General features: G+C 68.6%; 59 protein-coding genes, 1 tRNA gene and 1 other RNA gene (2 of these 61 only partly in view). 31 read left to right on the top strand and 30 right to left on the bottom strand.

Features of this window, described 5'->3' with window-relative positions:
- From D571_RS0103690 to D571_RS0103665, 6 genes are all read right to left on the bottom strand, one after another.
- Positions 1-196: the 5' portion of a sulfotransferase gene (locus tag D571_RS0103690; RefSeq protein WP_018935325.1), read on the bottom strand. The gene continues 710 nt to the left of window position 1, outside the view; only the first 196 of its 906 coding nucleotides appear in the window; its start codon is at positions 194-196; the stop codon falls past the left edge of the window.
- Positions 193-1,032, bottom strand: a complete 840-nt coding sequence (locus tag D571_RS0103685) for a sulfotransferase domain-containing protein (protein ID WP_018935324.1) — start codon at positions 1,030-1,032, stop codon at positions 193-195. Before D571_RS0103685 ends, D571_RS0103690 begins: the two co-directional genes overlap by 4 nt.
- A gap of 2 nt (positions 1,033-1,034) precedes the next feature.
- Positions 1,035-1,769: a sulfotransferase family 2 domain-containing protein gene (locus D571_RS0103680; protein ID WP_018935323.1), complete on the bottom strand. Its 735-nt coding sequence runs from the start codon at positions 1,767-1,769 to the stop codon at positions 1,035-1,037.
- Between the two features lie 64 nt (positions 1,770-1,833).
- On the bottom strand, positions 1,834-2,979 hold the full coding sequence (locus tag D571_RS0103675; protein ID WP_018935322.1) for a glycosyltransferase: 1,146 nt from the start codon (positions 2,977-2,979) through the stop codon (positions 1,834-1,836).
- A complete protein-coding gene (locus tag D571_RS0103670; RefSeq protein ID WP_018935321.1) occupies positions 2,972-4,066 on the bottom strand; it encodes a glycosyltransferase family 9 protein in 1,095 nt (364 codons plus the stop codon). Before D571_RS0103670 ends, D571_RS0103675 begins: the two co-directional genes overlap by 8 nt.
- On the bottom strand, positions 4,056-5,087 hold the full coding sequence (locus D571_RS0103665; protein WP_018935320.1) for a lysophospholipid acyltransferase family protein: 1,032 nt from the start codon (positions 5,085-5,087) through the stop codon (positions 4,056-4,058). The genes D571_RS0103670 and D571_RS0103665 overlap by 11 nt, the downstream gene beginning before the upstream one ends.
- Before the next feature lie 140 nt (positions 5,088-5,227).
- Between D571_RS0103665 and D571_RS0103660 the strand changes: the two genes are divergently transcribed.
- From D571_RS0103660 to D571_RS0103650, 3 genes are read left to right on the top strand one after another with little or no spacing between them, the layout of a single operon-like run.
- Complete coding sequence (locus D571_RS0103660; protein ID WP_018935319.1) at positions 5,228-5,803, top strand: SIS domain-containing protein; 576 nt, start codon at positions 5,228-5,230, stop codon at positions 5,801-5,803.
- Positions 5,800-6,372 carry a D-glycero-beta-D-manno-heptose 1,7-bisphosphate 7-phosphatase gene (gene gmhB / locus D571_RS0103655; RefSeq protein WP_018935318.1) on the top strand — a complete coding sequence of 191 codons (573 nt, stop codon included), beginning with the start codon at positions 5,800-5,802 and terminating at the stop codon, positions 6,370-6,372. The genes D571_RS0103660 and gmhB overlap by 4 nt, the downstream gene beginning before the upstream one ends.
- Positions 6,372-7,652 carry a 3-deoxy-D-manno-octulosonic acid transferase gene (locus D571_RS0103650; RefSeq protein WP_018935317.1) on the top strand — a complete coding sequence of 427 codons (1,281 nt, stop codon included), beginning with the start codon at positions 6,372-6,374 and terminating at the stop codon, positions 7,650-7,652. Before gmhB ends, D571_RS0103650 begins: the two co-directional genes overlap by 1 nt.
- Positions 7,653-7,812: 160 nt before the next feature.
- Here D571_RS0103650 and msbA read toward each other — a convergent pair whose 3' ends face one another.
- Both msbA and D571_RS14020 read right to left on the bottom strand, forming a co-directional pair.
- The gene (gene msbA, locus D571_RS0103645) at positions 7,813-9,606 is read right to left on the bottom strand and encodes a lipid A export permease/ATP-binding protein MsbA (protein ID WP_018935316.1); all 1,794 of its coding nucleotides are present in this window, start codon (positions 9,604-9,606) and stop codon (positions 7,813-7,815) included.
- A 105-nt stretch (positions 9,607-9,711) separates the two neighbouring features.
- Complete coding sequence (locus D571_RS14020; RefSeq protein ID WP_083916864.1) at positions 9,712-10,209, bottom strand: SprT-like domain-containing protein; 498 nt, start codon at positions 10,207-10,209, stop codon at positions 9,712-9,714.
- A gap of 141 nt (positions 10,210-10,350) precedes the next feature.
- Here D571_RS14020 and D571_RS0103640 point away from each other — a divergent pair, with 141 nt between their 5' ends.
- Positions 10,351-10,797, top strand: coding sequence for a hypothetical protein (locus D571_RS0103640; RefSeq protein ID WP_018935315.1), 447 nt, complete (start codon positions 10,351-10,353; stop codon positions 10,795-10,797).
- A 47-nt stretch (positions 10,798-10,844) separates the two neighbouring features.
- On the opposite strand, the gene rnd is transcribed toward D571_RS0103640, so the two are convergent.
- From rnd to D571_RS0103615, 5 genes are all read right to left on the bottom strand, one after another.
- Positions 10,845-12,005, bottom strand: coding sequence for a ribonuclease D (rnd, locus tag D571_RS0103635; RefSeq protein WP_018935314.1), 1,161 nt, complete (start codon positions 12,003-12,005; stop codon positions 10,845-10,847).
- Positions 11,998-12,300 (bottom strand): DUF1244 domain-containing protein, encoded by a 303-nt coding sequence (locus D571_RS0103630; RefSeq protein WP_018935313.1) that lies wholly within the window; start codon positions 12,298-12,300, stop codon positions 11,998-12,000. The genes rnd and D571_RS0103630 overlap by 8 nt, the downstream gene beginning before the upstream one ends.
- Positions 12,301-12,381: 81 nt before the next feature.
- Positions 12,382-12,873, bottom strand: coding sequence for a rod shape-determining protein MreD (gene mreD, locus D571_RS0103625; RefSeq protein ID WP_018935312.1), 492 nt, complete (start codon positions 12,871-12,873; stop codon positions 12,382-12,384).
- Positions 12,870-13,733, bottom strand: coding sequence for a rod shape-determining protein MreC (gene mreC / locus D571_RS0103620; protein WP_255349490.1), 864 nt, complete (start codon positions 13,731-13,733; stop codon positions 12,870-12,872). The genes mreD and mreC overlap by 4 nt, the downstream gene beginning before the upstream one ends.
- An 81-nt stretch (positions 13,734-13,814) precedes the next feature.
- Complete coding sequence (locus D571_RS0103615) at positions 13,815-14,861, bottom strand: rod shape-determining protein (RefSeq protein WP_018869798.1); 1,047 nt, start codon at positions 14,859-14,861, stop codon at positions 13,815-13,817.
- Between the two features lie 160 nt (positions 14,862-15,021).
- Between D571_RS0103615 and gatC the strand changes: the two genes are divergently transcribed.
- From gatC to hslO, 4 genes are all read left to right on the top strand, one after another.
- On the top strand, positions 15,022-15,309 hold the full coding sequence (gatC, locus tag D571_RS0103610) for an Asp-tRNA(Asn)/Glu-tRNA(Gln) amidotransferase subunit GatC (RefSeq protein ID WP_018935310.1): 288 nt from the start codon (positions 15,022-15,024) through the stop codon (positions 15,307-15,309).
- A gap of 78 nt (positions 15,310-15,387) precedes the next feature.
- Entirely contained in the window at positions 15,388-16,842 is a 1,455-nt protein-coding gene (gene gatA / locus D571_RS0103605) for an Asp-tRNA(Asn)/Glu-tRNA(Gln) amidotransferase subunit GatA (protein ID WP_018935309.1), read from the top strand.
- Between the two features lie 11 nt (positions 16,843-16,853).
- On the top strand, positions 16,854-18,290 hold the full coding sequence (gene gatB / locus D571_RS0103600) for an Asp-tRNA(Asn)/Glu-tRNA(Gln) amidotransferase subunit GatB (RefSeq protein ID WP_018935308.1): 1,437 nt from the start codon (positions 16,854-16,856) through the stop codon (positions 18,288-18,290).
- The gene (hslO, locus tag D571_RS0103595; RefSeq protein WP_018935307.1) at positions 18,287-19,213 is read left to right on the top strand and encodes an Hsp33 family molecular chaperone HslO; all 927 of its coding nucleotides are present in this window, start codon (positions 18,287-18,289) and stop codon (positions 19,211-19,213) included. Before gatB ends, hslO begins: the two co-directional genes overlap by 4 nt.
- A gap of 26 nt (positions 19,214-19,239) precedes the next feature.
- Here hslO and D571_RS0103590 read toward each other — a convergent pair whose 3' ends face one another.
- Positions 19,240-19,992, bottom strand: coding sequence for a molybdopterin-synthase adenylyltransferase MoeB (locus tag D571_RS0103590; RefSeq protein WP_018935306.1), 753 nt, complete (start codon positions 19,990-19,992; stop codon positions 19,240-19,242).
- Between the two features lie 209 nt (positions 19,993-20,201).
- Here D571_RS0103590 and D571_RS0103585 point away from each other — a divergent pair, with 209 nt between their 5' ends.
- Positions 20,202-20,636, top strand: coding sequence for a hypothetical protein (locus tag D571_RS0103585; RefSeq protein ID WP_018935305.1), 435 nt, complete (start codon positions 20,202-20,204; stop codon positions 20,634-20,636).
- A gap of 84 nt (positions 20,637-20,720) precedes the next feature.
- Here the strand turns inward: D571_RS0103585 and prmC are convergent, their stop codons facing one another.
- From prmC to hemA, 3 genes are read right to left on the bottom strand one after another with little or no spacing between them, the layout of a single operon-like run.
- Complete coding sequence (gene prmC / locus D571_RS0103580) at positions 20,721-21,587, bottom strand: peptide chain release factor N(5)-glutamine methyltransferase (RefSeq protein WP_018935304.1); 867 nt, start codon at positions 21,585-21,587, stop codon at positions 20,721-20,723.
- A complete protein-coding gene (prfA, locus tag D571_RS0103575; RefSeq protein WP_018935303.1) occupies positions 21,587-22,672 on the bottom strand; it encodes a peptide chain release factor 1 in 1,086 nt (361 codons plus the stop codon). The genes prmC and prfA overlap by 1 nt, the downstream gene beginning before the upstream one ends.
- On the bottom strand, positions 22,669-24,006 hold the full coding sequence (hemA, locus tag D571_RS0103570) for a glutamyl-tRNA reductase (RefSeq protein ID WP_018935302.1): 1,338 nt from the start codon (positions 24,004-24,006) through the stop codon (positions 22,669-22,671). Before hemA ends, prfA begins: the two co-directional genes overlap by 4 nt.
- A 167-nt stretch (positions 24,007-24,173) precedes the next feature.
- Here hemA and D571_RS0103565 point away from each other — a divergent pair, with 167 nt between their 5' ends.
- The 10 genes from D571_RS0103565 (at position 24,174) to grxD (ending at position 31,716) form a co-directional block, all read left to right on the top strand.
- Positions 24,174-25,895: a tetratricopeptide repeat protein gene (locus D571_RS0103565; protein ID WP_018935301.1), complete on the top strand. Its 1,722-nt coding sequence runs from the start codon at positions 24,174-24,176 to the stop codon at positions 25,893-25,895.
- Complete coding sequence (gene lolB / locus D571_RS0103560) at positions 25,892-26,515, top strand: lipoprotein insertase outer membrane protein LolB (RefSeq protein WP_018935300.1); 624 nt, start codon at positions 25,892-25,894, stop codon at positions 26,513-26,515. The genes D571_RS0103565 and lolB overlap by 4 nt, the downstream gene beginning before the upstream one ends.
- A complete protein-coding gene (gene ispE / locus D571_RS14015; RefSeq protein WP_026287548.1) occupies positions 26,515-27,399 on the top strand; it encodes a 4-(cytidine 5'-diphospho)-2-C-methyl-D-erythritol kinase in 885 nt (294 codons plus the stop codon). Before lolB ends, ispE begins: the two co-directional genes overlap by 1 nt.
- Positions 27,390-27,464 (top strand) — tRNA-Gln (locus D571_RS0103550). Before ispE ends, D571_RS0103550 begins: the two co-directional genes overlap by 10 nt.
- A gap of 30 nt (positions 27,465-27,494) precedes the next feature.
- Positions 27,495-27,624: non-coding RNA, RtT sRNA (locus D571_RS14010), on the top strand.
- A gap of 120 nt (positions 27,625-27,744) precedes the next feature.
- Positions 27,745-28,701 (top strand): ribose-phosphate diphosphokinase, encoded by a 957-nt coding sequence (locus D571_RS0103545; RefSeq protein WP_018935299.1) that lies wholly within the window; start codon positions 27,745-27,747, stop codon positions 28,699-28,701.
- A gap of 127 nt (positions 28,702-28,828) precedes the next feature.
- On the top strand, positions 28,829-29,524 hold the full coding sequence (locus tag D571_RS0103540; RefSeq protein ID WP_018935298.1) for a 50S ribosomal protein L25/general stress protein Ctc: 696 nt from the start codon (positions 28,829-28,831) through the stop codon (positions 29,522-29,524).
- Between the two features lie 23 nt (positions 29,525-29,547).
- The gene (pth, locus tag D571_RS0103535) at positions 29,548-30,144 is read left to right on the top strand and encodes an aminoacyl-tRNA hydrolase (RefSeq protein WP_018935297.1); all 597 of its coding nucleotides are present in this window, start codon (positions 29,548-29,550) and stop codon (positions 30,142-30,144) included.
- A gap of 42 nt (positions 30,145-30,186) precedes the next feature.
- Positions 30,187-31,281 (top strand): redox-regulated ATPase YchF, encoded by a 1,095-nt coding sequence (gene ychF, locus D571_RS0103530; RefSeq protein WP_018935296.1) that lies wholly within the window; start codon positions 30,187-30,189, stop codon positions 31,279-31,281.
- A 96-nt stretch (positions 31,282-31,377) separates the two neighbouring features.
- Entirely contained in the window at positions 31,378-31,716 is a 339-nt protein-coding gene (grxD, locus tag D571_RS0103525; protein WP_018935295.1) for a Grx4 family monothiol glutaredoxin, read from the top strand.
- A gap of 63 nt (positions 31,717-31,779) precedes the next feature.
- Here the strand turns inward: grxD and rnt are convergent, their stop codons facing one another.
- The gene (rnt, locus tag D571_RS0103520) at positions 31,780-32,466 is read right to left on the bottom strand and encodes a ribonuclease T (protein WP_018935294.1); all 687 of its coding nucleotides are present in this window, start codon (positions 32,464-32,466) and stop codon (positions 31,780-31,782) included.
- 229 nt (positions 32,467-32,695) lie between these two features.
- On the opposite strand from rnt, the gene aceE reads away from it, so the two are divergent.
- The 12 genes from aceE (at position 32,696) to D571_RS0103460 (ending at position 46,153) form a co-directional block, all read left to right on the top strand.
- Positions 32,696-35,359, top strand: a complete 2,664-nt coding sequence (gene aceE / locus D571_RS0103515; protein ID WP_018935293.1) for a pyruvate dehydrogenase (acetyl-transferring), homodimeric type — start codon at positions 32,696-32,698, stop codon at positions 35,357-35,359.
- 27 nt (positions 35,360-35,386) lie between these two features.
- Positions 35,387-36,751 (top strand): dihydrolipoyllysine-residue acetyltransferase, encoded by a 1,365-nt coding sequence (gene aceF, locus D571_RS0103510; RefSeq protein ID WP_018935292.1) that lies wholly within the window; start codon positions 35,387-35,389, stop codon positions 36,749-36,751.
- Between the two features lie 16 nt (positions 36,752-36,767).
- On the top strand, positions 36,768-38,543 hold the full coding sequence (gene lpdA, locus D571_RS0103505; protein WP_018935291.1) for a dihydrolipoyl dehydrogenase: 1,776 nt from the start codon (positions 36,768-36,770) through the stop codon (positions 38,541-38,543).
- A 34-nt stretch (positions 38,544-38,577) separates the two neighbouring features.
- On the top strand, positions 38,578-39,486 hold the full coding sequence (locus tag D571_RS13530; RefSeq protein WP_018935290.1) for an OmpA family protein: 909 nt from the start codon (positions 38,578-38,580) through the stop codon (positions 39,484-39,486).
- 79 nt (positions 39,487-39,565) lie between these two features.
- The gene (locus D571_RS0103495) at positions 39,566-40,789 is read left to right on the top strand and encodes an argininosuccinate synthase (RefSeq protein ID WP_018935289.1); all 1,224 of its coding nucleotides are present in this window, start codon (positions 39,566-39,568) and stop codon (positions 40,787-40,789) included.
- 4 nt (positions 40,790-40,793) lie between these two features.
- Positions 40,794-41,576 (top strand): VacJ family lipoprotein, encoded by a 783-nt coding sequence (locus D571_RS0103490; RefSeq protein ID WP_018935288.1) that lies wholly within the window; start codon positions 40,794-40,796, stop codon positions 41,574-41,576.
- A complete protein-coding gene (locus D571_RS0103485) occupies positions 41,573-42,091 on the top strand; it encodes a hypothetical protein (RefSeq protein ID WP_018935287.1) in 519 nt (172 codons plus the stop codon). Before D571_RS0103490 ends, D571_RS0103485 begins: the two co-directional genes overlap by 4 nt.
- Positions 42,088-43,482, top strand: coding sequence for a UDP-N-acetylmuramate:L-alanyl-gamma-D-glutamyl-meso-diaminopimelate ligase (mpl, locus tag D571_RS0103480; protein WP_018935286.1), 1,395 nt, complete (start codon positions 42,088-42,090; stop codon positions 43,480-43,482). Before D571_RS0103485 ends, mpl begins: the two co-directional genes overlap by 4 nt.
- Positions 43,479-44,117, top strand: a complete 639-nt coding sequence (locus D571_RS0103475; protein ID WP_018935285.1) for a flavin prenyltransferase UbiX — start codon at positions 43,479-43,481, stop codon at positions 44,115-44,117. Before mpl ends, D571_RS0103475 begins: the two co-directional genes overlap by 4 nt.
- Positions 44,114-44,716 carry an LON peptidase substrate-binding domain-containing protein gene (locus D571_RS0103470; protein WP_018935284.1) on the top strand — a complete coding sequence of 201 codons (603 nt, stop codon included), beginning with the start codon at positions 44,114-44,116 and terminating at the stop codon, positions 44,714-44,716. The genes D571_RS0103475 and D571_RS0103470 overlap by 4 nt, the downstream gene beginning before the upstream one ends.
- A 55-nt stretch (positions 44,717-44,771) precedes the next feature.
- Entirely contained in the window at positions 44,772-45,158 is a 387-nt protein-coding gene (trxA, locus tag D571_RS0103465; protein WP_018935283.1) for a thioredoxin, read from the top strand.
- Between the two features lie 62 nt (positions 45,159-45,220).
- Entirely contained in the window at positions 45,221-46,153 is a 933-nt protein-coding gene (locus tag D571_RS0103460) for an AEC family transporter (RefSeq protein WP_018935282.1), read from the top strand.
- Positions 46,154-46,156: 3 nt separating this feature from the next.
- Here the strand turns inward: D571_RS0103460 and D571_RS0103455 are convergent, their stop codons facing one another.
- From D571_RS0103455 to D571_RS0103400, 12 genes are all read right to left on the bottom strand, one after another.
- Positions 46,157-46,429, bottom strand: coding sequence for an HPr family phosphocarrier protein (locus tag D571_RS0103455; protein ID WP_018935281.1), 273 nt, complete (start codon positions 46,427-46,429; stop codon positions 46,157-46,159).
- Positions 46,401-46,826, bottom strand: coding sequence for a PTS sugar transporter subunit IIA (locus D571_RS0103450; RefSeq protein ID WP_018935280.1), 426 nt, complete (start codon positions 46,824-46,826; stop codon positions 46,401-46,403). The genes D571_RS0103455 and D571_RS0103450 overlap by 29 nt, the downstream gene beginning before the upstream one ends.
- A 4-nt stretch (positions 46,827-46,830) precedes the next feature.
- Positions 46,831-47,718, bottom strand: a complete 888-nt coding sequence (gene rapZ / locus D571_RS0103445; protein WP_018935279.1) for an RNase adapter RapZ — start codon at positions 47,716-47,718, stop codon at positions 46,831-46,833.
- 4 nt (positions 47,719-47,722) lie between these two features.
- Positions 47,723-48,772, bottom strand: coding sequence for an HPr(Ser) kinase/phosphatase (hprK, locus tag D571_RS0103440; RefSeq protein ID WP_018935278.1), 1,050 nt, complete (start codon positions 48,770-48,772; stop codon positions 47,723-47,725).
- 2 nt (positions 48,773-48,774) lie between these two features.
- Positions 48,775-49,239, bottom strand: coding sequence for a PTS sugar transporter subunit IIA (locus D571_RS0103435; protein ID WP_018935277.1), 465 nt, complete (start codon positions 49,237-49,239; stop codon positions 48,775-48,777).
- Between the two features lie 4 nt (positions 49,240-49,243).
- Positions 49,244-49,582: a ribosome hibernation-promoting factor, HPF/YfiA family gene (gene hpf / locus D571_RS0103430; RefSeq protein ID WP_018935276.1), complete on the bottom strand. Its 339-nt coding sequence runs from the start codon at positions 49,580-49,582 to the stop codon at positions 49,244-49,246.
- A gap of 3 nt (positions 49,583-49,585) precedes the next feature.
- Positions 49,586-51,064, bottom strand: coding sequence for an RNA polymerase factor sigma-54 (locus tag D571_RS0103425; RefSeq protein ID WP_369773852.1), 1,479 nt, complete (start codon positions 51,062-51,064; stop codon positions 49,586-49,588).
- Positions 51,065-51,203: 139 nt separating this feature from the next.
- Positions 51,204-51,944, bottom strand: a complete 741-nt coding sequence (gene lptB / locus D571_RS0103420) for an LPS export ABC transporter ATP-binding protein (protein ID WP_018935274.1) — start codon at positions 51,942-51,944, stop codon at positions 51,204-51,206.
- Positions 51,941-52,492, bottom strand: a complete 552-nt coding sequence (lptA, locus tag D571_RS0103415) for a lipopolysaccharide transport periplasmic protein LptA (protein ID WP_018935273.1) — start codon at positions 52,490-52,492, stop codon at positions 51,941-51,943. Before lptA ends, lptB begins: the two co-directional genes overlap by 4 nt.
- Positions 52,489-53,076 carry an LPS export ABC transporter periplasmic protein LptC gene (gene lptC / locus D571_RS0103410; protein WP_018935272.1) on the bottom strand — a complete coding sequence of 196 codons (588 nt, stop codon included), beginning with the start codon at positions 53,074-53,076 and terminating at the stop codon, positions 52,489-52,491. Before lptC ends, lptA begins: the two co-directional genes overlap by 4 nt.
- The gene (locus D571_RS0103405) at positions 53,073-53,609 is read right to left on the bottom strand and encodes an HAD family hydrolase (protein ID WP_018935271.1); all 537 of its coding nucleotides are present in this window, start codon (positions 53,607-53,609) and stop codon (positions 53,073-53,075) included. The genes lptC and D571_RS0103405 overlap by 4 nt, the downstream gene beginning before the upstream one ends.
- On the bottom strand, positions 53,609-54,034 hold the 3' end of the coding sequence (locus D571_RS0103400; RefSeq protein WP_018935270.1) for a KpsF/GutQ family sugar-phosphate isomerase. 552 nt of this gene lie beyond the right edge of the window; the window shows 426 of its 978 coding nt (coding positions 553-978); its start codon lies off the right edge, out of view — the gene reads right to left on this strand; the stop codon is at positions 53,609-53,611. Before D571_RS0103400 ends, D571_RS0103405 begins: the two co-directional genes overlap by 1 nt.

The following is a 54,034-nucleotide window of genomic DNA, read 5'->3' as shown; positions in this document are numbered from 1 at the left end:
ACTCCGGGCGGTCCCAGGTCGCGGAGGCCTCGCGGAAGAGCCAGGCGTTGATCGCGTTGGTGAAGGCCGCCTCTTCGTTGCGGCTGGCGCCGACGCCCATGAAGAATCCGGCCTGCTGCAGCACCCGGGTCAGCAGGCTGGTGCCCGAGCGGTGCATGCCGATGATGATGACCGGGGGCGTCGCGTGAGTGGTCATGATGCCGTGCTGAAATAGCGGTAGCCCGCGTACCAGGGGTCCAGACGTTCGTTGATGATGGCCTCGACGTATTCGAGGCTTTCGCCGTCGAGGTATTCGCGGTAGCCGCCGACCTCGCCCTTGCGGGTCTTGTAGCTTTCGGTGTCGTCGGCGTCGCGAGCGGCCAGCGAACTGCTCCCCATCGCGTTGCGGGATTCCAGCTGGCGCATGTTGTCGAAGCGGCCGAAATCCACCGCGGCCCGGAGGGTTTCCTTGGATACGTCCTGCATGCCGATGAATTCGAGCACTCGCCGGAGCTGGCCGGTGGTGTCGGCGTGCAGGTCTTCATAGCGCAGCAACAGAAAATCGCCCGGCACGTCACGGTTGCGCGCCCAGATATTGTAGAAATCGACCAATGTCTCGATCCCGCCGCGCCGTTCCCTGACATAGTCTTCCATGCGGCCCTGGTAGTTCGCGTTGCGGCGGGTCTTCTGGAAATAGGACGAAACGAGGACATCCCGGGGGTCGCGGACCATGAAGACGACCTTGCGCCCCGCATAGTCGCTCTTGTCCTGTTCCAGCTCCTCCGGGAGCAGGAATTCCGGACCGCCGTCGTGGTGCTGCAGGATGTAGGGGATGTCGCGCCAGGGGCGGGCATAGCCCCGCAGGCGCAGCGGCTTGCGCAGACGGATTCCGTAATGCAGTTCGAGGGACTTGCTGAGGAGCACGACCAGCCAGGTCCTCCCGCATTTGGGGTAGGAGATCAGGTGGACGTCCGCACGCCGGCGCCGCCAGCGGCGCCGGATGCGCTGGACACCGCGGCGCAGCGGGCCGCGATTGCGGGAAATGGCAGCCATGTTCAGCCGTCCTCGAAGCGGTAGCCGAAGGCGTCGATCTCGCGCCGGCAGACGCGGTCGATGATCGCCCGGTCGGTATCGGTCAGGATCTCGCGGTAGTCCTGTCGCCCCTGGCGAAAGCCGCCCTTGGCCCGCTGCTCGGGCAGCCGAATGTCGGCATCCAGGCCCAGTTCCTGCTGCAGTTCCGACAATTCGGCATTCAGGTTTTCGTAGCGCAGGACCCGGTCCACGGCGATCTCGTCATCGATGGTGTAATGATCCCAGTTGCTGAGCCAGTGCGGCTTGTTTTCCTCCAGCCAGGCGAGGTATTCGCTAACGCTCGGGAAGTCAGCTCGCCCCTTCTCTTCCCAGCGATGTTTCTGCCACCAGTAGCGCGACAGGGCCCGGTCCCAGGGGTTGCGCTCGATGGTGAAGCGGAAACAGGTCCGCCAGGTCTCGGGCCCGACGAGTGCACGGATCTCCCGGGCGGTTGAGTGCTCGCCGTATTCGGCACGCTGCCCGCGCAGCAGCAACCGGCGCCATTCCTTCCAGCCACGGTGTTCCAGCAGCCGTTTGTGGTGGTTGGAGGGCCCTTGGCCACCTTCGGCCCGGCGCAGCTCTTCCTCTCCGCGATTGGCACTCAGGGGCGTGATGATGTCCTCGGGCCCGCAGGCGCGCGAAAGCCCGACTTCCAGGCTGGAGCCGGCGGTCTTGCGCGTCTTGATGAAGATGAAGCGATTGCGGTGCGAGATGATCACGATGACGGGCCTTGTCGGGCGACTGGCTGGGTGGATTAGATCACAGGCGCGGGAACGCGACCAATCAGTGGTCGGAGGATGCCGGCGGGTGAGCGAGGTCGAGTGCGGCCAGATACGCGCGGGCGGAGCGGGTGGCATCGAACGGGGCGGTGGCCTGTCGCAGGGTGTCCGCCGAGGGGGGGCTGTCCAGCAGCTGCTGCAGTGCATCGGCGAGGGCCGCGTCGTCGCCCACGGGCACGACCGGGCCGTGTTGGCCATGGCCGAGGATGTCGGCCGGGCCGGTGGGGCAATCCGTGGTAACGGCCGGGGTGCCGCAGGCGAGGGCCTCCACCAGCACGGCTCCGGAGCCTTCGCGTCGCGAGGTCAGGGCGAAGGCATCGGCGCGGGCCATCCAGGCGTAGGGGTTGCCCTGAAAGCCGGGCAGGCACAGGTCGTCCATGATGTCGAGTTCGCGTGCCAGCCCTTCCAGGGTCGGACGTTCGCGGCCTTCACCGAGGATGACCAGACGGGCCGGGCGTTGTGTCCGAAGGCGCGCGAAGGCGCGCAGCAGGGTGGCGAAATCCTTTCGCGGTTCCAGAGAGCCGGTGCCCAGGATCACGGGGACCGCCGGGTCGCGGTGTTCCGCCAGCCACGGGTGATCGGGATCCTCGCTGGCCTGTTGCAGCAGGGCCGGGGTCACGATCGGGTTGGGGATGACGTGCAGACGCGATTGAGCCACGCCGGCGAGTCGCTGGAGGTCCTCACCGACACCGGCCGACGGAGCGATCACGGCATCCGCGCGGGGATACCAGCGTTGCATGGAGCGCTGCAGGCGCCGGGCTCTGCGCCCGGGCAGGGCCTCCAGCGTGGCGGCGACTGACATGCCCATGCGGATCGCGACCGGCATGCGCGGTCGGGCCAGTGCGCGCGCGAGCAGCGCCGCGCGATTGAGCCGGTGGCTGGCGGTGTACAGGGCGCGGGGGCGGTGGCGCAGGAGATAAGCGATCAGCGCGGGCAGGACCGTGTTGCGGTGGGCAGCCCGCAGCGGGACATGGCGGACGTTGTCCGGAAGCTCGTCGATATACGGTCCGTGCCCGCCGATCGCTACCAGGTCGAATGGCCGGTCCACGTTTGCGAATTCCCGGACCAGGTTGGCCACCACGCGATCGACCCCGCTGTGTCCGGAGGTCGCGAAGAACAGGGCAATGGGGCCGCTGCCGGGTTCACGCATCGGACGGGGCTGCCTGCTGCAGCGCATCCAGCCGCTCGGTCACCTGAGCGACGGTGATGCGCTCCATCACGTCGGGTTCGCGCACGCGCCGGCCCCAGCGCAGGTTCTCGGGCGGCTTGCCGAATGCCGCCCGGCAGGCCTCGGGGTACTGGTTGACCACCCATTGCCGGCTGCAATAGGGGCCGGTGCGGTCGGGGTTCGAGCCGGCGTACAGGCCGATCACCGGGGTGCCGGTTGCGTTGGCCATGTGGGCGGGGCCGGAGTCGGGCGAGACCAGCACCTGCGCGCGTTCGAGCACCGCCAGCAACTGCTTGAGGTCGGTCCGGCCGACCAGGTTGGTGACGGGGTGGCGGCATTGCGCGGCGATGGCCTCGCCGTATTCGCGCTCGAGCTGCGTGGGGCCGCCGGTCAGCACGATGCCCATGCCGTGGCGTTCGGCGGCGTGGTCGGCCACCGCCGCGTAGCGTTCGGGCGCCCAGTTGCGGAAGTTGCGAAAGCGCGCGCTGGAACACGGGTTGATGGCGAGCCAGGGTCGGTCGGCGGGCAGGTGCTGTTCGGCCCAGGCCCGGGCCTCCCGCGGCACCGGGATGTCCCAGCGCAGGATGCGTTCGCTCACGCCCAGCGCCTCGGCGAAGCCGAAGAAGCCGTCGAGCACGTGTTCGCGCGGGCGGTGGGCGATGCGGTGGCGGGTGAACAGCCACTGGAAGTCGCGTGCGCGCTGGCGGTCGAAGCCCAGGCGCAGACGCGCGGGGACCTGCAGGCCCAGCAGGCTGGCGCGCAGCGAGACCTGCATCTGCAGCAGGACGTCAAAGCGGCGGCCGCGCAGGGCGCGGCGCAGGTCGCCGTAGGCGCGGCGGCCGCGATTCTTGTCCACGACCACGAATTCGACCCCGGGCAGTCCTTCCAGCAGCCGGTGTTCCAGCCGCCCGATGATCCAGGTGATGCGGGTCTGCGGCCAGGCGGCCTGCAGGCTGCGCACCACCGGGACGACGTGGGTGCAGTCACCCAGGGCCGACAGCCGCAGCAGGCACAGCTCATCCGGCGGGGTCTGAATCAGCGGGCGGTCGGCCGAGTACTCAGGGGCCATCGTCCGGGCCCTGTTCGCGGGCGGCCTTCTTGCGCTTTTTCTTCAGGGCCTTCTTTTTCTTGTTCTTCTGCCAGGGCATGCGCCCGATATGCTTGGTCCGTAGGCCCGGGTACGGGTCGGGTACATCCTCGGGCTGGGTCTTGAACCGCCGATGGGCCCAGAAGTACTGCTGCGGCGCGTGCCGGACCGCGTCTTCCAGCACCGCGTTCATGCGGGCGGCGTCGCGGGCGCGATCCTCGCTCGGGTAGTCTTCCAGCGGCGGCCCTACCACGAACTCGTAACCGTCGCCGGCGTCGTTCACGTAATAGAACATCGGCAGTACGCGCGCCCGACCCATGCGCGCCAGCCGCGACAGGCCGGTGGTGGTGGAGGCCTGCATGCCAAAGAACGGCGCGAACACCTGCTCGGTGCGCCGCATGTTCTGGTCGCCGGCGTACCAGATGGTCCCGCCCTTTTTCAGCTTGCGCAGGATCCCGCGGATGTCGTCCTTGGAGATCACGCGTTCCAGCTTGCGCTCGCGGCCGTGCCGCAGGGCGCGTTCCAGTACCGGCTTCTTGTCCATGGGCTTGTAGATCGCGGCCATGGGCACCTGCGCGCCGAACAGCCGACCGGCCATCTCGATGCAGGAGAAATGCCCGGACAGCAGGATCACCGGGTCACCGGCCTCGTGCGCCGCCTCCAGGTGCTCCATCCCGTGGAAGCGGCACGGCACGCGATCCACCGCCGGTCCGCCGAACCAGCCCAGTGCCACCTCGGCCACCCCCCGACCGGTGTAGCCGAAGTTCGCGCGCACCCAGCGTTCGCGTTCTTCCGGGTCGAGGTCCGGGAAACACAGCTCGAGGTTGCGGCGCACCACGTAGCGCCGGTCCCGCGCCAGGTAGTAGAGCAGGTGGCCCAGCCCGGTGCCCAGGCGGATCGCCAGGCGCCAGGGCAGGCGGGCGAGCAACCACAGCAGGGCGATGGCCAGGGCCTGTCCCCAGTTGGCCGGATGCCAGGCTCGTTCGCGGCGTTGCGATGTCATCGTTGGTCGAAGTCGGGTGTCGGGTAGATAATGACGCGCATTGTACATTCGGGACCGCCGGGACGGGGCGTCGCCGGTGGCCGTCTCCGGGGTCGCCCCCCGAAAGTGAGGAATGCGTGCAGGAAGGGATCGCAGCAGAGTTGCAGGCCGCCAGCCGGCTGTTCGGACAACTGGCCGAGGATGCGGAATTCCTCGGGGAGGTGGAGGCCGTCGCGCGGCGCTGGCTGGCCAGCCTGGATGCCGGCGGCCAGATCCTGCTTGCAGGCAACGGCGGCAGTGCCGCGGATGCCCAGCACATCGCGGCCGAGATCGTGTGCCGTTACCGCGTGGTGCGGCCGGGTGCGGCAGCGGTTGCGCTGACGACCGACACCTCGGTGCTGACGGCCATCGCCAACGACTTCGGTTACGAGCATGTATTCGCGCGGCAGGTCGAGGCGCTGGGGCGCCCCGGCGACGTGCTGGTCGGCTTCACCACCTCGGGCGAGTCGCCCAATGTGCTGCGCGCGCTGGAAACAGCCGGGCGCCAGGGCCTGACCACGGTCGCGCTGACCGGCGCGCGGGGGCTGCCCGCCGGCCCCACGGTGGACCACCTGCTGGCGGTGCCGGACGCCGCGACCGCGCGGGTGCAGGAGGTGCACGGGATCATCGGGCATCTATTGTGCGCCGTGGTGGAAGACGCCCTGGTCGCCCGCGCGCAGGGTGGCGCGGCCCCGTGAGCCGGCCGGCGCTGTTCCTCGACCGTGACGGCGTGATCAACGTGGATCACGCCTATGTGTACCGACCCGAAGACTTCGATTTCATGCCCGGGATCTTCGAGCTGGTGGCCCGGGCCGGTGCCGCCGGCTACCCCGTGGTGGTGGTCACCAACCAGTCCGGGATCGGCCGCGGGTACTACGGCGAGGACGACTTCGAGCGGCTGACGCAGTGGATGCGGGCACGGTTTGCCGAACACGGCGGGCGTCTGGATGCGGTCTATCACTGTCCGCACCATCCGCGCGATGCGCTGGAGCCCTGGCGGTGCGACTGTCCGGACCGCAAACCCGCCCCGGGCATGCTGCTGCGGGCGCGCGACGCGCTGAACGTGGATCTGGCGCATTCGGTACTGGTGGGGGATCGCCCCTCCGACCTGGAGGCCGCGCGCCGTGCGGGGGTGGGCACGCGGCTGCTGTTCGCCCCGGAGATCCCGGATGCGGAACAGGCGGCTGCGCTGCAGGCGGATCCGCAGACACGCCGGATCCGTTCCCTGCTGGAGGCGGCGGCGCTGCTGGAGACGGAACGCTCCTGATGCGGCGCGCCGGTTACGCGGTCCTGTCACGCCTGCTGGCGCCGGTCATGGGGGCGGTCCTGTGGCGGCGTGCCGTGCGCAACCACGTCCCGGCGGCGCGGCGTCTGGAATGGTTCGGCCGGGGTGCCGCGCCGCCGACGGGGGCGTGGTGGGTGCATGCTGCCTCGGTGGGCGAGGTGGAGGCCGCCCTGCCGCTGGTGCGGGGGCTGCGCGAGCGCTTTCCCGAAGTGCCCGTGCTGGTGACCACTACCACGCCCGAGGGCGCGGCGCGGATCACGGCGGCGGGCATCGACGACGTCCACCACCGTTTTCTGCCGCTGGATCTCCCCGGGGCCGTGCGGCGCTTCGTGGCGGCGGCCCGACCGCGTGGCGGGGTGATCGTGGAGACCGAACTGTGGCCGCATCTGTTCGCGGCCTGCGAGCGCGCCGGGGTGCCCCTGGTGCTGGCCAGCGGCCGGCTCTCGGATCGTGCGTTCCGGCGTTATCAGGGCCGGCAGCCGCTGATCCGCGAGGTGCTGGGCGTGCCGCGGCGGATCCTCGCGCAGGATGCCGCTGCGGCGGAGCGCTTTCGCATCCTCGGCGCGCCGCCGTCGCGGGTCGAGGTGGGCGGCAACCTGAAATTCGATCGCGACCCGCCTGCGGGGGCCGAGGGGGGCGCGGCACTGCGCGCCGCCCTGTGGTCCGCGGAGGTGCCGGTGTGGGCGGCGGTCAGTACCCGCGAGGGCGAGGACGAGGCCGTGCTGGCGGCCCATGCCGCCTTGCGCCGGCGCCATCCGGACGCGCGGCTGATCTGGGTGCCGCGTCACCCGCAGCGTTTCGATACCGTGGCGCGGGCGGCCGCGGACGCGGGCCTGTCGGTGGCGCGACGCTCGCTGCAGGCGGACGCGCCCGGCCGAGCGGACCGCGAGGCCGACGTGCTGCTGGGGGATACCCTCGGCGAGATGGGGCTCTATCTCGCGGCGGCCGACTTGGCCTTCGTCGGTGGCAGTCTGGTGCCACTGGGCGGACAGAACCTGCTGGAGCCGGCGGCCCTGGGACGACCGGTGCTCACCGGCCCGGACGTGTCGAATTTTGCCGCCGTCGCCCGCGCCCTGGATGCCGTGGAGGCCCGCATCGAGGTTCCCGATGGCGACGCGCTGGGCGCAGCGCTGGCTGGACTGTTCGAGGATCCGGAACGAGGGCGGCGCATGGCCGCAGCCGGCCAGGACGTGGTGGCCTCCGGGCGCGGTGCCGTGGCGCGGGTCCTGGATGTGCTGGAGGAGACGGTGGCGGCAGGCTGATTCCGCGTCGGCGCCGCGCGGCTCCCTGGCACAGAACCGGCCGATCGGTTATGGCCGGATCGAGAGCGTCCACCGGCCAGGTTCGCGTGCTCGCACGCGAACCGGCAGGGTCCGGGGGTGACTTTCCGGAATCGCCGCCAGCCGGGGCAGCGCCGGAAGATCATTCTTCGGGGCCGGCCTGTTCTTCCTCGCCGAACTGGCCCTTCTGCAGCGCGGCGTAATGCCCGCCGGCCTCCATCAGCTCGTTGTGCGTGCCGGATTCCACCACCCGGCCGTCGTCCAGCACCAGGATGCGGTCGGCGTCTTCCACCGTGGACAGGCGGTGCGCGATCACCAGGGTCGTGCGCCCGCGCATCAGCTGTTCCAGAGCGTCCTGGATCTTCTGCTCGGACTCCGAGTCCAGCGCCGAGGTGGCCTCGTCGAGGATCAGGATGGGTGCGTCCTTGAGCAGGGCGCGGGCGATTGCCAGCCGTTGCCGCTGCCCGCCGGAGAGCATCACGCCGTTCTCGCCCACCACGGTGTCGAAGCCGTCGGGCAGGTCGTCGATGAACTCCAGGGCGTTGGCCGCGCGTGCAGCCTCGTGCAACTCTTCGGCGGAGGGTTCGCGTGCCAGGCCGTAGCCGATGTTGTTGGCCACGGTATCGTTGAACAGCACCACCTGCTGGCTGACCAGCGCCATCTGCCCGCGCAGGTCGCGCAGACGGTATTCGCGCACCGGGTGTCCGTCCAGCCGTACCTCTCCGTGCTCGGGTTCGTAGAAGCGCGGGACCAGGCTTGCCAGGGTGCTCTTGCCGCTGCCGGAACGTCCGACCAGGGCCACGGTCTGCCCGGGCTGGATCTCCAGCGAGATGTCGCGCAGCACCCACTCCTCGGTCTCGGGATAGCGGAACCAGACATGGTCAACCTCGATATGTCCCTCGGCCCGTTCCAGGCGGCGTTCGCCGTGATCCGGCTCCGGGGCGGTATCCAGTACCTCGAACACGCTCTCGCCCGCGGCCAGCGCCTTCTGGATCTCCGAGTTGACCTTGACCACCCGCTTGAGCGGCGGGAGCAGCAGGAGCATGGCCGCGATGAACGAAATCATGCCCCCGGGGGTGATGGTTTCCATCACCATGTCCATGGTGGCGAGATAAACGATGATCGCGAGCGCGATGACCGCACCGAACTGTGACAGGGGCTGGCTGGCGGCCTCCACCGTCTTGTAACGCATGAACTGGCGGTGGTGGCGGTCATTGATCTTGCGAAAGCGGTCGGATTCATAGTCCTCGGCGCCAAAGATCTTGACCTCCGAATGCCCGCGGATGCTGTCCTCCGCAACCTGGGCATAATCCCCTACCGAACGCTGCATGCGCCGGCTGAACTTGCGAAAACGCTTGTTGGCCCCGCTGATGACCAGGGCCACCGCTGGCGCCAGCCCGAACACGATCAGCATCAGCCAGCCACTGAGCCAGGTCATGTACATCAACAGGAACAGAATGGTGAAACTGTCCTTCACCAGGATCAGGATGGCCTTGGAGGCCGCGGCACTGATCTGATTGACGTTATAGGTCAGCTTGGCCAGCAGGGTACCGGAGGAATGGCGGTCAAAGAAGCCCGCCGGCAGGCGCAGATACTGATCGAATACCGCCTGCCGGATGTCCTTGACCACTTTGCGTCCGACCCAGGCCACCGTGTACTGCGCGGCAAAGGTGGTGAATGCGTAGAAGAAAAAGATCCCGACCAGACCCAGCGGGACCCAGATGCGGGCATCGGGGTCCTGTTCGATGAACGTGCCATCCACCAGCGGCTGAATGATCCAGGCGAAGGCGGCCTGGCCGGCGGCGGCCAGGATCATCGAGATGATCGCCACGATCCCCATGCGCCAGTAGGGTTTGATGAACTCGAAGATGCGGCGGAACAGGCGCCAGGATTCGCCGGCGCTGGGGTGGGTGGCGTCGAGGGCTTTTCTCTTCATGCGATTGCGGGATCCTGGTCGGAACACCGGCCGCGGGGTGGACTGCGAAACCGGAGCAGCATGATAACAGACCGCCGCCGCATGGCTGGGGCGTCCGTGGGCTCGTCATTCGGCCGGGCGCAGCCATCCCCGGCATTGGCGGCACTGGTAGCGATACCCCTTGTTCCGAATCAGGGCATGGCGTTGCGGACTGAGTGCGTGCTGCGTGCAGTCGCAGATATAAGCATAGGTTCGTTGCCGGCGTGCGGGTGTGAGCGGAGTAGCATGCCGCACGCGCGGCGCGACGCCCAGGTGACCCATGATGGCTTGCCATTCCGCACCATGCGGTCGTACTCGGCGTCCCGGATAAAGGGCATGCACTGCGGCGTGGGCCACTTCGTGTGCGATGGTATCCGGGAAATGCGTGTCCCAGTCGCACACAAAGGCCTCGGGGTTGAAACGAATGGCCATATGTCCGCGGTGAACCCGGAACTGACCGGCGGCTCGACCGCGCAGATCAAAAAGAACCTGTGGGGTACAGGATGCGGGTCGGCCGGTAGCTTCGATATAAAACGAGCGTGTGCGCCGGCAAATTCGGTCGCGCGATTCAGGGTCAAGATTCATGTGATGTTTTGGTTTCGGGCCGGATTTCGTGGCATATTTGTCAAAAGAAGCATCGATCGCAACATCTTATGCCCTGTGGTCTTTTTCGGGGTTTAAATCGCTCGGAACGGGAAGATAACGAAACGAACAATGGAGACAAGCATGACCGTGGATGACAAGAAGGCCTCCGAGCTTTCGGCCGAAGAACTTTATGCCCTGGCGCGTGAACGCGAGCGCGAGGAAGAAGAACGCAAGGAAGCCGAGCGTCGTGAAAAGCGCGAGGCGCTGAGGGAAAAGCGCCGTGAAATGGTGGCCCGGCACAAGGCCGAGCTGCGCGAGATCGACCGCCAGATTGAGGAACTGGGCGGACGCGCCGGCGGGCGCCGCAAGGCCGGTTCCGGGCGTGGGGGGCGCCGCGGCGGCAGCGGTTCCATTAGCCAGAAGCTGTGCGACATCGTCGCCTCGCAGCCAGAAATGAGCGTCAAGGACATCAAGTCCGAGGCCGAAAAGGCGGGTCTGGACACCCGCAACATCAGTCAGACCCTGGCCTATCTCAAACGGCAGGGGCGCCTGACCTCGCCACGCCGGGGCGTTTACAAGGCCGCCTGATCTGCGGGGGTGTGTTCCCGGGCCGGGGTCGGGCGGCCCGCTGCAGCTCACCCCGCGGCCGGGTGAATGCCGACGCCGCTCTGCGCATCGCGCGTCAGGGCGGTCTTGCCCTCCAGCCAGCGCTGGATCTCGGCGCCGGCCACGTGGTGGCGCCAGCCGCTGCCCAGACGACTGTCTTCCGGTCGTCCCCTTATCAGTTCGACCACGTCCTTGCGCTGCGCAATGGCTGCGGGTGTGATCGCCTGCCTGCGGGCGAGTTCTCGCAGCAGGGCCATGGCCATGTCGGCGAGCACCTCTTCGGCTTCCGCCAGAGGCCTCGGTTTCGGCAGTGCCGGCCATTCCGCTTGTGGCCGTTCACGGCCGGTCCGAATCGCCTCCAGCAGGCCCTGCACCCGGTCTTCGTTCATACCCGACGGGAAACCGCGCAGCCCGCGCAGTTGTGCGCTGCCTGACGGCGCGCGGCGCGCGATTTCGAGCAGGAGGTCATCGGAGAGCACCCATTTGCGCGGCCGGTCGCTGCTCTGCGCCGTGCGTTCGCGCCATGCGGCCACGGCCTGGAGTACGGAGAGTTCGCGCGGTTTCAGGCGTTTGTGTCCGGAGACCCGGCGCCAGGCCGCCTCGGGATCCGCGCGGTAGGCCTCTGGGTCGGCGAGGGCGTCCATCTCCGGTTGCAGCCATTCCAGGCGTCCACTGCTCTCCAGTTCCGCGTGCATCTGCTGGTACAGGGCCGCGAGATAGCGCACATCGTCGGCGGCATACGCCAGCTGTTCCGGATCCAGCGGACGGCGCGACCAGTCGGTGCGGGTCTGGCTCTTGTCCAGCTCGTGATCCAGTACCGCGCGGACCAGGTTGGCGTAGCCGACCTGGTCGCCATGTCCCAGCATTGCGGCGGCGATCTGCGTGTCGAACGCCGGAGCGGGCACGTCGCCGGTTTCGCGCAGCAGGATCTCCATGTCCTGCCAGGCGGAGTGAAAGACCTTGGTGACCGAGCGGTCGTGCAGCAGCGGGGCCAGCCGCTTCACGTCCAGGGCCAGCGGGTCGATGCTGGCGATGTGCTCCGGGGTCGCCGCCTGGATCAGGCAGAGCTTCGGGTAGTAGGTCTTCTCCCGCAGGAATTCGGTATCCAGAGCGATCCACGGCGCGCCGTGGATCGCCTGCAGGAATGTCTCGAGCGCCTCCGGTGTCTCGATCAGGCCGTGATCATGCATGGTCGTCGGGGCGGTTCTGCTCGAAGGCCTCCAGCTGCTCGCTGCTGGCCGGCTTCTGATAGCGCTCCTTCCATTCGGAGTAGGGCATGCCGTAGACGATCTCGCGCGCCGCCTCGTAATCGATCGTCTCGCCGCGTTCCTCGGCGGCCGCCACGTACCATTTCGAAAGGCAGTTGCGGCAGAAGCCCGCGAGGTTCATCAGGTCGATGTTCTGCACGTCCTTGCGCTCGTCCAGGTGCTGCAGCAGCCGCCGGAAAACCGCGGCCTCGATCTCGGTCTGCTTGTTCGGGTCCATGGGGTTCTCCGCCAGGGCGATGAATGGAAAGAGTGAGTATGCCGCAGCCCGACGGGGGCGCGCGATGGCTGGCGTACGCTCTCAGGTCAGGTGCAGGAGCCAGCGCTTGCGCGCTCCGCGCAGCAGCACGAAGACCAGGGGCCAGACCAGGGCGCTGGTCAGCACCGGCGCCCAGTACCACACGCTGCCCGGCGGCAGCCCGGTCAGTCCCTGCGGCCAAAGCGCCACCAGCTTGTACAGCGCGATCAGCACGAGGACCACGATCATCTGTTGCCAGACGGGATAGACCCGCAGGCGCGAATGCAGCTGGATGCTCAGGTAGGCGACCAGGGCCATCGCGACCGCGTTCTGGCCCAGCAGCTGGCCGAGCAGGACGTCCAGCAGCAACCCGGTGACGAACGCGGTGAGCACGCCCACCCGCTGCGGAAAGGCCATGGCCCAGTAGATCAGCACCAGCGCGGGCCATTCCGGGCGCACGGGGGGCAGCCCGCCGGGCAGTGGCACGATGGCCAGGGCCAGGGCCGCCAGCAGGCTCAGCGGAATCGGCCAGGGGATGCCCGTGCCGCCGCTCATGGTTGGTCGTCGGCCGCCGGGTCGCGTTCCGCGGGCAGCGGCGTCGGGATGGCGTCGCGGTCCGTGTCACGGGTCCACAGCAGCAGGACCTCGCGCGAGCGGTCCAGCGCCGCCAGCGGCGCCGCTTCGATGGACAGGAAGGCCTCGCCCGGCGGGCGTTCCACCGAGGTGACGCGGGCGACCGGGTAATCCGCCGGGAAGCGCCCGCCCAGCCCGGAGGTCAGCAGCAGATCGCCTTCCCTGATGTCTTCCTGCGGCGGGACATGACGCATTCGCAGGCGCTGGGGGTTGCCGGTGCCGACCACGATGCCGCGCAGGCCGGTGCGCTCACTGAGCACCGGCAGTGCATGCCCGGGGTCGGAGATCAGCAGGGCCGTGGCGCTGGCATGTTCGGCGGACAGGATCTGCCCGACCACGCCGTCGGCGTCGATCACCGGCTGCCCGGAATACACCGCATCCCGCTGCCCCTTGTCGAGTACGATCTGCTGGCGGAAGGGATCGAGGTCCACCGACAGGATCTGGGCGACCTGGACCTCTTCGTCGGCCTGGCGGGCGGTGTTGAGCAGGGCCCGCAGGCGGTCGTTTTCCGCCTGCAGGGCCTCGAAACGCAGCTGGCGGGCGCGCAGCTCGCTGTTCTCGCGGCGCAGGATCCGGTTCTCCACGACCAGATCCTCGCGGCTGGAGAACGATTCCATGACCCGCGAGCCGGCGCGGATGGGCGCATCCACCGCCACCTGGATCGGATGGGCGATGGTCGCCAGTACGCTGCGCACGGTCTGCAGTTCGTTCAGGCGGTGGTCGAGCACCATCAGTGCGATCCCCAGCAGGACCACGAACAGCAGGCGCAGCGTGGGCGAGATGCCCAGTCTGAACAGTGGCTTGCTGATAACCGAACCTCCGGAACGCGGGGCGACTCCCGGGAACGTGCCCGGGACCGGAGTTTACTCCATGGAGAGGAAGTCGACCCGCTTCTCGTCGAGCATTTCCAGGACCCGGCCGCCGCCGCGGGCGACGCAGGTGAGGGGGTCGTCGGCCACGACCACCGGGATGCCGGTCTCCTCCATCAGGAGACGGTCGATCTGCTGCAGCATGGCCCCGCCGCCGGTCAGCACGATGCCGCGTTCGGCGACATCGGACCCCAGCTCCGGCGGGGTCTGTTCCAGCGCCGTGCGTACCGCGGACACGATCCCGTACAGCGGATCCTGCAGGGCCTCGAGGATCTCGTTGGAATTCAGGGTGAACGAGCGCGGCACGCCCTCGGACAGGTTGCGGCCCTTGACCTCGATCTCCAGCAGCTCCTTGCCCGGATAGGCGGAGCCCACCGCGTGCTTGATGCGTTCGGCGGTGGCCTCGCCGATCAGCACGCCGTAGTTCCGGCGCACATAGGCCATGATGGCCTCGTCGAAGGTGTCGCCGCCGATGCGTACGGACTCGGAATAGACGATGCCGTTCATCGACAGCACGGCCACCTCGGAGGTGCCGCCGCCGATGTCCAGCACCATGGAGCCGACCGCCTCGTCCAGCGGGATGCCGGCGCCGATCGCCGCGGCTACCGGTTCCTGCAGCAGGTAGACCTTGCGCGCCCCGGCGCCGAAGGCGGATTCGCGGATCGCGCGGCGTTCCACCTGGGTGGCGCCGCAGGGCACGCAGACCAGCACGCGCGGGCTGGGCCGGAAGATCCGCCGTTCGTGCACCTTCTTGATGAAGTACTGCAGCATCTTCTCGGTGGTGGTGAAGTCGGCGATCACGCCGTCCTTCATCGGCCGGATGGTCACCACGTGCTCCGGGGTGCGCCCGAGCATCTTCTTGGCCTCGATCCCGACCGCTTCGATGGAGCGCGGACCGCCGGGGCCGCGGTCCTGACGGATCGCGACCACCGAGGGCTCGTTCAGGACGATGCCCTGCCCGCGCATGTAGATCAGCGTGTTGGCCGTGCCGAGGTCGATGGAGATGTCGTTGGAGAACAGCCCCAGAAGGCGTTTGAGCATGGGGAACGAACCTGCTTGGGTGAACGGCGGGAAAGTGCGTGACTCTAGCAATCGCCCCGGGTTTGGGCAAGGTCGGGGTTGTGGTAAGTTTGCGCTCCGTCTCAGCATTTCAGCGACTTTGCGTCGAGTATCCTTCTGCCTGCAGCGAGGGCCGCAAGCCATGTCCGTAGATACCGAACACGTCCAGCGCATCGCCGAACTGTCGCGCCTGGCGATGGATGCCGATCAGGCCCGCGAATTTGCCACCGGTCTGAGTGACATCTTCGATTTCGTCGAGCAGCTCGACGGCGCCGACATCGAGGGGGTGGAACCGATGGCCCATCCGATGGACGCGGCCCAGCGCATGCGCCCGGACGCGGTGACCGAACCCGATCGTCGCGAGGACTACCAGGCCATCGCCCCGGCGGTCGAGGCCGGTCTGTATCTGGTGCCGCGCGTCATCGAATGACGCCTGACCCGCCGAATCGCCTGCGGCGCGCCTTGTGCGCCGCTTTCAGCCACGCTTGAAGGAAAGAGTCCCGAGTCCATGACCCAGGAAACCCTGTCCGACTGGGTACGCAAGCTGCGCGCCCGTGAGATCAGTTCGCGCGAGCTGACCCGCCTGTACCTGGACCGCATCGAGCGTCTGGATGCGGATCTCAACAGCTTCGTCACCGTGACCGCCGAGTCCGCGCTGGAGCAGGCGGACGCCGCCGATGCGCGTCTGGCGCAGGGCGAGGAGGCCCCGCTGCTGGGCGTGCCGGTGGCGCAGAAGGACATCTTCTGCACGCGCGGCGTGCGCACCGCCTGTGGCTCGCGCATGCTCGACCCGTTCGTCTCGCCCTACGACGCCACGGTGGTCGAGCGCATGCACGCCGCCGGCGCGGTGATGCTGGGCAAGACCAACATGGACGAGTTCGCCATGGGTTCGTCCAACGAAACCAGCTTCTATGGCCCTGTGCGCAACCCTTGGGACACCACGCGGGTCCCGGGCGGCTCCTCGGGCGGTTCCGCGGCCGCGGTGGGCGCACGCCTGGTGCCCGGTGCGACCGGTACCGACACCGGTGGCTCCATCCGTCAGCCGGCCGCGTTCTGTGGCATCACCGGCCTCAAGCCGACCTACGGCCGGGTGTCGCGCTACGGCATGATCGCCTTCGCCTCCAGCCTGGATCAGGGCGGGCCGATGGCGGCCTCGGCCGAGGACTGCGGACACATGCTCAATGCCATGGCCGGGTTCGACGAGCGCGACTCGACCAGTCTCGAGCGCCCCGCCGAGGATTTCACTGCGGGGCTGGACGCCGACCTCTCCGGGTTGCGTATCGGCCTGCCGCAGGAGTTCTTCGGCGAAGGCCTGGATGACGGCATCCGCGCCGTGCTGGACGAGGCGATCCGGGTGCTGCGCGAACGTGGCGCCGAGATCCGCGAGGTCAGCCTGCCCAACAGCCACCTGTCGGTGCCGGCCTACTACGTAGTGGCCCCGGCCGAGGCCTCGTCCAACCTGTCGCGCTTCGACGGCGTGCGCTACGGCTATCGCTGCGAGGACCCGCAGGACCTGCTGGACCTGTACACGCGTTCGCGCGGCGAGGGCTTCGGCGCCGAGGTGAAGCGGCGCATCATGGTGGGCACCCATGTGCTGTCCGCCGGTTACTACGACGCCTACTATCTCAAGGCGCAGAAGGTCCGCCGGGTGATCGCCGACGATTTCCGCCGGGTGTTCGCCGACGTCGACCTGCTGCTAGGCCCGACAACGCCGGAACTGCCGTTCGAGCTGGGGGCCAAGAGCGCCGACCCGGTCAAGATGTACCTCTCGGATATCTACACCATCGCCGCCAATCTGGCGGGGCTGCCGGCGATGTCGCTGCCGGCGGGCGAGGTGCAGGGGCTGCCGGTCGGGCTGCAGCTGATCGGAAACTACTTCGACGAGGCGCGCATGATCGGCGTCGCACACCAGTTTCAGCAGGAGACCGACTGGCACGCCCGCGTGCCGTCGGCCTTTGCCTGAGGGGTCGCAGCATGGAATGGGAAACCGTCATCGGGCTGGAGATCCACGCCCAGCTCAATACCGTCTCCAAGATCTTTTCCGGGGCGCCCACCGCCTACGGCGCCGAGCCCAACCGTCAGGCCTGCCCGGTGGACCTGGGCATGCCCGGCGTGCTGCCGGTGCTCAACCGCGGGGTGGTGGAGCGCGCGGTGATGCTGGGGCTGGCGCTGGACGCCGAAGTGGCCGGCCGCTCGGTGTTCGCGCGCAAGAACTACTTCTACCCGGACCTGCCCAAGGGCTACCAGATCTCGCAGTTCGAACTGCCGATCGTCGCCGACGGGCATCTGGACATCGAGCTGGAGGACGGCACCACCAAGCGCATCGGCGTGACCCGTGCGCACCTCGAGGAAGACGCCGGCAAGAGCCTGCACGAAGGCTTCGAGGCGATGACCGGCATCGACCTCAACCGGGCCGGTACCCCGCTGGTGGAGATCGTCTCGGAGCCGGACCTGCGTTCGGCGAAGGAGGCGGTCGCCTACATGAAGAAGCTGCACTCGCTGGTGCGCTACCTGGATATCTGTGACGGCAACATGCAGGAGGGCAGCTTCCGCTGCGACGCCAACGTCTCCATCCGCCCGAAGGGCCAGGCGGAATTCGGTACCCGCGCGGAGCTGAAGAACCTCAACTCCTTCCGCTTCGTCGAGCGTGCGATCAACTTCGAGATCGAACGCCAGATCGATGTGATCGAGGGTGGCGGCCGCGTGGTGCAGGAGACCCGCCTGTATGATCCGGACCGCGACGAGACGCGTTCGATGCGGACCAAGGAAGAGGCCAACGACTACCGCTATTTCCCCGATCCGGACCTGCTGCCGGTGGAGGTCGATCAGGGCTTCATCGAGGAGATCCGCGGCCGCCTGCCGGAGCTGCCCGACGCCAAGCGCGAGCGTTTCGTGTGCGAGTACGAACTGCCGGAATACGACGCCGGCGTGCTCACCGCGACCCGCGAGATGGGGGATTTCTACGAGGCGGTGGTGCGGGGCTGCAATGCGCCCAAGCTGGCTGCCAACTGGGTGATGGGCGAGTTCTCCGCCGCGCTCAACCGCTCCGAGGTGGAGCTCGCCGAGGCCCCGGTGGATGCCGGGGCGCTGGCCGGGCTGCTGGCGCGCATCCAGGACGAGACCATCTCCGGCAAGATCGCCAAGGAGGTGTTCGAGGCGATGTGGAACGGCGAGGGCGATGCCGACAGCGTGATCGAGGCGAAGGGGCTCAAGCAGATCACCGACACCGGCGCGATCGACGCCATCATCGACGAGGTGATCGCGAACAATCCCAAGCAGCTCGAGCAGTACAAGGGCGGCAAGGACAAGCTGTTCGGGTTCTTCGTCGGCCAGGTGATGAAGGCCACCCAGGGCAAGGCCAACCCCGCTCAGGTCAACGAGCGGCTGAAGGAACGCCTGGATCAGGCATGAGTGATGCGGGCATGGGCGCGGCATCCGCGCGCGAAGCCGATACCCTGCACCGCTTCATGCTGGAAAACACCGGGGTGCGCGGCGAATGGGTGCACCTCGACCGGGCATGGCAGGCGGTGCTGGAGCGCCACCCCTACCCGCCGGTGGTGCGCGACCTGCTGGGGCAGGCCTGCGCCGCGGTCACCCTGGTCGCCGCCACGCTCAAGTTCAAGGGCTCCCTGATCCTGCAGGTCACGGGTTCCGGGCCGCTGCACATGCTGGTTGCGCAGGCGGACGGGCAGGGCCATCTGCGCGGCGTGGCCCGTTATCACGAGACCCCGCCGGAGGACGGCACGCTGGACGCGATCCTCGGCGCGGACGCGCGGGTGATGATGACCCTGGATCCCGGGGACGGCGGCGAGCGCTATCAGGGCGTGGTGGAACTGCGCGGGCAGACCCTGTCCGACGCCCTCGACGGGTATTTCGAGCAGTCCGAGCAGCTCCCCACGCGGGTGTGGCTGGCCGCCGACGGTCAGCGCGCCGCGGGCATGCTGTTGCAGGGGCTGCCGGATGACAGCGGGCAGCCGCTGTCGCGCGAGAGCGAGGACTGGAACCGCGCGACCACCCTGGCCGCGACCACTACGGCGGCCGAATTGCTGCAGCTGGACGCCGGTTCGCTGCTGGGCCGGCTGTTCGCCGAGGAGCGCGTGCGCCTGTTCGACGGCTCCACGGTGGAATTCCACTGCCACTGTTCGCGCGAGCGCGTGGCCACTACCCTGCAGAGCCTCGGGGTGGACGAGATCCGCTCGATCCTGGCCGAGCAGGGGCGCATCGAGGTCACCTGCGAGTTCTGCAATGCGCAGTACGTGTTCGATGCGGTGGATGCCGAGGCCCTGTGCCGTCCGGACAGCGCGCAGCCGCCGGGGCCCGATACCTCGCAATAGGGCCGCGCCGGCCAGGGGCGTGCCGCCTACGCGGGGTCGCGCTGGCCGCAGACCGGGCAGGCCGGGTCGCGCAACAGGCCGATCTCGCGGAACTGCATGTGCAGGCCGTCGATCAGCAGCAGACGCCCCGCCAGAGTCGGCAGGCCGGCCAGCAGCTTGAGGGCCTCGGTCGCCTGCAGGCTCCCGACCACCCCCGGCAGGCTCGCCAGTACCCCGCTGGTCGCGCAGGTGTCCTCGTCCGCCCCTTCGTCGCCGTACAGGCAGTGGTAGCAGGCCGCCTGCGGGTCGCGGAAATCGAAGGTCGTCAGCTGGCCCTCGAAACGGATCACCGCGCCGGAGACCAGCGGCGTTCCGGTGGCGACCGCCGCGCGGTTGATCGCGCCACGCGCGGCGAAATGGTCGGTGCCGTCCAGCACCACGTCGGCCCCGGCGAACAGCGCGCGCATCGCGTCGGCGTCCAGCCGTTCTGCGCGGGTCTCCACCCGGCAGGCGCTGTTCAGCGCCGCGAGGCGCCGCGCACCGGAGGCAACCTTGTCCGCGCCCACGTCGGCCTCGCCATGCAGGATCTGGCGCTGCAGGTTGCTGGCCTCGACGTGATCCGGGTCCACCAGGGTCAGCCGGCCGACCCCGGCTGCGGCCAGATAGGCCGCCACCGGCGAACCCAGCCCGCCCACGCCCATCACCACGGCGTGCGCCCGGCGCAGGCGTTCCTGCCCCTCGGCCCCGATGGCCGGCAGCATGATCTGTCGCGCGTAGCGCAGGAGTTCGTCGTCATTCATCGGGCGGATTGTAACCCCGTGGTCCGGGGAAGCACGGCTCCATGTATACGTTCCTGCGGGCACTCCGGGGCATGGTTCATCAACCGTGCGAGTTGCGCGAAACGTGGCGCGGTTCACGCCGTGCCCGCGGTGGTTCAAGGGGCGTTCAGACACCCGGGCGCAATCTGGCCACCGGCAATCCCGCCGGAAGACATCAGGAGGGCATCCTCATGCAACCCAACCACAAATCCGTCATGCGGCGCCTGGCCGCCGCCGTGGTGCCGGCCGCGCTGCTGGCATTCGTGATCGTGGCCCCGGCGCAGGCCGCCACCCCGTTGGAGACGGCCGCCAAGGCCGGGGGCACGGCGTTCTCGATCGAGGGCCTGCAGCAGGTGCGCCACGACCGCAACCGCTCCGGCAAGCGTGGCCATCGTCACAGCCGTGGCCATCCGCACTCGAGTCGCGGCCATCCCGGGGCACGCGGGCACAAGCAGTCGCGTCGCGGGCATTCGCGCGGGCGCGGGCCGGGCCACCGTTTCTCGCGAGGGGCCGAACACCATCATCACTACTATTACGGTCGTCCGCACCGTTCCGGGCCGCGGGATCGTCGTGACCGGCGTTCCTCCGGCAGCATCCGCCTTCATCTGCCGCTGCCGCGTCTGTGATTTGCGGCCGGGCCGTTTTCCGGTCCGGAGCATGGCACCCAGGGCCCCCGGTGCATGCGCCGGGGGCCTCGGTATGTCTGTCAGTCAGCGCCGGGCCCGCTGGCGTGCCCCGGTCACGCGGGGATGGCCGGCGGTGTCCGGCCAGGTCGTGATCTCCGTCCACGGCCCGGTCTCCAGTCGTGCCCGTACCGCGGCGTCCTGATCGAATCCGTGTTCCAGCAGCAGCCAGCCACCGTCCGCCAGGTGATCGGGCGCGCTGGCGATCAGTTGATGCAGGTCCGCCAGGCCCGCTTGCGCCGCGACCAGCGCGCCGCGGGGCTCGAAGCGCAGGTCGCCGCGTTGCAGATGCGGGTCGTCGGGGGCGATGTACGGCGGGTTGGAGACGATCAGGTCGAAGCGCGCGGAGGCCGCCAGCGGTTGCAGCCAGGCCCCGGCGAAGAAGCGGACATCCAGATCCAGTTCGCGGGCGTTGGCGCGGGCGCGGGTCAGGGCGTCGAGGCTGGTGTCGCTGGCGAAGCCGTCGATCGTCGGGCGTTCGGCCTTGAGTGCAAGGATGATGGCCCCGCTGCCGGTGCCCGCGTCCAGCACCCGGGGGTGGTCTCCCGGCGCCGCGTCGATAACCCCCAGCGCGGCCTCGACCAGCACCTCGGTCTCGGGGCGCGGGATCAGGCAGGCCGGGGAGACCCCCAGATCCAGGGTCCAGAAGCCGCGCCGGCCGAGGATGTGGGCGATCGGTTCGCCCTGCAGGCGGCGTTGGCAAAGGGCCTCGGCCGCGGCCGCCTGCGCGGGGTCGGGGGCATCGCCGCCGCGAGCGATGAACTGCGCGGTGCTCAGGCCGGTGGCCATGCCGAGCAGCAGGCGTGCCTCCAGCCCGGGGGCCTCCACGCCCGCCTCCTGCAGCCGTTTACGCAGGCTGGCCAGCAGGGCGTCCAGCGTGGCCGGGCGGTCCATCAGGCGTCGGCGAGGGAGGCGAGCTGTTCCGCCTGGTACTCGTGGATCAGCGGGTCGATCACCGGGTCGAGGTCGCCGGCCATCACCTGTTCCAGCTTGTACAGCGTCAGGTTGATGCGGTGGTCGGTGACCCGCCCCTGGGGGAAGTTGTAGGTGCGGATACGTTCCGAGCGGTCGCCGCTGCCCACCAGACCCTTGCGCTCGGCGCTCTGGGCCTCGGCCTGCGCGGCGCGTTCATCCTCGTACAGCCGCGCGGCGAGGAAGTTCATCGCGCGGGCGCGGTTCTTGTGCTGGGAGCGTTCATCCTGGCATTCGACCACGATGCCGGTGGGCAGGTGGGTCAGGCGCACCGCCGAATCGGTCTTGTTCACGTGCTGGCCGCCGGCGCCGGAGGCGCGGAAGGTGTCCACGCGCAGGTCGGCCGGGTTGATCTCCGGCATCTCGACCTCCTCCAGTTCCGGGAGGATCGCGACCGTGGCCGCCGAGGTGTGGATGCGGCCCTGGGATTCGGTTTCGGGGACGCGCTGCACGCGGTGGGCGCCGGACTCGAACTTCAGCCGTGAATAGGCGCCCTGACCGGCGAGGCGGGCGATTACCTCGCGGTAGCCACCGTGTTCGCCCTCGCTGACCGACAGGATCTCCAGCTGCCAGTGGCGCTGTTCCGCGTAGCGGCTGTACATGCGCAGCAGGTCGCCGGCGAACAGCGCGGCCTCGTCACCGCCGGTGCCGGCACGGATCTCGAGGAACACGTTGGCGTCGTCGTGCGGGTCCTTCGGGATCAGGTGGCGGTGGAGTTCGGCCTCCAGTTCCTCGTTGCGCGCACTGAGGGTCTCGATCTCGCCCTCGGCCATGGCCCGCAGTTCGGGGTCGTCCTCCTCCAGCATCGCGCGCGCCTCCTCCAGCGCGGCGCGGTTTTCGTTCCATGCCTTCCACGCCTCGGCAACGGGTTCCAGCTGGCTGTATTCCTGCGACAGACGGCGCAGCTGCTCGGGGTCCTCGGCGGCATCCGGCGTGGCGAGCAGGCCGGCGATCTCGGCGTGGCGTTCGGCCAGGCTTTCCAGTTTGGCGCGAAAGGAGGCCTTCACGCGTCGTCCCTGGTGCTGTCGGATTCCGCGCCGCGGTCAGGTCCCGGTTCGTGTCCGTGATCACGTCCGGGGTCGTCCTCGCGTTCGGGCAGCTGAAACAGCTGGTGCGCGGCCTCCAGCAGGCGGGCGTCGCCCTCGTGGGCCGCGGTGTTGAGACTCTTGCAGGGGTGGTGCATCAGCTTGTTGGTCAGGGTATGGGCCAGCCAGGGCAGGACCTCGTCGGGCGGACGCCCGGCGCGGATCATCGCCAGGGCGCGCTCCACGGTCTCGTCCTTGACCGTCTCCGCGCGTTCGCGCAGCTGGCGGATGCTGTCAATCGAATCGCGCGCGCGCAGCCAGCGCATGAACTCCCCGGCGCGCTGGTTGATGATCTCCTCGGCCTGTTCCGCGGCGGCCTGCCGCGAGGCCATGTTGTCGTCGATCACTTCCTGGAGGTCGTCCACCGTGTACAGGTAGATGTCCTCCAGCTGGCCGACCTCGGGTTCGATGTCGCGCGGGACGGCGATGTCGACCATGAAGATCGGCTTGCGCCGGCGCTTGCGCAGCGCGCGTTCCACCGCACCTTTGCCAAGGACCGGGACCGGCGCGGCGGTGGACGAGATCACGATGTCGGCCTCCGGAAGACGCTCACTCAGGTGATCCAGGCCGATGGGCTCGCCGTCGAAGCGCTCGGCCACGCTGCGCGCGCGATCCTCGGTCCGGTTGGCGACGATCACCCGGCCGATGCCCAGGCCGCGCAGGTGCTGCAGCGCCAGTTCGATGGTTTCGCCGGCGCCCACCACCATCGCGGTCAGCGGCTTGAGGTCGCCGAAGATCTGCCGTCCCAGCGACACCGCGGCGAAGGCCACCGAGACCGCGCTCTGGCCGATCGCGGTCTCGGTGCGCACGTCCTTGGCGGTGGCGAAGGCGTGCTGGAACAGCCGCTCCAGCGACAGCCCGAGGGTGCCGGCGTTGTGGGCGTACTGGTAGGCGGTCTTCATCTGCCCGAGGATCTGCGGCTCTCCCAGGACCATCGAATCCAGGCCGCTGGCGACCCGCAGGGTATGGCGTACGGCCGAGCCGTCGTGGTGCAGATAGAGATAGGGCCGAAGCTCGGAGCGGTCGATCCCGTGGTAGCCGCCCAGCCAGTCGACCACGCGATGTTCGCTGTGCTCCCCGCTTTCGCGGAAATAGACCTCGGTGCGGTTGCAGGTGGACAGGATCGCACTCTCCGGCAGCCGCACACCGGAGCGCAGCGAATGCAGCGCGTCGTCCAGTTCGTGCTGGCTGACCGACAGCCGTTCGCGGATCTCGACCGGCGCCGTCTTGTGATTGATTCCGAGTGCGAAGAGCATAGCCTGCGTATTGTGCCGCAAAATGCCGCCGACGGGTCATTAGTGTAAATGTACGCAGTGCCGGATACAGTGCGACCATGGGTTCCCGCAGGCGGGTCGGCGGTGCAAGGAACCTCGCGCGCCCGTCGGCCGTCACATTGAAAGCTGAAATGCATGGATTGCCCGTAATGAAGAGAACCCTGCTGGCCGCGGCCGTGCTGCTCCTCGCGAGCGGCTGCGCGCATCACAACATCGGTGCCAGCGAATCGCTGGAGACCGAGGAGCCCGAGGTCGTTGCAGTGCCCCAGGCGGGGCTTCAGGAGGACCCCGAGGCGGCGCTGATGTTCAACGTGCTGGCTGGCGAGATCGCGGTGCGCGCAGGTCAGACCGGGGAGGCGGCGCTGTTCTACGGGGCCGCCGCAGCGCTGAGTCATGATCCCGAGATCGCCGAACGGGCGACCCGCATCGCGCTGTTCGCGCGCGAGCGCGAACGGGCGCTCGGTTCGGCGGAACGCTGGCTGGCGCTGTCGCCGGAACACGGCGAGGCCGTGCAGATCGTGGCGCTGCTGCGGGTGAACGCCGGACAGACCGAGGCGGCCGCGGAACTGGTCGACGAATGGATGGAGCGTCGCGCGGGCGAGGATGCCGATCCGCATCGCAGTCTGGTGTCCCTGATGATGCAGGCCGACGACCGCGACCATGCGCTGGAGACCCTGGGCCATCTGGCCGAGCGTCGCGCCGACGATCGCGAGACCTGGCGGGTGTATGCCGAGCTGGCCCTGCGGTTCGACGCCACCGACGCTGCGCTGGACGCGACCGAACGCGGCCTCGAGGAACACCCCGACTCGATCGGTCTGCACCTGCTGCGGGCCCAGGCCCTGGAGCGTGACACGCGTGGAGACGAGGCGCTGGCGCTGCTGCGGGAGGCCGTCGCGGACCATCCCGACAGCCGCGACGCTCGTATCGGCTATGCCCATGCGCTGACCGACCACGCCGATGACCGCGAAGGCCCGCGCGAGATCGCCCGCCTGGCGGATCTGGCACCGGAGGATGACGAGGCGCGGCTGACCCTCGCCCTGCTGAGTCTGGAGAGTGGCTGGAACGACGCCGCGCGCGAGCAGCTGGAGGCACTGGAGGCGCGCGGCGTGCGCGAGGACGAGGTCGCGTACTACCTCGGGCGTCTGTACGAGCTCGAAGACGATGCCGCGAGCGCGCGCGGATACTTCCGCCAGGTGGGGGACGGCGATTACCGTCAGGATGCGCGCCTGCGCCTGGCCGCGCTGACCCTGCGCGAGGAAGGGCCGGACGCCGCGCGCGAGGATTTCCGCGAGCTGCAGGGGCAGGACGACGAGGATGTCGCGCGCGAGGCCTGGGTGGTCGAGGTCAACACCCTGCGCGAGGAGGAATCCTACGAGCGGGCGCTGGAGCGTGCCAGCGAGGGGCTGGAAGTCTTCCCCGAGGAGACCGATCTGCTGTATCAGCGCGGTCTGATCCACGAACGCCTGGACCGGGTCGACGAGGCGCTGGAGGATTTTCGTGCCATCCTCGAGCTCGAGCCGGAGAGTGCCTCGGCGATGAACGCCCTGGGCTACACGCTGGCCGACCGCACCGATCGCTACGACGAGGCCTACGAGCTGATCACGCAGGCCCTGGAGCAGCGGCCCGACGACGCGGCGGTGGTCGACAGCTACGGCTGGGTGCTCTACCGCCTCGGTCGTCTGGACGAGGCCGAGGAACAGCTGCGCCGCGCCTGGAGCCTGATGGAGGATGGCGAGATCGCGAGCAACCTGGCGGTGGTCCTGTGGGAGCAGGGCGAACGCGACGAGGCGCGCGACCTGCTGGAGGAGGCGCTGGAACGCGAGCCCGATCACGAGCGGCTGCAGCGGGTCTACCGCGAGCTTCTGGAATGAGCGGGGCGCTGTCGCGCGCGGCGCTGATGCTGGCGTTCGTGCTGGGGATCACGGGTTGCGCCGCGCTGCCGGAGGTCGATCGCACGGAAGCCGCTCAGGCCGCCTTCGAGGAGCGCGGCGGCCGGCTGGGCGCGCAGCACACCTGGCGGCTGGTCGCGCGTCTGGGGCTGGAAACGGAACACGAGCACTGGTCCGCCCAGCTCAACTGGCGGGTGCAGCAGGGCGCGCACACCCTGGATCTGGCCGGCCCGATGGGGCGTGGCGGCGGTCGCCTGACCCTGGCCGAGGGGCAGCCCGCGCAGCTGGTGACCCGCGATGGTGAGCGCCACAGTGCGCCCGACCCGGATGCCCTGGCCATGCGGCTTACCGGGGACGAGATCCCGGTCTCCGGCATGATCTACTGGGTGCGCGGGCTGCCCGATCCGGCCCGTTCCTTCGACCATGAGGTGGATGCCGAAGGCCGCCCGATCCGCATCCGGCAGGCGGGCTGGGAGATCGAATACACCGAGTACGAAGAGTTTGACGGCGAGGTCATGCCGGTGCGCATGGAACTGCGGCGCGACGCGCTGACCCTGCGCGCCGTCATCCGCCAGTGGCAGATTGGAGACGGATCCGCCTGATGCCGACGTCATTCGCGCAGGTCTTCCCTGCGCCCGCCAAGATCAACCGTTTTCTGCACATCACCGGCCGGCGTGCGGACGGCTATCACGAGCTGCAGACCGTGTTCCAGTTCCTCGGGCTGGAGGATCGGCTGCGCTTCGAGCCGCTGCCCGGCGGGCGCGTGGAGATGGCCGATGCGGCCGCGGTCGACGGTTCGGACAACCTGTGTGTGCGCGCGGCGCGCCGGGTATTCGATGCCGCCGGCCGGCGCGAGGGGGTACGCATCCACCTGGAAAAGCGCCTGCCGGTCGGCGGCGGGGTTGGTGGGGGCAGCTCGGATGCCGCCACTACCCTGGTGGCGCTCAACCATCTGTTCGAGCTGGGGCTTGGCGAGGCCGAGCTGGCGGCGCTGGGGTTGCGCCTGGGGGCCGATGTGCCGGTGTTCGTGCACGGGCGGGCCGCCTGGGCCCAAGGCGTGGGTGAACATCTGGTCCCGGTGGAGCCCGACTGTCCGCCGGCCCTGCTGATTGACCCCGGGGTTCCGGTTTCTACCGGAACCATGTTCTCGGCGGGAGAATTGACACGCGACCGCGCCCCCGAGAGAATTTCGCACTCCGTGGACGGCGCGACGTTCGTGAACGTCTTCGAGCCGGTGGTCCGGCGGCACCATCCGGAGATCGCCCGGGTGCTGGACTGGCTGGGGGCGTGGACCGATCGGGTCCGCCTGAGCGGCACCGGAGGCTGCGTTTTCGGGCTGTTCCCCGACCGCGCCACGGCCGAACGCGCCCGCGGCGCGCAGCCGGAGCCCTGGCGCAGCTGGGTGACGCCGCTGCGTAACGAATCGCCCCTGCGGGCCTGGTTGCCGGGCGACCGACACGGAGCAATGCAGACTACTGGGCCGTAGCCAAGCGGTAAGGCAACGGGTTTTGATCCCGTCATGCGCAGGTTCGAATCCTGCCGGCCCAGCCATACAATCGCCCCGCGCCGCAGGCGAGGGGCGCATGACAACCGGGCGGCAGGATGAGAACCGTGAAAGGTTCGACTCGAGCGGCGCAGCCGCGAGAGAACGCCGCCGAAGGCGGCGGCCCGGAGGGCGGCGCGCAGCGCCGTAATCCTGCCGGCCCAGCCATACAATCGCCCCGCGCCGCAGGCGAGGGGCCATATTCCCGAACCCCGGCCCCGGCCGGGGTTCATTACTGGAGGCCGTGCCATCGGGCGCGGTTTCGCACCACCCAGACCGGGGCGAGTCGTGGTCGACAAGAGTCGCATGATGATCTTCGCGGGGAATGCCAACCCGCGACTGGCACAGGGCGTTGCCGAACACCTCGGCCTGCCGATGGGCAAGGTGACCGTCGGGCGCTTCAGCGATGGCGAGGTCCAGGTCGAGATCCTGGAGAACGTGCGCGGGCGCGACGTCTTCCTGATCCAGCCCACCGGACAGCCCACCAACGAGAACCTGATGGAGCTGGTGATCATGGTGGATGCGCTGCGGCGTGCGTCTGCCGGCCGTATCACCACCGTGATCCCGTATTTTGGCTACGCTCGTCAGGACCGGCGCGTGCGCTCGGCGCGCGTGCCGATCTCGGCCAAGGTGGTCGCGAACATGATCGAGGCGGTGGGCGCCGACCGGGTGCTGACCATCGACGTGCACGCCGATCAGGTTCAGGGTTTCTTCAACGTCCCGGTGGACAATATCTATGCCTCGCCGGTGCTGCTGGGCGACGTCTGGCGGCACGTGTCCGGGGATCTGACGGTGGTCTCGCCGGACGTCGGCGGGGTGGTGCGCGCCCGCGCGATCGCCAAGCGGCTGGATGACGCCGATCTGGCCATCATCGACAAGCGCCGCCCGCGCGCCAACGAATCCGAAGTGATGCACATCATCGGGGACGTGCGCGGCAAGTCCTGCATCATCATCGACGACCTGGTGGATACCGCCGGGACCCTGTGTCAGGCGGCGAAGGCGCTGAAGGGGCACGGGGCGGTCTCGGTGAGTGCCTATGCCACGCACCCCGTGCTTTCCGGCGCGGCGATTGATAACATAAACGGTTCGGCGCTGGACGAGCTGGTGGTGACCGACACCCTGGCCCTCCAGCCCAACGCGCTGGCATGTCCGAAGATCCGGCAGCTCTCGGTCGCGGAGATGCTCGCGGAAACCATCCGCCGCATCAACCGCGAGGAGTCCGTGAGCTCGCTGTTTGTGGACTGAGCCGGGACCGGATTGCCGGTCAGCGCCGCCGGCGGTCGCCGGCTACCCCGAATCCGGGAGGAAGGGCCTCCCGCTTTACGCCTCACCTGGTCGCGGGTGGGGCGCGTTCATTCTGGAGAACGTCATCATGAGCATGAGCTTTACCCTTGAAGCCGAAAAGCGTGACGAACAGGGATCGAGTGCGAGCCGCCGCCTGCGTCGCGCCGGCAAACTGCCCGCCATCCTGTATGGCGGTGATGATCCGGCCGTGCCGATCACGCTGGATCACAACGCGATGGTCCACAACCTGAAGGAAGACGCGTTCTATTCGCACATCCTGACGGTCAAGCTGGACGGTAAGTCGCAGAAGGCGATCCTGCGTGACGTGCAGCGCCATCCGTTCAAGCCGACCATCTACCACGTGGACCTGCTGCGCGTGAGCGCCAATCAGCCGATCCGCGTGAACGTGCCGGTGCATTTCACCAACGAGGAGACCTGCAAGGGCGTCAAGCCCGGCGGTGGCATGATCAACCGCCAGGTCAACGAGATCGAGGTCGAGTGCCTTCCGGACGACCTGCCGGAATCCATCGAGGTCGACATGACCGACGTGGACGTTGGCGAGACCCTGCACCTGTCCGACCTGAAGGGCAATCTGCCGAATGGTGTCGAAATGGTCGCGCTGATGCAGGGCGACGACTACGACTATGCGGTCGTGACCGTGCAGCTGCCGCGTTCCGCCAAGGGCGGCGGTGGTGCCGCTGACGCCGACGAAGGCGGCGAGGGCGAGGACGCCGGAGACGAGGCCGGCGACGAAGAAGCCGGTGGTGAAGAAGACAACGGCTGATCGCCGTTGTCCCGCTCATTGGCATGACCCGCCCGAACGCACCGATCCGTCTGGTGGTCGGTCTGGGCAACCCGGGCCCGCGTTACGCCGAAACCCGGCATAACGCGGGCTTCTGGTTTGTGGATGCCCTGGCCCGCGACCACGGTACCCGGTTTCGCGCGGAAGGTCGCTTCGACGGCGAGGCGGCCCGGCTGACCCTGCCCGAAGGCGACGCCTGGCTGCTCAAGCCGATGTCCTTCATGAATAAGAGCGGTCTGCCGGTGCGCAAATGCACCGATTTCTACCGCATCGCCCCGGAGGAGATCCTGGTGGTCCACGACGAGCTGGATCTCGAGCCCGGGGTGGTCCGCCTGAAGCATGGCGGCGGGCACGGCGGACACAATGGCCTGCGGGACCTGCACCGGCACCTGGGCGGCCCCGAGTACAGTCGTCTGCGCGTTGGCATCGGGCATCCCGGGGAGCGCGATCAGGTCGTGCCCTACGTGCTGGATCGGCCGGGGCGCGACGATGCCCGGGCGATCGACGCCGCCCTGCAGGATGCGGCCCGCGAGATCCCGGCCCTGCTCGCGGGACGCTGGGACGAGGCCGTGCGCAACCTGCACGGCCGTGGCTCCGGCTGAGCCCGCACCGAGCCAGCACCGAGTTACATCCGAGGAAATCCCATGAGCCTGAAATGCGGCATCGTCGGCCTGCCGAACGTCGGCAAGTCGACCCTGTTCAACGCCCTCACCCGTGCGGAAATCGCGGCGGAAAACTACCCGTTCTGCACCATCGACCCCAACGTGGGCGTGGTGGAAGTGCCGGACCCGCGGCTGGCGAAGCTCGCCGAGCTGGTCTCGCCCGAACGGGTGCTGCCCACCACCGTGGAGTTCGTCGACATCGCCGGGCTGGTCTCCGGGGCCGCCCAGGGCGAGGGGCTGGGCAACCAGTTCCTCGCGCACATCCGCGAGACCGACGCCATCGCTCAGGTGGTTCGCTGCTTCGAGGACGACGACATCGTGCACGTATCCGGACGCGTGGATCCGCTGGCGGACATCGAGACCATCAGTACCGAGCTGATGCTTGCGGATCTCGAGACCGTCAACAAGGCCCTTACCCGCCTGACCCGGGCGGCCAAGTCTCAGGACAAGGAAGCGATCGCCCGCCTGCGTGCCGCGGAGAAGGTCGCCGAGGGTCTGGGCGAAGGCATCCCGGTGCGGGCCCAGGCCCTGGAGCCCGAGGAGCTCGGGCTGCTCTACGACCTGCATCTGCTGACCATCAAGCCGCTGATGTACATCGCCAACGTGGACGAGGCCGGTCTGGCCGAGGACAACGAGCAGGTGAGGGCGGTGCGGGATAAGGCCGCCGAGGAAGGGGCGCAGGTGGTAAGCGTGTGCGCCGCCATCGAGGCCGAGATCGCGGTGCTGGAACCCGAGGAGCGCGCCGAGTTCCTGGCCGATCTGGGGCTGGAGGAGCCGGGCCTGGATCGGGTGATCCGCACTGCTTATGAGCTGCTGGACCTGCAGACCTTCTTCACCGCCGGGGAGAAGGAGGTGCGCGCTTGGACCGTGCGGCGGGGCTCGACCGCGCCGCAGGCCGCCGGGGTGATCCACACCGACTTCGAGAAAGGATTCATTCGAGCCGAGGTGGTCGGCTACGACGATTACGTGGCGCACGGCGGCGAGCAGGGGGCGAAGGATGTCGGCAAATGGCGTCTCGAAGGCAAGGAATACGTCATGCGCGAGGGGGATGTTGTACATTTTCGCTTTAATGTCTGACCATCACGGTCGGACTTTGCTGCGGGGTCGGGCAAGCCCCGTCCGCTGCCGTTCCTTGACGCAAACACCCAACAGGCCCGAATCAGGAGTACAGCGATGGACGTAATGGACCGCATTCGCCAGCAGGTGGAAGAAAACCCGGTCGTGATCTTCATGAAGGGGAGCCCGCAGTTCCCGATGTGCGGCTTCTCCAGCCGCGCGGTCGAGGCGCTGAAGCGCTGCGAGCGCGAATTCGGCTACGTGAACGTGATCGCCGACCAGGAAGTCATGCAGAATCTGCCGCGCTTCGCGGACTGGCCGACCTTCCCGCAGGTCTACATCGACGGCGAGCTGATCGGGGGCTGCGACATTACCCTTGAGATGTTCGAGAGCGGTGAGCTGAAGAAGATGGTCGACGAGGCCCACGACAAGCACGCCCAGCGCAACGCCGGCTGAAGCGACCGGCCCGCTCCGTGCCCGGCCCGTCACCGCGATCGCGGTGACGGGCCTTTTTTGTGCTCAGCTGCCGGGCGGCAGTTCCTCGGGGTCGGGCAGCTGCAGCGCGGCCTGCGGCACGCCGATGTGGTCCTGCCAGTGGTTGGCGACCGCGCAGAACACGTCGGCGGTCTTCTCGGCATCGAAGGCCGCGCTGTGGGCCGACTCGTTGTCCCACTCCAGTCCGGCGGCACGCGCTGCACGCGCGAGCACGGTCTGGCCGTAGGCCAGCGCGGACAGCGTCACCGTGTCCAGGCTGCTGAACGGGTGGAAGGGGTTGCGCTTGATGCCGCAGCGCTCCGCGGCCTTGTGCACGAAGCCGAGGTCGAAATGGGCGTTGTGACCCACCAGGATCGCGCGCTTGCACAGGTTCAGCTTGACCTCGCGGCGTACCTCGCTGAACAGTCGCCCCATGGCCTGGTCTTCCGGCCAGGCCGCGCGCAGCGGGTGATAGGGGTCGATCCCGTTGACCTCCAGCGATTTCGGATCCATCTCCGACCCTTCGAAAGGACGCACGTGCAGGCTGACGGTGTGGGCGCGCTCCAGGCGGTCCTGTTCGTTGCGGCGCAGGAACACCGCCGCGACCTGCAGCAGGGCGTGGCGTTCGCAGTCGAAGCCGCCGGTCTCCACGTCCACCACCACGGGCAGAAAGCCGCGGAAGCGGTGGGCCATCGGGCGGTGCGAGGGTTCGAGCTGGGCGGGTGCGGCCATGCGGTTACCTTGGTTCGGATCGGTTCCGGGAAGATCTGTTCACTTCGCCCCTGTTTTACGGGAGATCGGCGCCATAGAACGCTTTCGCTTGACCTGCTGGCAGCACAGTCGGGATACTTGCGCCTTTCTGTCCGCCCGGGCCGCGGCATGTTAGCAGAACCGCCCCGCGCCCGGTGGCAAGGCCCCGCGCCCGCGACCCGTTTCCCAACCCGTTTTCAGGGGAAGACGCATGGACCCGAACGCCATCCCGAACGACATCGATCCGCAGGAAACCCAGGAGTGGATCGACGCCCTCGCCTCCGTGATGGAGGCCGACGGTCCCGAGCGGGCTCATGCCCTGCTGGAGGCCCTGGTGGACAAGGCCCGGCGCAGCGGCGCCTACCTCCCGTACTCGGCCAACACCGCATACGTGAACACCATTCCGCCGCATCTCGAGCCGGTCTACCCCGGCGACGGGGCGCTGGAGCACCGCATCCGTTCCTACATCCGCTGGAACGCGATGGCGATGGTGGTCAAGGCCAACCGGGTGTCGCCGGAACTGGGCGGGCACATCGCGTCCTTTGCTTCCGGAGCCACGCTCTATGACGTCGGTTTCAATCATTTCTGGCGGGCCCCGTCACACGAGCATGGTGGCGATCTGGTGTTCGCCCAGGGACATTCCTCGCCCGGCATCTATGCCCGCGCCTTCCTCGAGGGACGTCTCACCGAGGAGCAGCTGGATCATTTCCGCCGCGAGGTGGACGGCAAGGGCCTGTCCTCCTACCCGCATCCCTGGCTGATGCCGGACTTCTGGCAGTTCCCGACGGTGTCCATGGGACTGGGCCCGATCATGAGCATCTACCAGGCACGGTTCATGCGCTACCTGCAGGATCGCGGGCTGGCGCAGACCGCGAATCGTCATGTCTGGAGCTTCGTCGGCGACGGCGAGGTCGACGAGCCCGAGACCATGGGGGCGATTACCCTGGCCTCGCGCGAGAAACTCGACAACCTGACCTGGGTGGTGAACTGCAACCTGCAGCGCCTGGATGGTCCGGTGCGCGGCAACGGCAAGATCGTGCAGGAGCTGGAGGCGATCTTCCGTGGCGCCGGCTGGAACGTCATCAAGGTCCTTTGGGGGCGCTACTGGGAGCCGCTGCTGGCCAAGGACACCGACGGCCTGCTGCAGAAACGCATGATGGAAGCGGTCGACGGCGACTTCCAGAACTACAAGGCCAATGACGGGGCCTACGTGCGCGAGCACTTCTTCGGCAAGTATCCGGAGCTCAAGGCGATGGTCGCCAACATGTCCGACGAGGAGATCTGGCGCCTGAATCGCGGCGGGCACGACCCGGTGAAGGTCTACGCGGCCTACAAGGAGGCCATGGAGCATACCGGACAGCCGACCGTGATCCTGGCGCACACCGTGAAGGGCTACGGCATGGGGTCGGCGGGCGAGGCCCAGAACCGCACTCACAGTCAGAAGAAGATGGACACGGAGGACATGAAGCACTTCCGTGACCGCTTCAATATCCCGCTGTCCGACGAGCAGGTCGAACGCGCCGAGTACGTCAAGCCGGATCCCGACTCCGAAGAGATGCAGTACATGCACGAGCGGCGGAAAGCCCTGGGCGGCTATCTGCCGCAGCGCCGGCACATGACCACGCCGCTGGAGGTCCCGGAACTGGATGCCTTCTCCGCCCTGATGGAGGATTCCGGCGACCGCGAGATGTCCACCACCATGGCCTTCGTGCGCATGCTGCAGATCCTCGCGCGTGACAAGAAGATCGGCCGGCACGTGGTCCCGATCGTGCCGGACGAGGCGCGTACCTTCGGCATGGAAGGCCTGTTCCGCCAGCTGGGCATCTATTCCTCGGTCGGCCAGCTCTACGAGCCGCAGGACAAGGACCAGGTGATGTATTACAAGGAGGACAAGGGCGGCCAGATCCTGGAGGAAGGGATCAACGAGGCCGGCTCGATCTCCTCCTGGATCGCCGCCGCGACGTCCTACTCCACCCACGGCGTGGCGACCATCCCGTTCTACATCTTCTACTCGATGTTCGGGTTCCAGCGCATCGGCGACCTGATCTGGGCCGCCGGCGACCAGCGGGCGCGCGGGTTCCTGATCGGCGGCACCGCCGGGCGCACCACCCTGGCCGGCGAAGGGCTGCAGCACAACGACGGCCACAGCCACATGATGGCGGCCAACGTGCCCAACTGCATCGCCTACGATCCGACGTTCGCCTACGAGCTGGCGGTGATCGTGCAGGACGGCATGCGGCGCATGTTCCGCGAGCAGGAGAGTGTCTTCTACTACATCACGGCGATGAACGAGAACTACCATCAGCCGGCGATGCCGGAGGGCGCCGAAGAGGGCATCCGCCGTGGCCTGTATCGCTTCCAGGCCGGCGGACGCAAGAAAAAGAAGGTCCGCCTGCTGGGTTCCGGCACTATCCTGCGCGAGGCGATCGAGGCCGCGGCGCTGCTGGAGCAGGACTTCGGCGTGTCGGCCGAAGTCTGGAGCGCGACCAGTTTCACCGAGCTGGCGCGTGACGGTCGCGACTGCGAGCGCCATGCCCGACTGCATCCGGACGCGAAGCCCCGTCGCAGCTGGGTCGAGCAGTGCCTGGGCGACTCCGGGGCGCCGGTGGTCGCGGCCACCGACTACGTGTCGAACTTCGCCGATCAGATCCGCGCCTATGTGCCGGCCGACTATCGCGTGCTGGGCACCGACGGTTTCGGCCGTTCGGACCTGCGCTCCGCGCTACGGCGCCACTTCGAGGTCGACCGCTACCACATCGCGGTGACCGCGCTGAAGGCCCTGGCCGATGCCGGGACCGTCGAGGCGAAGACCGTCCGCGAGGCGATCGACAAATACGAGATCGATACCGATCGTCCCAATCCCCTGCAGGCCTGAGGCCGGCGTCCCGAGGCAGGAGCAGACATGAGCGACACGATTACGGTTGAAGTCCCCGACATCGGTGACTTCAAGGACGTCGAGATCATCGAGGTACTGGTCAAGCCGGGTGACACCGTGGCGCCCGAGGACCCGCTGATCACCCTGGAGTCGGACAAGGCCTCCATCGAGATCCCGGCACCGCAGGGCGGTACCGTGCAGGGCATGAAGGTCAAGGCCGGGGACCGCGTCTCGCAGGGGGATGCGATCCTCGAACTGGCACCCGCGGACGAGGCTGCCGCCAGTGGTGCCGGGGAAGCTCCGGCGGAGGCCGCCGCCGAGCCGGCTGCCTCCACCGGTGGCGAAGAATCGGCATCCGCGGCAGCGGCCAGCGCGCCGGATACCGGGTCCGCGCCGGCCAGGGCATCGGCCGGCGACTCGGGGGGTACCGGCGCGCTGGCCGGCCAGGGCGGCCCGCGGCCATCGCCCACCGCCCATATCGAGAACGAGTCCGCGTTCCGTCGCGCCCACGCCTCGCCCGTGGTGCGCAAGTTCGCGCGCGAGCTCGGGGTCGACCTGTCCAAGGTCGAGGGGAGCGGTCGCAAGGGGCGCATCCTGCGCGAGGACGTGCAGGCCTTCGTCAAGCGCGCGCTCAGCCAGCCCGCCGGTTCCGGACTGGGGGTCGAACCCATGCCGGAGATCGATTTCTCCGAGTTCGGACCGATCGAGACCCGGCCGCTGTCGAAGATCAACCGGCTCACCGGCCAGAACCTGCATCGCAACTGGGTCACCGTCCCGCACGTGACGCAGTTCGACGAGGCCGACATCACCGAGCTGGAGGACTTCCGCAAATCGCTGAAGGCCGAATACGAGAAGCAGGGGGTCAAGATCACCTTCCTGCCGTTCCTGATGAAAGCGGTGGTCTCCGCGCTCAAGGAATACCCGCGCTTCAATGCCTCGCTGGACGCGACCGGCGAGAACCTGGTGATCAAGCAGTACTACCACCTGGGCGTGGCCGTGGATACGCCGGATGGTCTGGTGGTTCCGGTGGTACGCGACGTCGACCGCAAGAGTCTGGTGGACATCGCCTCCGAACTGATGGACCTGTCGAAACGGGCGCGCGAGAAGAAACTCAAGCCCGCCGACATGCAGGGCGGCTGCCTGACCATCTCCAGCCTCGGCGGCATCGGCGGCACCCAGTTCACGCCCATCGTCAATGCCCCGGAGGTCGCCATCCTCGGGGTGTCGAAGGCCTCGATGCAGCCGGTCTGGAACGGCGAGGAATTCGAGCCGCGTCTGGTGCTGCCGATGGCGCTGTCCTACGACCACCGGGTGATCGACGGGGCCCTGGGCGCCCGCTTCACCACCACGCTGAGCGCGCTGCTGTCCGACATGCGGCGCATGCTGCTGTAACGACCGGAGCTTTGTCATGAGTCAGACCACCACCGTCGAGGTCCCCGACATCGGCGACTTCAAGGACGTCGAGATCATCGAGGTCCTGGTCCAGTCGGGCAGCACCATCGCCCCGGAAGACCCGCTGATCACGCTCGAATCGGACAAGGCGACCATCGATGTCCCGGCACCGCAGGCGGGTACGGTCAAGGCCGTGCACGTGAAGACCGGCCAGCGGGTGTCTCAGGGGGATCCGATCCTGGAGCTGGAGACGGGCGGGGAAGCGGCGGGCGGCGAAGCCTCCGCCCCGGCCGGGGACACCGGGAGCGCAGGCTCCGAGTCCGCAGGCGCGGCCGGGGCGTCCTCCGCCCCGGCGCCGCAGGCCGCGGCCGACCCGAATACCGACAGCCAGTGCCAGGTGCTGGTGCTGGGCTCCGGCCCCGGCGGCTACACCGCCGCGTTCCGCGCCGCGGACCTGGGGCTGGACGTGGTGATGGTCGAACGCTATCCGCAGATCGGCGGGGTCTGCCTGAACGTCGGCTGCATCCCGTCCAAGGCGCTGCTGCACGCCGGCGAGGTACTGCACGAGGCCGAGCGCTTCGCCGAGCTGGGCATCAAGTTCGGTGAACCGGAGATCGACCTTGACGGCCTGCGCGGCTACAAGGACAAGACGGTCAAGAAGCTGACCGGCGGCCTGAAGCAGCTGGCCAAGCAGCGCAAGGTGCGCGTGGTGCAGGGCGTCGGCGAATTCACCGGGGCCCACAGCATCGCCGTCGAGGGCGACAATGGCCGCGAGGTGATCGGATTCGAGCACGCGATCATCTCCGTCGGCTCGCAGGCGGTGAAACTGCCCGGCTTCCCCTGGGACGACGACCGGGTGATGGATTCCACCGATGCGCTGGATCTGGCCGACATCCCCGAGCGCATGCTGGTGGTCGGCGGCGGCATCATCGGCCTGGAGATGGCCTGCGTGTACGAGTCGCTGGGCACGAAGGTCACGGTGGTCGAGCTGTCCGACACCCTGATGCCGGGGGCGGACCGCGACATCGTGCGCCCGTTCGAGAAGCGCGCGAAGAAGCGTTTCGAGAACATCTTCCTCAAGAGCAAGGTCAGCGGGGCCGAGGCCACCGATCAGGGCATCGTCTGCCGTTTCGAGGGCGAGGCGAAGGGCCTGCCGGAAGAGGACACCTTCGACCGCGTGCTGGTGGCCGTGGGGCGCAGCCCGAACGGCGCGAAGATCAACGCCGAGGCCGCCGGGGTACAGGTCAGCGAGCGCGGCTTTATCGAGGTCGACAGCCAGCAGCGCACCAATGTCGAGCACATCTTCGCCATCGGCGACGTGGTCGGCCAGCCGATGCTGGCGCACAAGGCGACCCACGAGGGCAAGGTCGCCGCCGAGGTGATCGCCGGGCACAAGGTGCACTTCGACGCGCGCGCGATCCCCTCGGTGGCCTACACCCACCCGGAGGTCGCGTGGATGGGCGTGACCGAGGAACAGGCGAAGGCCGACGGCATCGAATATACCAAGGGCGTGTTCCCCTGGGCCGCCTCCGGCCGGGCAATCGCGCTGGGCGCCGAGGACGGCATGACCAAGCTGCTGTTCGACGCCGAGGGCCGGGTGATCGGCGCCGGGCTGGTCGGGCCGTCCGCCGGCGACCTGATCGGCGAGGCGATGCTGGCGCTGGAGATGGGGGCGGAGATGGAGGACATCGGCCTGACCGTGCATCCGCATCCGACGCTCAGCGAGACGGTGGCATTCGCCGCCGAGGCCGCGCATGGCTCGATCACCGACATCCTGCCGCCAAAGAAATAGTCTCGTATCCGCCTGGCTTCTAGGTGCCGGGCTGATGTTTCTGGCCATCCCGACGGCGGCCGGCACGCTGTTTCAGGAGTCGCTGGAGCGATCCGACTGGACCCGCGTGGAGATCGATGATCTGTGCCGGCTGCAGCAGGAGGTGCGCAACGGCGGTACCCTGCAGTTCGAGACCCGTCCCGGGCTGGCGGTGCGCGCGTTCTGGGATCCGCCCGGGACGCCGCAGTCCGGGGACCGGGCTCCGCTGGAGACCGGGGCCCCGGAATGGCTGCCGGCAGGCGGACCCGAACCGCTGGCGCTGACCCTGCGGGCCGGGCCGGACGGGCGCTTCCGGGTGCCGGACGCCCGGGTGGCCGAACTGAAATCCCGCCTGCTCGCCGGTCAGGACGTGCGCATTGGTTTTCCTGACAGCGACAACATCGTCCATTTCCGTGCGATCCGCTTCGGCCGCCGGATCGATGGTTTCCGCGCCTGCCGCGCGACGCATGATCCGGCGCCCGAGGCCACGGACAGCGAACCGGCACGCGAACGCTGGGTGGTCTATTTTGATTCCGGACGCGTGGACCTCGACGCCGATGCGCGCGCCGTACTGGAGACCGCGGTGGCGACCCTGGAAGGGGTCGAAGGCCCGCGCCTGCGGGTGACCGGCTTGACCGACGGCGAAGGCCCGGACAGGCTGAACCGGCGGATCAGCCGTCAGCGGGCCGAAGGCGTTCGCGAGGTCCTGGAAAAGGCCGGGCTGCGCCGCGCGGAGATCGAGGTCGAGGGCGCCGGCGTCGCGCCGGGTGTGGACGGCGAGGATGCCGACGCCCGCCGGGCCGAGATCCTGTGGCTGGGCGAACGCGAGGGTGCGGAGGACCGGCCTGCGCCCGAACCGGATCCCGGCGACGAGCCCGCGCCGGTGCCGCAGCCGGTGGAGCCGGGCGGCGGCACCGGCTGGTGAGCTAAAGGTCGCCGGCCCCCTGACATTTCAACCCTCCGGGCCATCCCCGGGGTCGCAGAACAACAAGGATTGCATGCCCATGAGTTCCAACATCAAGCGCGTCGTCCTCGCCTATTCCGGCGGCCTGGACACCTCCGTGATCCTCAAGTGGCTGGAGGAGCAGTACGGCTGCGAGGTCATCACCTTCACCGCCGATCTGGGGCAGGGCGAGGAGGTCGAGCCGGCTCGGGCCAAGGCCGAGGCGCTGGGCGTGAAGCAGATCTACATCGAGGACCTGCGCGAGACCTTCGTGCGCGACTATGTCTTCCCGATGTTCCGCGCCAATACGGTCTACGAGGGCGAGTATCTGCTGGGTACCTCCATCGCGCGGCCGCTGATCGCCCGCCGGCTGGTGGAGATCGCCGAGGAGACCGGGGCGGATGCGATCGCCCACGGCGCCACCGGCAAGGGCAACGACCAGGTGCGCTTCGAACTGGGCGCCTACGCGCTCAAGCCGGGCATCGAGGTGATCGCCCCGTGGCGCGAATGGGACCTGAACTCGCGCGAACGCCTGATGGCGTACGCCGAACAGCACGGCATCCCGGTGGACTATGCCCAGGCGGGCAAGAAGTCGCCGTACTCGATGGACGCCAACCTGCTGCACATCTCCTACGAGGGCGGCCCGCTGGAGGATCCGTGGACCGACTCCGAGGAGGACATGTGGCGCTGGTCAGTGTCGCCCGAGGCGGCGCCGGACGAGCCCGAGGTCCTCACCATCGGCTTCGAGAACGGTGACCCGGTCTCCATCAACGGCGAGCAACTGTCTCCGGCAGCGCTGCTGTCGAAGCTCAACGAGCGCGGCGGGGCCCACGGCATCGGCCGGCTGGACATCGTGGAGAACCGCTATGTCGGCATGAAGTCGCGCGGCTGCTACGAGACCCCGGGCGGTACCATCCTGCTGCGCGCGCGCCGCGCGCTGGAGTCGATCACCCTGGATCGCGAGGCCGCCCACCTGAAGGACGAGCTGATGCCGCGCTACGCCAGCATCATCTACAACGGCTACTGGTGGAGCCCCGAACGGCGCATGCTGCAGGCCGCGATCGACGAGTCCCAGGGCGTGGTCAACGGCGAGGTCCGCCTGCGCCTGTACAAGGGCAACGTGATGGTGGCCGGTCGCCAGTCGCCGGACAGCCTGTTCGACGAGTCCATCGCGACCTTCGAGGACGATGCCGGCGCCTACGACCAGAAGGACGCCGAGGGCTTCATCCGGCTCAACGCGCTGCGCCTGCGGATCGCGGCCAGCCGCAACCGCAGCGGGACCTGACGCCATGGCGCTGGCCTGGCGAGGTCTGTGGCGTGCGGCCGTGATCGGGCTGCTGGCCGGACTGGTGGGCTGTGCCAGCGTGCCGTCCGAGGATCGTCACCCGGATGATCCGTGGGAGTCCTATAACCGCGCGATGTTCGCCTTCAACCAGGAGGTCGATCAGGCCGTGCTGCGCCCCACGGCGGTCCAGTACCGCCGCCTGCCCGACACGGTGCAGGCCGGCGTCGGCAATTTCTTCTCCAACCTCAACGACGTAACCGTCCTGTTCAACAACCTGTTGCAGGGCAACCTGGAGGATGCCGCCTCGGACAGCGGCCGGCTGATGTTCAACACCACCTTCGGGCTCGGCGGGCTGATCGACGTCGCCTCGCCAATGGGGCTGGACAAGAACAACCAGGATTTCGGCCTGACCCTGGGGGCCTGGGGCGTACCCTCCGGTCCCTATCTCCAGCTGCCTCTGCTGGGGCCGAGCACCGCGCGGGATGCGCCCGCCCGGCTGGTGGACGGCCATACCAATCCGCGCAACCTGAGCACCATCCGGCGGGATCGTACCCCGCTGTGGGTCGGTCTGGTGGTGGTCGACGTGATCGACATGCGTGCCGGTCTGATCGAAACCGAGGCGCTGATCGAGCAGCTCTCCGACGATCCCTACATCGCCATGCGCCGGGCCTGGCTGCAGCGGCGGGACTTCCTCACCGGGGGGCGTCAGGCGGACGAAAGGGCCGAGGAGATGCTGGACGAGCTCGAGGAACTGGAGGCACTGGAAGCCATGGAGGCCGAGGAGTGAACGGCCTGCTGGTGATGCTGGACATCCTGCGGGCCCGGCAGGGGCCGCAGGATCTGCCGGCGGATCCCGCGCTCGCGGTGTTCTGGACCGGGGTCGCGGTCGCCGTGGGGCTCGCGATCGGCGTGCCGATGTATGGCGCGACCCCGGCCCTGATCATGAACCTGGTGGATGTGGCCGTGCTGTTCGGTTTCGTGGCGCTGGCGCTACGGTTTCAGGGCTTTGTCGGGCGTCAGGTGCAGACCTATACCGCGATGGTGGGCACCGGGGCGATTCTCGGCCTGCTGATGGCGCTGCTGACCCTGGTTGCCCCCATCGACCCCGAGGCCGGGGAGGCCCCGGCGCTGGCCGTACTGGGCATGCTGGCACTGCTGGGCTGGTTGCTGTTCGTTTACGGTCACATCCTGCATCAGGCACTGGAGCTGTCGAACCGCATGGCCGGGGTGGTGATCGCACTGGGCTTCGTGCTGATCTCGTCGGTGATCACCCAGGGGGTGACCGGGGCCGTGGTCGCATGAGCCGTTCCGCCGACCTGCACATCCTCGGGATCGGCGGCACCTTCATGGGCGGGCTGGCGCAGCTGGCGCGCGCCCGTGGCTACCGGGTCAGCGGGGCCGACGGGCAGGCGCTTTATCCGCCCATGAGCGAGCAGCTGGAGGCCGCGAACATCCCGTATCACGCCGGCTACGACGCCGCCGCCCTGCCGTCGGACGTGCCGGTGGTGGTGGGCAACGTGATGACTCGCGGCATGCCGGTGATCGAGGCGATGCTGGATCGGGGGCAGCCGTATGTCTCCGGCCCGCAGTGGCTGGCCGAACATGTGCTGCACGACCGCTGGGTGCTGGCGGTTGCCGGCACCCACGGCAAGACCACCACCAGTTCGCTGCTGGCCTGGATCCTGGAGTATGCGGGCATGGCACCGGGTTTCCTGATCGGCGGGGTGCCCGGCAACTTCGGCGTGAGTGCGCGTCTTGGCGAGTCGCCATTCTTCGTGATCGAGGCGGATGAATACGACAGTGCGTTTTTCGACAAGCGCGCCAAATTCGTCCATTACCGCCCGCGGACCCTGGTGCTGAACAATCTGGAGTTTGATCATGCCGATATCTACCCGGATCTCGCCGCCATCGAGCGCCAGTTCCATCATCTGGTCCGCACGGTACCGGGGCAGGGAAAGATCCTGATGCCGCATGACGACCCCGCGCTGGAGCGGGTGCTGGAGGCTGGCTGCTGGACCCCGGTGGAGCGTCTGGCCACCGGCATGGCCGAGGCCCCGCAGGCGGCGCTATGCGCGCGTTCGCTGAACGCGGACGGCAGCCGCTTCCGGGTCCTGCAGGGTGAGCGGACCGCCGGGGAGGTGGAGTGGGGGATGTGCGGCCTGCACAACCAGGCGAACGCGCTGTCCGCGCTGGCGGCGGCCCGCCATGCCGGGGTCCCGCTGGAGACCGGTCTCGCCGCGCTGCCGGAGTTTCGCGGCGTGCGCCGGCGCCAGGAGCTGCGGGCGGAGATCGAAGGGGTGCGCATCCTTGATGATTTCGCTCACCACCCCACCGCGATCCGCATGACCCTGGAGGGTCTGCGCGGTGGCCTGCCGGAAGGCGGGCGCCTGCTGGTGGCGCTGGAGCCACGTTCCAACACCATGCGCATGGGCGTGCACGCCGGTGCCCTCAGCGAGGCCCTGGATCGTGCCGACGCGGTGCATCTGTACCGCCCGCCGGACCTGGACTGGTCGATCGGCCCGCTGCGCACCCGGCTGGAGGAGCGGCTGTCGGTGGCCGCCTCGGTGGACGACCTGCTGCAGGACCTGCCGGGTGACCTGCGGGCCGGCGATACCCTGGTGATCATGAGCAACGGCGGGTTCGACGGGCTGCACCAGCGCCTGATCGACCGTCTGCGGGAGGAGCGGTCATGAGCCGGCGCCGCATCGCCCTGGCGCTGACCGGCGCCTCGGGCGCGCCCTACGGCCTGCGCCTGCTGGAATGCCTGGTCGCGGCCGGGGTCGAGGTGCACCTGATGGTGTCGAAGCCGGGCCAGGTGGTGCTGGGGCTGGAGACCGATCTGGCCGTGCCCGGGCGTCCGGTCGAGATCGCCCGTTTCTTCACGGAACGCTACGGTGCCGCGCCGGGTCAGATCCACTGCTACGGCCAGGATCAGTGGACCGCGCCGGTGGCCAGCGGGTCGGCGGTTCCCGAGGCGATGGTGGTGTGCCCCTGTACCACGGCCACGGTGGCGGCGGTGGCCGGCGGTGCCTCGCGCGGGCTGATCGAGCGCGCCGCCGACGTGGTGCTGAAGGAGCGTCGGCGGCTGGTGCTGGTGGTGCGCGAGACGCCGTTCTCGGAGATCCACCTGGAAAACATGCTGCGGCTGGCGCGCATGGGCGCGGTGGTGATGCCGGCCAACCCGGCGTTCTACCATCGCCCCGAGGGTATCGCCGACCTGGTCGACTTCATGGTCGCCCGGGTCCTGGATCATCTGCAGGTCGAACATGCGCTGGGGCCCCGCTGGGGGGCCGCGGAGGGCCGGATGGACGAGGAAGGCCGCGAATGAAGACGCTCCCGCTGTTCCCGCTCAATACCGTACTGTTTCCGGGCGGCATGTTGCCGCTGCGCATCTTCGAGACGCGTTATCTGGACATGGTGCGACGCTGCATGCGCGATGACAGCGGCTTCGTGGTGGTGGCGATCGAACCCCCGGCCGAGGGCGAGGAAGCCCCGTCGGAGGCGGACCCGAGCGTGGGCTTTCATTCCCTGGGAACCGAAGCCCGCATCATCGACTGGGACCAGCGTCCCGATGGTCTGCTGGGGATCCTGGCGCGGGGCGCGCAACGCCAGCGCATCCACCAGCCGCGTCGCGGGGCCGACGGCCTGTGGGTGGGGGAAGTGGAGCCGCTGGACGAGTGGCCGGCGGTCAGTCTGCCGGTGGACTATGCCTCGCTGGCCGAGCTGCTGGAGCGCCTGCTGGACCAGCTGGGCACGCCCTGGTCACATCTCGAGCGCCACCCGGACGATTCCGCCTGGGTGGCCGGGCGGTTGACCGAACTCCTGCCGCTGGACCTCGCGATCAAGCAGTCGCTGCTGGAGTCGGACGATCCGATCGATCGCCTCGAGCGGCTGCGTGCGGCCATGCTCGCGCAGTCGTCTTCCTGACAGCATCCGGGCGCCCTGTTAAGGTATTGGGCTGATATTCAAGCCGGAGCCGATCATGGCCGTTCAGGAACTCACGCAGGACAACTTCGAATCCACCATCACCGGGAACGACATCGTCATCCTGGACTTCTGGGCGCCGTGGTGTGGCCCGTGCCAGCAGTTCGCCCCGACCTTCGAAGAGGCCTCGGGCAAGCACGAGGACGTCGTGTTCGCCAAGGTGAACACCGACGAGGAGCAGGGCATCGCCGGCGCCTTCCAGATCCGTTCCATCCCGACCCTGATGATCTTCCGCGAGCAGATCATCGTGTTCTCGCAGCCGGGCGTGCTGTCCGCGGCGCAGCTCGACGAGGTGCTGGGCAAGGTGCGTGAGCTGGACATGGAGGCCGTGCGCGCCGACATCGAGAAGCAGCAGCAGGAGCAGCAGGCCGGCGGCAACGCCTGACACCCCCTCGAGGGCGGGGCGCTCCCCCGCCACGCCCCGGCTGACCCGCAGACGAGGTCCCCGTGTTCAGTGTGATGACCCAGATGGGGGCCCTGATCGTCGCCGGGGTCGGCTGGCGGGTCCTGCGGCCCGGCGGGCTGGATGCCGACACCACCCGCCGGGTCCTCACCACGCTGGTCTACTATCTGCTGCTGCCCGCGCTGGTGCTGCAGGTCCTGTGGACCGCACCGCTGGGGCTGGACTCGGTCCGCATCGCGCTGGTCGCCGGGCTTACCGTGCTGGCCACCCTGGCCACGACGGCCGCGGCCTGTCGTGTGTGCCCCGCGGACCGCGCGGCGGTCGGGGCGATGTTGCTGGCCGCGGCCTGGCCCAACGCTACCTACCTCGGCCTGCCCATCCTCGACAGCCTGTTCGGCGAGCCCGGACGTGCCGTCGCCATCCAGTATGACTTGTTCGCCTGTCTGCCGCTGGTCCTGACCCTGGGCGTTGTGCTGGCGCGGCGTTACGGCGACGGTCGCATGCCGGCGGTCCATCCGCTGCGCGGCCTGCTGGCCGTGCCGTCGATCTGGGCGGCGGTGGCCGGGGTCGGGCTGAACCTTGCCGGGGTGCCGCAGACGGTGTGGCTGGAGGACTGGCTGGGCCTGCTGGCGGATTCGGTGTCGCCGCTGATGCTGTTTGCCCTGGGGCTGGCGCTGGTGTTCCACCGCTTCCACGGGCGTGACGCGCGCCCGCTGGTGGTGGTCACGGTGATCCAGCTGCTGCTGGCCCCGGCGGTGGCGCTGGGGCTGGTGTGGCTGCTGGGCATGGAGGGGATCCCGGCGACCGGCACGGTGCTGGAGGCGGCGATGCCGGCGATGGTGCTGGGGCTGGTCCTGTGTGATCGCTTCGGCCTGGATACCGCGCTGTACGCGGCGGCCGTGACCCTCACCACCGCGCTGTCGCTGCTGACCCTGCCGCTTTGGTTCGCGATCGCCGGGGCCCTGTTCGGGGCCTGAGCCTCAGGACTCCTCGCCGAAGCGGTCGGCCACCAGGTCGGTCAGGGCATCCAGCGCGTCTTCGGCATCGTCGGCCCCGTCGGTGCGGATCACGATCTCCGAACCCTTGGCCGCGGCCAGCATCATGACCCCCATGATGCTCTTGCCGTTCACCTCCTGCTCGTTGCGGGCGACGGTGACCTCGGCGTTGTACTGGCTGGCAAGACTGACGAACTTGGCGGCGGCCCGGGCGTGCATGCCCAGACGGTTAACGATGGGGACTGCGCGCTGCGGCATCACTGCATTCCTGGTCACAGAGAAGGATTCCGTCGTGCCCCCCGGACAGGGCCTTGTTGACCAGTTCGGAGAGCGGTAGATGGCGGTAGTTGAGAACCCGGATCAGCATCGGCAGGTTGACCCCGGCCACCACTCGGGCATCGTGCCCGCGGGCCACGCGACTGGCGACATTGGCGGGGGTGGAGCCGAACATGTCGGTCAGTACCAGGACCCCCGAACCGCTGTCCAGGGTTTCCATGCGACTGCGGGCGCGTTCCTGAATGTCGTCCGGATCGTCGATCTGCGACATCGCCATGGATTCGCAGTCCTCGGGCAGGGTGCCCAGCATGCTTTGCGCGGTCTGCAGGAGGGTGTCGCCCAGGTTTTGATGCGTGATCAGGATCAGACCGACGCCCATGGAACTACTCCGGTTCGGGGGAGAAGGAATCGAGCTCTCGATGCCGGAGGCTAACAGTAACATGTTCGCGCTCGCGCCACGCAGCCCCCAGCCGTTCCACGAGGTAGACCGATCGGTGACGCCCGCCGGTGCAGCCGATCGAGACCGTTGCATAGCTGCGATGGTCGGCCACCAGGCGCGGGATCCAGGTGTCGAGGAACCCGTGAATCGAGTCGAACATCGCGTCGACCTCGGCGTGTCTGTCGAGGAAACGGGCGACCGCAGGATCCAGTCCGGACAGGGCTGCCAGCTCCCGCTCGTAGTAAGGGTTGGGCAGGCAGCGCACGTCGAACACGAAATCGGAGTCCATCGGCGAGCCGTGCTTGAAGCCGAAGGACTGGAACAGCAGTGACAGGCCGGCGGTCTCGCGACTCCCGATCCGGGCCCGCAGGGTGCGTGCGAGGTCGTGCATGGACAGCCGGCTGGTGTCCACGGTCAGGTCCGCCTCCGCGGCGACGTGGCCCAGCCAGTTGCGCTCCATGCCGATCGCCTCGATCAGCGGGACGCCGTCGCGGGCCAGCGGGTGACGCCGGCGGGTCAGGTGGTAGCGCCGCAGCAGGACTTCGTCGGTCGCATTGAGGAACAGCACCTCCACCTCGAGGCCGCTTTCGCGCAGTGAGGCGAGCAGGCCGCCGAAGCCGCTGAGGGCGTCCAGCCCCGAGCGTACGTCCACCCCCACCGCGAGGTAGCGGTCGCCGCCGGTGTCGTATTCGCCGTTGCGGACCTTGTCCACCAGCTCCGGCAGCATCGGCAGCGGCAGGTTGTCCACGCAGAAATAGCCGGCGTCCTCCAGGGTATGCAGGGCGACGGTCTTGCCGGACCCTGATAGACCGCTGACCAGCAGCAGGCGCATGCCCTCAGCCCTCGGGATCGGGATTGGGGACCGTGGTGCTGGGCCCGCCGATGTGGAAGGTCGCGTCCCCGGTGTCCGCGGCGGCACCGTCATCCATGCGGCGGCGCTGGCGGGCCCGCAGGTCGTCCCCGGCGATGTACCCCTGCATGTGCAGCAGGTGGTTGCGCACCGCGGCCTCGATCATCACCGCGATGTTGCGCCCGGGTGCCACAGGGAGGCTGATCAGCGGGATGCGCAGCCCGAGGATCTCGCTCTCGCCACGCCGCCCGTTGAGGCGGTCGTCCGGCACCGGCGATGGTTCGTTGTGGTCGCGCAGGTCGATGATCAGGCGCAGGTATTTGCCGCCCTTGATCGCCGAGTCGCCGTACATCGCACGGATATTGAGCACCCCCAGGCCGCGCACCTCGAGCAGGTCCTGGAGCAGGGCGGGACAGTGTCCGCGCACGATATCCGGGGCAATGCGCGCGAACTCGGGGGCATCGTCGGCGATCAGACGGTGGCCGCGCGAGATCAGTTCCAGCGCGACCTCGCTCTTGCCCACGCTGGAGGCACCCGAGATCAGCACGCCGATGCCGAGGATCTCCATGAACACCCCGTGGCGCACCTCGAAATGGGCCAGGCGCTGCTGCAGGAAATAGCGCAGCAGCGCGATGACCTCGTGCGAGGAGGTGCGGGTGCACAGGATGACCGGCAGGCTGGCGTCGCCGGACGCCGGCATGCGGGTGAAGGGGCAGGTGTCCTCGGCGAAGATCACCATGGTGGTGCCGGTGCGCGCCATCTCCAGCACCAGGTGATCCTGCTGCTCTTCGGACAGGCCGCCGATATAGCGGGCTTCGTAGTCGCCGATGACCTGGATCCGGTTGGGCCGGATCAGGTTCAGGTGGCCGACCAGCGGAAGGTCGCCGTCGTCCGGTCCCAGCAGTTCTCGCTGGCCGGCGGCCTCTTCTCCGTGGACATAGCGCAGATCCAGACGGCTCCCCATCGCCCGTGTGAGCGCGGCGATGGGGATGTTGCTGGCGGTGCCGTCGCCGGCCGCCTCCGTCCGGTCGGCCATGGTCAGTCGTCTTCCAGGGCGCTGGCCAGGGCCTGGCGGATGCCCGCGCTGTCCGTGGCCCGGCGGATCCCGGCCAGGGTGTCGGGGCGTGACAGGCCGCGGGCCAGCTGGGCGAGCAGGTCCAGGTGCTCGCTGGTGGCCTCTTCCGGCACCAGCAGGGCGATCAGGATGTCCACCGGCTCGTGGTCCATCGCTTCGAAGTCCACGCCCCGATCGAGGCGCAGCACCGCGATGCGCGGGGCATCCAGCTCGGCCAGGCGCCCGTGCGGGATGGCCACCCCGTGGCCCAGCCCGGTGGAGCCCAGTTTCTCGCGGGCCGACATGGCCTCGAAGGCGGCGCTGGCTGCCAGCCCGTCCCCGGCCCCGTCGACCAGCAGGTCGGCGAGGGACTCCAGTGCCCGTTTCTTGCTGGAACACTCCGGTTCCAGCCCGATGCGTTCGGGAGTGACGAGTTCGACCGGGTTCATCGGTCTAGGGCGTCTGCTCGCGGTTACGCTGGGAGCCCTCGGCACGGTGATGGTCCTTGACCTTTTCCTTGTGCTTGATCAGCTGGCGGTCGACCTTGTCGATCAGGCCGTCGATGGCCGCGTACATGTCGTCGTGGCTGGCCTCCGCGTGGATGTGGTTGCCGCTGACCTGCAGATTGGCTTCGGCCTTGTTGTGCTGCTTGTGGGTCTTCTCGTGGGTCAGCACCACGTGCACGTCAATCACCTTGTCGAAGTGGCGCTCCAGCTTCTGGAACTTTTCGTTCACGTAGTCGCGCAGGGCGTCGGTGATGTCGACGTGATGTCCGGTGAGGTTGATCTGCATGAGTCAGGCTCCTTTCTGTTTGCTTCCGGTCGGCATGGCGGCCATCTGGCGACGTTCGCTGGAGGATGGCAGGTTCATGCCCTCCCGGTATTTGGCCACGGTACGCCGGGCCACGTTGATGCCCCGATCCGCGAGGATCGAGGCAAGGCGGGAATCGCTGAGCGGCTTGCCCGGCGGTTCCTCTTCGATGAGTTCGCGGATCATGGCACGAATCGCGGTCGCGGAGCATTCCCCGCCGTCGCTGGTGCCGACGTGACTGGAGAAGAAATACTTGAATTCGAACACCCCGCGCGGGGTGTGCATGTATTTCTGCGTGGTCACGCGCGAGATGGTGGACTCGTGCATCTCGAGGGTCTCGGCGATGTCGCGCAGGATCAGAGGCTGCATCGCGACCTCGCCGTGTTCGAGAAAGCCCTGCTGGCGCTCGACGATCGCTCGCGCGACCCGCAGCAGGGTGTCGTTGCGGCTGTGCAGGCTCTTCAGGAACCAGCGCGCCTCCTGCAGCTGATCGCGCATGAACGCGCTGTCGCGCGCGTCGGCAACCTTGCGCACCATGCCGGCGTAGAGGTCGTTGATGCGGATGCGCGGCGCGATCTCGGGATTCAGGTCCACCTGCCAGCCCTCACTGGTGTGGCGCACGTAGACGTCCGGGACCACGTATTCCGGTGGCGTGCTGCTGATCTGCGCCCCCGGGCGCGGGTTGAGCGTGCGGATCAGGTCCAGCGCCGCGGCCAGTTCGTCGGCATCGCGCACCCCGCTCTGACGTTGCAGGGTCTTGTAGTCGCGCCGAGCCAGGCTGTCCATGCCGTGTTCCAGGACCGCCCGCGCCGCTTCGCGCGAGGGCGCATCGGGGGCCAGTTCGTTCAGCTGGACCTCCAGGCATTCGCGCAGGTCCAGCGAGCCGACCCCCAGCGGGTCGCAGTGCTGCAGCCAGTGGCGCACGGCCTCGACCTCGTCGCTGCCCACCGGCGGGTCCTCGCTGCGGCTGATGGTCTCGGCCAGGGTCTCGATATCGCCTTCAAGGTAGCCGTCGCCGCTGATGGTGTCGATCAGCGCGGCGCCGATGCGCTGGTCGCGCGGGGTCAGGTTCGACAGGTGCAGCTGCCACAGCAGGTGGTCCTGCAACCCGCCACCGTCGTCGTCGGAGGTGTTCTCCAGCGGGTCGCGGTCGTCCATCCCGCGGGGCGAGGCGCTGGCATCGTAGATGTCTTCCCAGCGGCTGTCGGTCACCAGTTCGTCGGGGATCATGTCCTCGGAGCCGCCGGCATCCACGGTCTCGGCGGAGGTCGCGGTGTCCCCGGGCTCCGCATCGGCTTCGCCGTCGGTGCCATGTTCGCCGCTGTCCTCGCCGCCCCCTGCCGGGTCGTCGTCCTCGACCTGCTCCAGCATCGGATTGCTTTCCAGCGCCTGCTGGATCTCGGCCTGGAGTTCCAGCGTCGACAGCTGCAGCAGACGGATGGCCTGCTGCAGCTGCGGCGTCATGGTCAGCGTCTGACCCAGCTGCAGATTCAGCCCGGGCTTCAGCATGAGTTCGGGGAGGCGTTGGTCACCATGTGTGAATAGTAATCCCTTGCCGCCGGCTTGTGCACCGGCCGGCAGTGAAGGTCGGGGCGAAATGGCGTCAAAGACGGAAATTCTCGCCGAGGTAGACCTCGCGCACGCGGGCGTCGGCGAGCAGCTCTTCGGGCGTGCCGGCGCTCAGCAGGCGCCCCTCGCTGAGGATGTAGGCGCGGTGGCAGATGCCCAGGGTCTCGCGCACGTTGTGGTCCGAGATCAGCACGCCGATCCCGCGTGCCGCGAGGTGGCGGATCACCGCCTGGATGTCGCCGACCGAAATCGGGTCGACCCCGGCGAAGGGTTCGTCCAGGCAGATGAACCGTGGATCGCCGGCCAGCGCGCGGGCGATCTCGGCGCGCCGGCGCTCGCCTCCGGACAGCGCGATGCCCGCGCTGTGGCGCACCGTCTCCAGCTGGAATTCCTCGATCAGGGCGTCGCCGATGCGCCGGCGTTCGTGGCGGTCGAGTTCCGGGCGCAGTTCCAGCACGGCCTGCAGGTTGTCCTCGACCGACAGGCGGCGGAAGATCGAGGCCTCCTGGGGCAGATAGCCCAGTCCGGCGCGGGCGCGCTCATGGATCGGCGCCCGGGTAATGTCGCGCCCGCCCAGGGTGATGCGCCCGGTGTTGGGCTGGATCAGCCCCACCAGGCTGTAGAAGCAGGTGGTCTTGCCGGCGCCGTTGGGTCCCAGCAGGCCGACCACCTCGCCGGGCACCAGGTCCACGTCCATCGCGTCCAGCACGGTGCGCTGGCCATAGCGCTTGCTCAGCTCGCGGGCGACGAGGTGGTCGTCCTCGGACGGGGTCATGGTTCGTCGTCTTCGCGGGGCTGCAGGCGGATATGTACGCGTTCGTCGTCGGTCTCGCCGCGTTCCGCCTGGATCACGTCGCGTTCCAGGTCGTAGGTGATGCGCTGGCCGCGGGCATCCTCGGCGGCCGTGGTCACCCGGGCCTGTCCGGTCAGGATCACGCGTTCCTCGTCGAGGAAATAATCGATGCGCTGGCCCACGGCGATGCGGTTCTCGCCGGTTTCGGGATCGGGTGATTCCAGCCGGGCCGGTTCGCCATGGGCCTCCATCTCGTATGGACGGCGTTCGCGCATGTGCACGATGACGCGGTCGGCCTCCAGCGTGGTGTCGCCACGCACCACCAGCACGTCGCCGGTGTAGGTCCCGGTGCCGGCGCGTTCGTCCATCTCCGCCTGGTCCGCGGTGATCTCAACCGGCAGGGCGTTGTCTTCCTGCGCGGCGGCTGGCGGGGCCGCGAGGCCCAGCACCAGCAGGCCGGCCATGACGGTCGCCGCCGTGGCGCGGCGGGCGCGAGCGGACAGCGGATACGGGTGCGGGGCCGGATTCATTCGGCGCGGTCCTCCTGCGGCAGGTCGCTGTAGACCGAGTAGACCTCGGCGAGCAGCTCCATGGTATCCGCTTGCGGGTCGGCGCGCAGGCCGGTACCGCGCTGGAACAGTCCCGGTCGCTCCAGGGTGGTGAGGGCGGGCGAGGTGGTCAGGCGAGTGTCCAGCGCCACCCGTACGTCGCTGGATTCGATCACGGTGCGCACGCGGTCTTCGTGTTCCGGACGCACCCCGCGGGTCGGGCCGACGGTGTGCAGCACCTCGCGCTCCGGCTGGTGTACCGCATGCGGTGCCTGCCAGTTCCAGTCCGGCCCGTCGGTATTCAGCAGGTCGAGTACCGGGTCGTCGATGAACTGGACACCGTCACGTCCGTATTCCCGCAGCCGCGTGCCCTGCAGCCGGTGCGTCAGGTGGCCGTCCGCGTCGGTGACATGGGCGGTGAAGCCCTCGACCTCCAGCGTGGCTTCGGCCTCGTCGCCGGGTGCCTCCGGGGCGGGGTCCGCGAGCGGGTCGCGGTCCGCGGCGCCGGCCCCCGCCGGGGCGAACAGCAGGGCGGCACAGGCCAGCACGGCGGCCGCGCGCATCATGCGTGCAAGTAGCTCTCGAGTACGGCCTCCAGTCGGCCGCGCGCGGCCAGCAGGTCCTCGCAGACCTCGCGTACCGCGCCGCGTCCGCCGCCGGCCGTGGTCACCCATTGCGCGTGGCGGCGCACGAACGGGTGCGCATCCGCCACCGCGATACCGAGGGCAACCCGGCGCATCGCGGGCAGGTCGACCACATCATCCCCGACGAAGGCGGCCTCGTCGGCACGATGACCGGTCTGCTCCAGCAGCTGCGCCAGTGCCTCGCCCTTGTCCCGGCGGCCCTGGATGCAGTGACGGATGCCCAGGTCCCGCAGGCGGTGTTCCACCACGCCCGACTGGCGGCCGGTCAGGATCGCGACCTCCAGGCCCTCGTCCATCGCCATGCGCAGGCCGTGGCCGTCGCGGCTGTGGAAGGCCTTGTACTGTTCGCCCGCGTCGCCGAGGAACAGCGCGCCATCGGTCAGCACCCCGTCGACGTCCAGGATCAGCAGTCGGGTACCGCGCTGCAGGTCGGCGAGATCGGTGTCGTAATGCATCAGGCCACCCCCGCGCGCAGCAGGTCGTGCATGTTGATCACCCCCTGCAGCCGGCCGTCCGCCCCGGCGACCGGGAGGGCGTTGATGCGCCGGCTTTCCATCATCTCCAGCGCCTCCGCGGCCAGCCATTCGGCGCGGGCGGTGTGCCCGCCACGGGTCATCACCTCGCCGATGGTCAGGCGCTCCAGGCTCTCGCCCCGGTCCAGGGTGCGGCGCAGGTCGCCGTCGGTGAAGACTCCGAGGATGTGGTCGTCCGTGTCGCTGACGATCACCAGTCCGAGCCCCTTGCGGGTGATCTCGAACAGTGCGTCCTTCAGCGGCGCGTCGGGTGCGATGCGCGGGATCGCCTCGCCGGTGTGCATGATGTCGCCGACGTGGATCAGCAGGCGCCGCCCGAGGCGCCCGCCGGGGTGGGAGCGGGCGAA

Origin of the sequence: Thioalkalivibrio sp. ALJ24 (genome assembly GCF_000377785.1) — a bacterium.
In the GTDB taxonomy this organism is placed as follows: Bacteria; Pseudomonadota; Gammaproteobacteria; order Ectothiorhodospirales; family Ectothiorhodospiraceae; genus Thioalkalivibrio.
Note: the sequence above shows the minus strand (reverse complement) of the source record. Positions and strands in the feature narration are given on the sequence as shown.

What these genes read in the sequence shown, in the direction of transcription:
- D571_RS0103685 (WP_018935324.1), bottom strand. Translation starts at nt 1,032, where the DNA reads ATGGCTGCCATTTCCCGCAATCGCGGCCCGCTGCGCCGCGGTGTCCAG.
- D571_RS0103675 (WP_018935322.1), bottom strand. Translation starts at nt 2,979, where the DNA reads ATGCGTGAACCCGGCAGCGGCCCCATTGCCCTGTTCTTCGCGACCTCC.
- D571_RS0103670 (WP_018935321.1), bottom strand. Translation starts at nt 4,066, where the DNA reads ATGGCCCCTGAGTACTCGGCCGACCGCCCGCTGATTCAGACCCCGCCG.
- D571_RS0103665 (WP_018935320.1), bottom strand. Translation starts at nt 5,087, where the DNA reads ATGACATCGCAACGCCGCGAACGAGCCTGGCATCCGGCCAACTGGGGA.
- D571_RS0103650 (WP_018935317.1), top strand. Translation starts at nt 6,372, where the DNA reads ATGCGGCGCGCCGGTTACGCGGTCCTGTCACGCCTGCTGGCGCCGGTC.
- msbA (WP_018935316.1), bottom strand. Translation starts at nt 9,606, where the DNA reads ATGAAGAGAAAAGCCCTCGACGCCACCCACCCCAGCGCCGGCGAATCC.
- D571_RS14020 (WP_083916864.1), bottom strand. Translation starts at nt 10,209, where the DNA reads ATGAATCTTGACCCTGAATCGCGCGACCGAATTTGCCGGCGCACACGC.
- D571_RS0103640 (WP_018935315.1), top strand. Translation starts at nt 10,351, where the DNA reads ATGACCGTGGATGACAAGAAGGCCTCCGAGCTTTCGGCCGAAGAACTT.
- rnd (WP_018935314.1), bottom strand. Translation starts at nt 12,005, where the DNA reads ATGCATGATCACGGCCTGATCGAGACACCGGAGGCGCTCGAGACATTC.
- D571_RS0103630 (WP_018935313.1), bottom strand. Translation starts at nt 12,300, where the DNA reads ATGGACCCGAACAAGCAGACCGAGATCGAGGCCGCGGTTTTCCGGCGG.
- mreD (WP_018935312.1), bottom strand. Translation starts at nt 12,873, where the DNA reads ATGAGCGGCGGCACGGGCATCCCCTGGCCGATTCCGCTGAGCCTGCTG.
- D571_RS0103615 (WP_018869798.1), bottom strand. Translation starts at nt 14,861, where the DNA reads ATGCTCAAACGCCTTCTGGGGCTGTTCTCCAACGACATCTCCATCGAC.
- gatC (WP_018935310.1), top strand. Translation starts at nt 15,022, where the DNA reads ATGTCCGTAGATACCGAACACGTCCAGCGCATCGCCGAACTGTCGCGC.
- gatA (WP_018935309.1), top strand. Translation starts at nt 15,388, where the DNA reads ATGACCCAGGAAACCCTGTCCGACTGGGTACGCAAGCTGCGCGCCCGT.
- gatB (WP_018935308.1), top strand. Translation starts at nt 16,854, where the DNA reads ATGGAATGGGAAACCGTCATCGGGCTGGAGATCCACGCCCAGCTCAAT.
- hslO (WP_018935307.1), top strand. Translation starts at nt 18,287, where the DNA reads ATGAGTGATGCGGGCATGGGCGCGGCATCCGCGCGCGAAGCCGATACC.
- D571_RS0103590 (WP_018935306.1), bottom strand. Translation starts at nt 19,992, where the DNA reads ATGAATGACGACGAACTCCTGCGCTACGCGCGACAGATCATGCTGCCG.
- D571_RS0103585 (WP_018935305.1), top strand. Translation starts at nt 20,202, where the DNA reads ATGCAACCCAACCACAAATCCGTCATGCGGCGCCTGGCCGCCGCCGTG.
- prmC (WP_018935304.1), bottom strand. Translation starts at nt 21,587, where the DNA reads ATGGACCGCCCGGCCACGCTGGACGCCCTGCTGGCCAGCCTGCGTAAA.
- hemA (WP_018935302.1), bottom strand. Translation starts at nt 24,006, where the DNA reads ATGCTCTTCGCACTCGGAATCAATCACAAGACGGCGCCGGTCGAGATC.
- D571_RS0103565 (WP_018935301.1), top strand. Translation starts at nt 24,174, where the DNA reads ATGAAGAGAACCCTGCTGGCCGCGGCCGTGCTGCTCCTCGCGAGCGGC.
- lolB (WP_018935300.1), top strand. Translation starts at nt 25,892, where the DNA reads ATGAGCGGGGCGCTGTCGCGCGCGGCGCTGATGCTGGCGTTCGTGCTG.
- ispE (WP_026287548.1), top strand. Translation starts at nt 26,515, where the DNA reads ATGCCGACGTCATTCGCGCAGGTCTTCCCTGCGCCCGCCAAGATCAAC.
- D571_RS0103540 (WP_018935298.1), top strand. Translation starts at nt 28,829, where the DNA reads ATGAGCATGAGCTTTACCCTTGAAGCCGAAAAGCGTGACGAACAGGGA.
- pth (WP_018935297.1), top strand. Translation starts at nt 29,548, where the DNA reads ATGACCCGCCCGAACGCACCGATCCGTCTGGTGGTCGGTCTGGGCAAC.
- ychF (WP_018935296.1), top strand. Translation starts at nt 30,187, where the DNA reads ATGAGCCTGAAATGCGGCATCGTCGGCCTGCCGAACGTCGGCAAGTCG.
- grxD (WP_018935295.1), top strand. Translation starts at nt 31,378, where the DNA reads ATGGACGTAATGGACCGCATTCGCCAGCAGGTGGAAGAAAACCCGGTC.
- rnt (WP_018935294.1), bottom strand. Translation starts at nt 32,466, where the DNA reads ATGGCCGCACCCGCCCAGCTCGAACCCTCGCACCGCCCGATGGCCCAC.
- aceE (WP_018935293.1), top strand. Translation starts at nt 32,696, where the DNA reads ATGGACCCGAACGCCATCCCGAACGACATCGATCCGCAGGAAACCCAG.
- aceF (WP_018935292.1), top strand. Translation starts at nt 35,387, where the DNA reads ATGAGCGACACGATTACGGTTGAAGTCCCCGACATCGGTGACTTCAAG.
- lpdA (WP_018935291.1), top strand. Translation starts at nt 36,768, where the DNA reads ATGAGTCAGACCACCACCGTCGAGGTCCCCGACATCGGCGACTTCAAG.
- D571_RS13530 (WP_018935290.1), top strand. Translation starts at nt 38,578, where the DNA reads ATGTTTCTGGCCATCCCGACGGCGGCCGGCACGCTGTTTCAGGAGTCG.
- D571_RS0103495 (WP_018935289.1), top strand. Translation starts at nt 39,566, where the DNA reads ATGAGTTCCAACATCAAGCGCGTCGTCCTCGCCTATTCCGGCGGCCTG.
- D571_RS0103490 (WP_018935288.1), top strand. Translation starts at nt 40,794, where the DNA reads ATGGCGCTGGCCTGGCGAGGTCTGTGGCGTGCGGCCGTGATCGGGCTG.
- mpl (WP_018935286.1), top strand. Translation starts at nt 42,088, where the DNA reads ATGAGCCGTTCCGCCGACCTGCACATCCTCGGGATCGGCGGCACCTTC.
- D571_RS0103475 (WP_018935285.1), top strand. Translation starts at nt 43,479, where the DNA reads ATGAGCCGGCGCCGCATCGCCCTGGCGCTGACCGGCGCCTCGGGCGCG.
- D571_RS0103470 (WP_018935284.1), top strand. Translation starts at nt 44,114, where the DNA reads ATGAAGACGCTCCCGCTGTTCCCGCTCAATACCGTACTGTTTCCGGGC.
- trxA (WP_018935283.1), top strand. Translation starts at nt 44,772, where the DNA reads ATGGCCGTTCAGGAACTCACGCAGGACAACTTCGAATCCACCATCACC.
- D571_RS0103455 (WP_018935281.1), bottom strand. Translation starts at nt 46,429, where the DNA reads ATGCCGCAGCGCGCAGTCCCCATCGTTAACCGTCTGGGCATGCACGCC.
- D571_RS0103450 (WP_018935280.1), bottom strand. Translation starts at nt 46,826, where the DNA reads ATGGGCGTCGGTCTGATCCTGATCACGCATCAAAACCTGGGCGACACC.
- rapZ (WP_018935279.1), bottom strand. Translation starts at nt 47,718, where the DNA reads ATGCGCCTGCTGCTGGTCAGCGGTCTATCAGGGTCCGGCAAGACCGTC.
- hprK (WP_018935278.1), bottom strand. Translation starts at nt 48,772, where the DNA reads ATGGCCGACCGGACGGAGGCGGCCGGCGACGGCACCGCCAGCAACATC.
- D571_RS0103435 (WP_018935277.1), bottom strand. Translation starts at nt 49,239, where the DNA reads ATGAACCCGGTCGAACTCGTCACTCCCGAACGCATCGGGCTGGAACCG.
- hpf (WP_018935276.1), bottom strand. Translation starts at nt 49,582, where the DNA reads ATGCAGATCAACCTCACCGGACATCACGTCGACATCACCGACGCCCTG.
- D571_RS0103425 (WP_369773852.1), bottom strand. Translation starts at nt 51,064, where the DNA reads ATGACGCCGCAGCTGCAGCAGGCCATCCGTCTGCTGCAGCTGTCGACG.
- lptB (WP_018935274.1), bottom strand. Translation starts at nt 51,944, where the DNA reads ATGACCCCGTCCGAGGACGACCACCTCGTCGCCCGCGAGCTGAGCAAG.
- lptA (WP_018935273.1), bottom strand. Translation starts at nt 52,492, where the DNA reads ATGAATCCGGCCCCGCACCCGTATCCGCTGTCCGCTCGCGCCCGCCGC.
- lptC (WP_018935272.1), bottom strand. Translation starts at nt 53,076, where the DNA reads ATGATGCGCGCGGCCGCCGTGCTGGCCTGTGCCGCCCTGCTGTTCGCC.
- D571_RS0103405 (WP_018935271.1), bottom strand. Translation starts at nt 53,609, where the DNA reads ATGCATTACGACACCGATCTCGCCGACCTGCAGCGCGGTACCCGACTG.